Here is a 42,492-nt window from a genome sequence, read left to right on the forward strand (position 1 = left end):
GTTCTCTATCGGGAGAGCGATGCACAAGGAGCGGCGGCCCTGCGTGAGCAGGCCCTGAACGGCGATATGGATGCCCTTTTTGCACTGGCCGCGCTGAGCCGGCTGGCCGAAGCGGAAAAGCGCCCTCCTATCTTCGGTGCGCCCGCCGCTTTCTGGGAGGACTGGGCCGTGCGTATGCTGGGCGACAAGGAAGCCTGGTTCCGCATCGGCGCGGCCCTGTTTGAATGCGGCAGGACGAATGGCCTCCCCAAAACGACGCTGCAGCAGATGGCGACGGATGCTCTGCGCAAAGCGGCCAAGCTCGGGCATCCTGAAGCCATGTTTGCTCTGGCGTTTCTTTCACGCCCCTATCCGGACACGTCGTTTCAGATGCCGAAGGATCCCGGCTTCCCGATCTACCCATCCACAGCAACAGGTGAACCAGAAGATGATTCCGAGTTTTGGTATTGGGTGTGTGCGGGAGCCTTCTATGGCTCTGCACGAGCCAATTTTGCAGCCGGAATCCTGCATCTCAATCATGAAACCAAGGTCTATAACAGCCAAAAGGGCTTTGAAATGCTCTCAAAAAGTCTGCGTCTTGGGCTTGTACCTGCCGCAAAGGCACTGAAAAAAATTTGCACTTCCAATGAAAAAGTCAGTGTTCCACAATATGTCAGCTGCAAATCCAGCATATACTACGGAGACATTCAGGCAAAAATGCTCGATGACATAGCGGCTTTAATGTATAATAATGATTTGGCTACTCTCATGATGGAAGGCAAAAACAAATGTTTCCCAGAAGCCTGCCTGACCCGGAAAGAATACAAGGAAGCCATCCGCGAGGCGGAACAGGAATTTGAGCGCATCAAGGCCGACATGCTCGCCAGGAAGGAAGCCCACGACGCCCTGTACGCCAAGGCCAAACCGATGTTTGCGGAAATGCGCGACGCCTTTGCCGCGCAGGCAAAGGAAAAGACCGCTCCTGCCGAAAAGAAGACGGCAAACTGAGGCCATACATTCCGCCAGTCCCCACCGGCAGGCAGCCTTTACAGAGCGGGCGTACGCGGAAGCGTGCCCCGCTTTTGCTTTTTCCCGCTGATATCGCTTTTCCCACCGCGTTCGCCGTCTCTCTCCTCTTCTCGCAACCTCTCTCCGCGCCCGCTTTCTCTCCCATGATGTACGCGCTTCCGGGCCGTTTGGCGGCGGGCATCTCCCTGCCGGTCAAAACGGCTCTTGCCTTTTTTATCGTTTGACCTATCGCCCCTTGTCATTTTATAGATTTTCATATATTATAATTTAAATCAAAACGAACTGTATGCTTGTGGGGAGCGTATGCGCTGGTTTGAGGAGTGGAGAAAGGACTTGCCGGATGGGACTCGCTGCGGCAGCGAGGACCTCGTTTTCGATCCGGAATTTGAAGCCCTGCAAAACGAGGTCGGCAAGAACGACTCCCTCCAGCCGGATGCCTCCACGGACTGGGGCCTCGTCCTTGAGATGGCGACCGCCCTCCTCTCCGGGAGGACCAAGGATCTCCGGGTGTTCTGCTACGGCAGCCGCGCCGTCTATGAACAAAACGGGCTTTCCGGTCTGGCGGCCGCGCTGGAGATCGCCGTCCACTACCTGCAGACCTGCTGGGACGAGCTGTATCCTCCGGCGACTCGCGCCGCGCGACGGGCCGCACCCTTTCTGTGGCTGGCGTCAAAGCTTGAGATCCTGATGCCCGCCAAGGCCTTCCCCGTGGAAAAGCAGGAAGCGTACGACGCTTTCAGGCAAGCCTTGCAGGCCCTGCAGGACGAACTGGACGCCCACATGGGGGAGAATGCGCCCTCATTCCGCAACATCCTGCGCGCCATCCCCGTCAAGCGGGAAGCGCCGCCCGCCAAGCCCGCCGCCCCGGTCGTGCCCGCGCCCGCGCCCACGCTGCCCTCCGAGAGCGCCCGCGTCGTGAGCAATCTGGACGGGGACGGCCGCGTGCCCGACTCCATCCTGCCGCAGCTCCTCCGGGCCACCATCGAGCAGACCCAGCAGCTCGGTATGCACTACCTCAGTCTGGATATCCGGGACTGGCGCGTCTACCTGCTCCACCGGACGGCGCTGTGGACGACGGTCGTCCAGCTGCCGCCCGCCAATGGGGAGAAGGTCACACAGCTGCGCATGGTGCTGCCGCAGGACAAGGCCCTTGCCTACAGTTCGGCGGTGAACAGCAAACAATACGAGAGCGTCCTGCCGCAGCTGGAACGCACCATGAGCAAGGCCCCCTTCTGGTTCGACGGACACCACCTCGTGGTGCAGTGTCTCGAGGCGCTGGGCATCCATGACGCGCGGGACATCGTCTGCCAGATACTGCGCTGTTTCCTGCAACGCTACCCGGAGCTGCTCGGCTACAAGTTCCATGACGGTACGCCCTTCGCCTCTCCCGCCACGGTGCAATGGCTGGAGACCCTGCGCAACAAGATACCTACCGAGGAAGAAAAGAAGGTCTCCACGCAGCCCGCGGATGAAGAGCTGGCGCTGCGGGAGGATAGACTGCTCAGTCAGGCTGTCGCCATCGCGGAAGAACAGAATTTCGAGCGCGGCCTGGCCTCGCTCGGTCCCGGCGTTTCCGGCAAGAACCGGCAGGCCGTCCTGCACGGCATCCTGCTGGCGCGCTACTGCCTGCGCGCGGGCAGGCCCAGAGCGGGCAAGGAGCTGTTGCTCGAACTGTACACCCGTCTGGAGCAGTGGGACATGCTGGACTGGGAGCCGGAGCTCGGCGCGCGCATCCTCGCCCTGCTCATACAGAGCGGCGCGGACAAGGGCAAGGACGCCCTGCGCCGCCGTCTCTACTCTCTCCAGGCGGATACGGCGATCAAACTGTTTGAATAATCGACACGGAGGAATCAATGGCCAAAGAATCGTCTCTTGCTCCCAAGGAGCGGATCAACGTGACATTCCGTCCCGCCACCGGAGGCGCGCAGGAAGAGATAGAGCTGCCGCTCAAGGTCATGGTCGTGGGCGACTTCCTGCAGCGCTACGACAGCAGGCCGCTTATCGACAGAAAGCCCGTAAGCGTCAACAAGAACAATTTCGCGGACGTGATGGCCAAGCAGAACCTGACGGTACAGCTCTCGGTGCGCAACCGGCTGACGGACAGCGAGGATCCGGGCGATCTGCCGGTCAACCTCTCCTTCCAGAGCCTGCGCGACTTTGAGCCGGAAGGCGTCGCCCGCCAGATCCCCGAGATGAACAACCTGCTCAAGCTGCGGGACGCGCTGATCTCGCTCAAGGGGCCGCTCGGCAACGTGCCCGCGTTCCGCGCCGCGCTGGAGGAGGTCCTCCACGACGAGCGCCAGCGCCGCCAGATCATGGAGGAACTGAACATCTCCGACAAGGAACTGACGGATATCCTCACGTCCGCTCCCGGCAAGCCGTCCTCGCGGAAGCCCGCCCCCGACGCGCGGGCCGAGGACGGGGACGCCCCCTCCGACGATAACGACAAGTAGCGGATACCGCCGCCAAGGAGCATAGCGCATGAGTCAACTGCAAGAGCATACGGGGCAGTCCACCGGGTCTTCGCTGCTTGATTCCATCATCAGCCAGACCTCCCTGACCCCGGAGGATGAAGGATACGAGGCCGCACGGCTGGGCATCAGCGCCTTTATCGAGGAGATGCTGAAACCTGTCCACGCGGGGGAAAAGGTCCGCAAGGTCGCCGTGGACCAGATGATCGCGGAGATCGACCGGCGGCTGTCCGCCCAGATGGACGAAGTGCTGCACGACAAGGCGTTCCAGGAGATGGAATCCGCCTGGCGCGGCCTCAAGCTGCTGGTGGACCGCACGGATTTCCGGGAAAACATCACGGTGGAGATGCTCAACATCACCAAGGAAGAGCTCCTGGACGACTTCATCGACTCCCCGGAGATCTCCCAGTCCAGCCTCTACAAGCAGATATACACGGCGGAATACGGCCAGTTCGGCGGGCATCCCGTGGGGGCCATCATCGGCAATTACTACTTCACGCCCACCGCCATGGACATGCGCCTGCTCCAGAGCGTGGCCAGCGTGGCGACCATGGCTCATGCGCCCTTCATCGCGGCCGCCGCGCCCTCCTTCTTCGGCCTGACGGACGGTTCCTTCCAGCGGCTGCCCGTGCTCAAGGACCTGCAGGATATCTTCACCAGCCCCGCCTATACCAAGTGGAACGCCTTCCGCGAGTCGGAGGACTCCCGCTATGTGGGCCTGACCGTGCCCCGCTTCCTGCTCCGCCAGCCCTACGACCCGGAAGAGAACCCGGTCCGGGCCTTCGTCTACAAGGAGACCGTGGACGACAACCACGCCAATTTCCTGTGGGGCAATACGGCCTTTGCCTTCGCTTCCCGCCTCACCGACAGTTTCGCCAAATACCGCTGGTGCGCCAACATCATAGGCCCCCGGTCCGGCGGGGCCGTCGAGGATCTGCCCGTGCATCTCTACGAGAGCCTGGGCGACATCGAGATGAAGATCCCCACCGAGGTCCTTATCTCCGACCGTCGCGAATATGAGCTGGCCGAACAGGGCTTCATCGCCCTGACCATGCGCAAGGGCTCGGACAACGCGGCCTTCTTCTCCGCAAACTCCTGCCAGAAGCCGAAATACTTCGGCATCTCCGAAGAAGGCAGGAACGCCGAGCTCAATTACCGTCTGGGGACCCAGCTGCCGTATCTGTTCATCATCTCCCGGCTGGCGCACTACATCAAGGTCCTGCAGCGAGAGAACATCGGTTCGTGGAAGGAACGTTCGGATCTGGAAAGGGAACTGAACACCTGGATCAGACAGTATGTCGCTGACCAGGAGAACCCCAGCTCGGATACCCGCAGCCGCCGTCCGCTGCGTGATGCGCGGATCGTTGTCTCCGACGTGGAAGGGGATCCGGGCTGGTATCGCGTCTCCCTGAGCGTGCGCCCGCACTTCAAGTACATGGGGGCCTATTTCACCCTTTCCCTCGTGGGCAAGCTGGAGAAGGAATAGCCATGTCGGGGAGCCTGTTTGAAAAGCTGACCCAGGGACGGTCCGCCATGACCATGAGCGAGGATGAATCCATCCGCCATAACCTGTCCCGCGTGCTCGGGACACGGCAGGGCGCCGTCCAGGCTCTGCCCGATTACGGGCTCCCCGACCTCAACGATCTGACCCTGTCGCGCAGCGAGCTGCAAAGTATGCTGAGTTCGGCCATAGAACGGCAGATCATCCTCTACGAGCCGAGGCTCCGCGATCCGCAGGTCGCCAGCCTGCCCATGCGCGAAGATTCGCCCTTCACGCTCCTTTTCTCCATACAGGCGGAAAAGGTGCGGCATGACGGTCGTCTGGACCCCTGGACATGGACCGTGTCCGTGGATGAGGGCAAATACCGGAGCAGGGCATGAGCATCAACCGCTACTACGAAAAGGAGCTGATCGCCCTGCGGGTCCTGGGACGGGAATTTGCGGAGAACAATCCCTCCCTTGCGCCCTTTTTCAATACGCCCGGCAAGGACCCGGACGTGGAGCGCATCCTCGAAGGCGTCGCCTTCCTTACCGGACGCCTGCGGGAAAAGCTGGACGACGAACTGCCGGAGATCACCCACGCCCTGTTCAATCTGCTCTGGCCCAACTATCTGCGCCCGCTGCCCGCCTGCAGCGTCATCCAGTTCACGCCGCCCAAGGGCCTCACCAAGAGCGCCTTCATCCCCAGGGCCTCCATGGTGCAGTCGGAACCTGTGGCGGGCACGCCGTGCACCTTCCAGACCGCCTACGATACGGAGGTCCTGCCGCTGGAACTGGCGGAACTCTCCTTCGCCACCCGGGACGGGGAAGCCGTCATGGTGCTGCGCTTCCGCTGCGAGGAGGCCACCCTCGACCAGATAGCCCCGCGCCACCTCCGTCTCTTCCTGACGGGGGAGACCACCATCGTCCATACGCTCTACTATCTCCTGCTCCGCAAGCTCCGCCGCCTGCGTGTCCATGCCGCCGACGCGGCGCGGAAGGACGTTCGCCTCGCGGAACTGGACTCGGCGGTGCGGCCGGTCGGCTTCGGGCATGACGAATTCGTCTACCCCTATCCGCCGAACTCCTTTGCCGGTTACCGCATCCTCCAGGAATACTTCTGCTTCCCGGAAAAATTCCATTTTCTCGACATCGACCTCGGGGACAGCTTCGACAAGGAACGCCTGAGCCAGGTCGAAGGCTGCCGGGAGTTCTCCCTCCACTGCGTGCTGGAAGAGCTCCCCCCGAACTTCGAGTCCTATTCAAAGGACAACATCCGCCTGTTCTGCACCCCCGTGGTCAATCTCTTCCCCCGCTCCGCCTCGCCGCTGACCTGGGACCACCGCCAGACGGAATACCGCATCATGCCCGACCCCCGGTATCCCTATCACTACGCCGTCCACAGCGTCACCCATGTCGAGAGCTGGGACACGGCGGGCAAGCAGCACAGGGAATACCAGCCCTTTGAGTCCTTCGAGCATAAACGGGGCGGCGGCATGGCGGCCTACTACCGGCTGCGCGTCCAGCCTTCGGCCACGGACGAGAGCGTGGATACCTACATCTCCCTCGTCGCGGAGGACGACGGGGAACTGCCGCAGAGCGCCACCATATCCATGGACCTCATGTGCACCAACCGTATGCTGCCCCTGCAGCTGGGCGTGGGCGACATCTGCCGTTCCACGGATACCGGCGACACCGCCATACCCTTCCGGAACATCATCCCCGTGACGCCTCCTTTCGCTCCGCCTCTGGAAGGCGACACCCTGTGGCGGCTCCTGTCCAACATGTCGCTCAACTATCTGCCGCTCACCAACGTCAACGCGCTGCGCGGCATCGTGGCGACCTACGATTTCCGCGCCCTGCACGACAGTCGGCGGGCGCGCGTACAGGAAAGGATACTGGACGGCATGACCGCCATCCGCCTGAAGGAGACGGACCGCATCCACGAGGGGCTCCCCCTGCGCGGAGCGGTGACGGAACTGACGCTCCGCCAGCGCAGCTTCTCCTGCGAGGGCGACATGTTCCTCTTTGCCTCGGCACTCAACGAATTCCTGGCGCTGTACGCCACGGTGAACAGCTTCCATCAGCTCATCGTGCGCGAGGAAAAAAGCGGAGAACGGTACATATGGCCGCCTCGACTGGGCAAACAGACGCTATGATGACGCCGACGGTCCACCGCTCCGCTCCGTCGCGGAAGCAAAAGACCGCCGTCTACAGCAGGCTCGAAGAGTCTCCGGGCAGCTTCGCCTTCGCGCAGGCCGTCAACATCGTCCGCCGCTATCTGGCCGGGCAGGGCGTGAGCGCGCCGGAAAAGGCCTTGCGCTTCCGCGTCAATCCCAACCTGTCCTTCCCCCCCGGCGACATGGAGAGCCTGACTTTCAGCGGCGAGGGAGAAAGGACGCGGGCGCTGCTGGTGCTCAATCTCATGGGCCTGCATGGCGCCGGCTCGCCGCTGCCGGTCTACTTCACAGAGCATGTGGCCCAGCATCAGGACGACCCCGACGCGCTGCGGGATTTTTTCGATCTCTTCAATCATGAATTCGTGGACATCCTCTACGGGGCATGGCGGAAGTACCGCTACTATCTGCAATATCGGGAAGGCGCGGAGGATGCGCTTTCCCGCCGCTTCCTCGGCTTCATCGGCATGGGTTACGAGCAGCTCCGCGAGAACGAGGGGCTGAACTGGTCCCGGCTGCTGGCCTACATGGGGCTCATCGCCTTCAAAAGCGACGCGGCCGGCTCGCTGGAAAGCATCCTGCGGCACTATTTCGCCCATGCGGCGGTGCATGTCGTGCAATGCATACGCCGCATCGTGGACATCCCCGAGGACCAGCTCTGCCGTCTCGGCGTCGCCAACTGCCATCTGGAAAGGGACTGCCTCATCGGTGAGCACGTCCCGGACCAGACGGGCAAATTCCGCATCCTCCTCGCTGACCTGTCATGGCGGCGGTTCAATGCCTTTTTGCCCGACCAGACCATCTTTGTCGAACTGGCCATGCTGGTGAAAATGGTGCTTCGCTCCCGGCTCCAGTTCGACGTCGAACTGCGCCTGCGTCCGGAAGAGATACGCCCGCTCGTCATCGGTGACGCCTCGGAGACCAAGCTCGGCTGGTCCACCTGGCTGGGAGACGGCGGAGAGGGCGTGGTCATCCTGGAACCGGGACATCAGGAGTGCGTATGATGAATATGAACCTTACCGCGTTGATCGCGGCCCTCGACACCACCTGCCGGGACGCTCTGGAAGGCGCCGCCGCCATGTGCGTCAGCCGCGGCGGGCATGAGATCAGCATAGAGGATTATCTGGAAAAACTGCTCGAGACGCGGGAGATGCAGGATCTCGCCGTCCAGTTCTCCCTTTCGCTCGACGATCTGCGCGCCCTGCTCAACAGGCGTCCCCCGGAAAAAGCCGGACGCGCCGCTCCGGTCTTCTCGCCGCTGCTGGTGGAGTTCCTCCAGGAGGCCTATCTGCTGGCCAGTCTGGAACTGGGACGGGAGGAGGTCGGCGTCCTCACCCTCGTGCTGACGCTGCTGTCCAACCCCGCGCGCTACAGTGCCATGCGCTTTTTCCGGGAGCTGGGCAACATCTCCCCCGATGCCCTGAAACGTCTCATGACGGGCGCGGGCGAGACCGCCCGGCAGGACGCGCCCCGCCCCGCACGCGGCGAAAGCTTCCTGCAGAGATACGCCACGGATTTCACGGAGGAGGCGCGGCGGCGGCGCATCGATCCCGTCTTTGCCCGCGGGCCGCAGATCCGGCAGATGATCGACATCCTCACCCGGCGGCGCAAGAACAACCCCATCCTCGTGGGCGATCCCGGCGTGGGCAAGACCGCCGTGGTGGAAGGGCTGGCCCTGAAGATCGTGCAGGGCGACGTGCCGGACGCGCTGGCGGGGACGCGCCTTGTGGGGCTGGACATGGGACGCCTCCAGGCCGGCGCGTCCGTCAAGGGCGAATTCGAGAAGCGCCTCAAGGGCGTCATAGATGAGATCAAGTCCGCGGCCGTCCCCACCATCCTTTTCATCGACGAGGCGCATACCCTCATCGGTTCCGGCAATGCCGCGGGCAGCGGCGACGGGGCCAATCTGCTCAAACCGGCGCTGGCCCGGGGCGAGATGCGCACCATCGCCGCCACCACCTGGAGCGAGTACAAAAAATACTTCGAGAAGGACGCGGCGCTGGCCAGACGCTTCCAGCTCGTCCGTCTCGAACAGCCCTCGCGGGAAGAGACCGTCACCATCCTGCGCGGGCTCGCACCCAGCTATGAAGAGGCCCACCATGTCTATATCCGTGATGACGCCGTGCGCTGCATCGCGGAGCTGTCCACCCGCTACATCAGCGGACGGCAACAGCCGGACAAGGCGGTGGACGTGCTGGACACGGCCTGCGCCCGGGTCAGGGTCAGCCGGGGGGCCAAACCGGCCATACTGAGCGAACTGGAAGACGAGCTGACGAGCCTGCAACGGGAGATGGCCGCTCTGGAACGCGACCACAGCCACGGCGCGAGCCGGGAGAGCGCTGCGGAAAGCGCCGCCCGCCATGCCGCGTTGCAGGGGCGGACGGCGGAACTGCGCGACCGCATCGAGACCATCACCTCCCGCTGGGAACGGGAAAAGCGGCTGGTGGACGCCATCCTGGCCAAACGGCGCGAAGCGGCTCCCGCTGACGAGAGCGCGACGGCTTCCCGGGAGGAGGCGTCCCTCCCCGCGCCCGGGGACGGCCTGTCGCTGGAAGAACTGACCAGCCGCCTGCAGGAGGAACAGGGGGAGGATCCGCTGGTCTTCCACGAAGTAACGCCGCAGCTGGTGGCGGAGATCGTCTCCGAATGGACGGGCATCCCTCTGGGCAGGCTCACGGAAAATACGGCGAACAGGCTCTCCCACCTGAAAGAGCACCTGCACCGACGCATCCGGGGGCAGGACCATGCGCTGGAACGTCTGGAAAAGGCTGTCCTGGCCTCGCGCACCGGCCTGAACAATCCCGACGCGCCTACCGCCATCTTCCTGCTGGTCGGCCCTTCCGGCGTGGGCAAGACGGAGACCGCTCTGGCCATCGCTGACGAGCTCTATGGCGGCGAAGAGATGCTGATCAGCATCAACATGTCGGAATTCCAGGAAAAGCATACCACATCCCGCCTCATCGGCTCCCCGCCCGGCTACGTGGGCTACGGCGAAGGCGGCAGACTTACGGAGGCCGTACGCCGCCAGCCGTATTCCGTCGTCCTCTTTGACGAAGTGGAAAAGGCGCACCCTGATGTCATCAATCTTTTCTATCAGGTGTTCGACAAGGGCGTGCTTGCCGATGGCGAAGGCAGAGAGGTGGATTTCCGCAACACCATGCTCTTCCTCACCTCGAATCTGGGCAGCGACATCGTGGCGGCCCTGTGCGAGGACGAGACCCCGCCGGATCCGGCCACGCTGGAAGAGGCCCTGCGCCCCGCGCTGACGCAGTTTTTCCGGCCCGCCCTGCTCGGACGCATGACCATCGTGCCGTACATGTCGCTGCGGCCGGAGATCATGCGGGACCTCGTGGACATGAAGCTCTCCCGCATCGCCGGACGCCTCCTCGCCCAGCACCGCATACCGCTCCACTGGAGCGAAGAGGTCGTCTCGGCCATCGCGGCGAGCTGCACGGCGGTGGATACCGGCGCCCGCAACATCGACCACATCATCAACGCCTCTCTGCTGCCCAGGATCGCCTCCGTGCTGCTCGGCGGCATGGGGAACGCCGGACAGGCGCGGATCTCCGTCGGCCTCGACCCGGAGCGGGGCGTCTTCACCTGTTCGATGACTGACGCAGAGGGAGGGAGGGCATGACGCCTCCGCTCCTGCTCACGCTGTTCGAGCGTCTTCGGGCCAGAGCGGGGGACTGCGGCGGCATCTCCAGAGGACTGGCGGAGATCCTTTGCGAAACGGACGGCGCACTGGCCGTCGGCGTCTATCTCCGCGACTATGCCGGGGAGACCCTCTTCCTCGCCGGGCAGCACCCCGAACCGTCCTCCTCGCGTGAGGACGCTCCTCGCCTGCCCGCCGAGGACTGGGACGATCCGCTGTGCTACTGTCTGCACCGGGGCATCTCCGCCTCGTTTTCACGCATAGCCGAACTTCCCGAATCGGTGCGGCTCATCTCCGCCTCTTCCGACATCCGGTCGTATGCCGTCCACCCCATCCCCGGCCTCGACACCGGCGGCATGGGCTGCGTGCTCGCCCTTTACCGCGACCAGCCGCCGGGCCGACAGTCCGCCTGTCCGTACCTGTGCCTGTACGCCGGCGCTCTGCTCGAACTGGCGCGCGGCCACAAACAGAACGACTACGCCCTGCAGAGTCTGGAAAAGGAGATCAGACAGCTCAAACAGGACACCAGCCGACGGCAGGAGGCGGCCCTTGCCGGCGACAGCCCGGCCATCCACAGCCTGCGCGCCGCCATCTCCAGGGTGTCCAACTCCAATGCCCCCCTGCTCATCACGGGAGAGACCGGGACGGGGAAGAGCCTGCTGGCCCGCATGGTGCACATGGCGGGGGACCGCGGCGGCGGCCCCTTCCTGGAGATCAATTGCGGCGCGCTGACGGCCAGCCTGCTGGAGAGCGAACTTTTCGGGCACGTCAAGGGCGCGTTCAGCGGCGCCATCTCACATGCCAAGGGCCTGCTGCGCAGCGCGGACGGCGGCACGGTCTTTCTGGACGAGATCGGAGAGATGCCGCCCCAGCTCCAGGTAGCCCTCCTTCAAGTCCTGCAGGAGCACAAGGTGCGTCCCGTGGGCGGCGCCAGGTTCTACCCCGTCAACATGCGCATCATCGCCGCCACCAACCGCGATCTGGACGAGGCCATGCGCACGAAGCAATTCCGCCGGGACCTCTATCACCGGCTGGCCGTCCTCAAGATCCACATGCCTCCCCTCCGGGAGCGACGGGAGGACATCCCCGCGCTCTGTTCGCTTTTCCTCCAGCGCTGCTGCGAAAAGGCGGGCCGTCCTCCGCTGCGGTTCTCGCCCGAGGCGCACCTCCTGCTGCTGGGCTACGCCTATCCCGGCAATATCCGGGAGCTGGAATCCCTCATCGAACGGGCCGTCAACGACTCGCCCCCGGAGTGTACGGAACTTGGCGTCGAGACGCTGGCCTCCATCGCGGGAGGGACGCGCTGCCTCACGCTGGCGCATTTCAGGGAAACGCAGGAGAGATGGTTCATCCAGCAGGCGATGAAACTGTATGACGGAGACATGCAGGCCTGCTCCCATGCGCTCGCCGTCCATCCGCGGACGCTCCGCCGCCGCCTGACCTCCCTGCATATCGACTGATGGGCACGGCTCCAGGGCGCAAAGGAAAATCGTATGGAACTCATGCTTGAGATCATAAGTCGACAAAAATTTTCCCTCGATCAGACACGCGTACAGCATGTCTTCAGCGAGGTGGGAGGCTACATAGGCCGCGGCAAGGAATGCGAGTGGGTCCTCCCGGACAAGACGAAACAGGTCTCGCGCAGACATGCCCTCGTCAGCTTCGAGCATGGCGCATTCGTCATCGAGGACCTGAGCACCAACGGGATATACAATGCCCTGGGCAAGGAACGGCTCGAAAAAGGGAAAAAATACGCCATCGAACACGGGAGCGCCTACCGCATAGGCGAGTACAGCATCCAGGCGCGCCTGCTCCACACGCCGGACTCCTATCTCTCCGGTCAGGAGATGCAGGCGGAGGACATCATCCCCACCGGCGACGTTCTGGCGGACGACCCCCTCCTGGCGCTGGAACAGCAGGACGAGTTCACCGCGCGCAAGCGTCTCGGGCTCTATAACGATCTGCTGGGGGCCGCTCCCGTCAAGCCCTCCTTCCAGTCCGACCATACGGAGGCCCCGCTGAGCGCCATGCCTGACATCGTGCTGGTGCCGGAGGACTGGAACGAGGACCGCGACGAGCCGCCCTCCGCCCCGGCCCCCTCTTCGCCCGCTCCGGCGGAGACCGCTCCCGAGGACGCGGCCGCGACGCCGCCCCCGATCCCCGGCCCGCTCCCGGTCCGGGAGGATCCCCACCGCCCTTCCCCGGAAGTGGAACGCTTCTTCCAGGCGCTGGGCTTCGCCCACGCCCCGGACGCTCCGGCGGAGCGGGAACGGATCATGCTGCAGGCGGCCGAGCTGCTGACGGCCTCGGTGGACGGTATGCTCCAGGCTCTGCGCAACAGGGCCGACAGCAAGAACGAACTGCGCCTGCCCGTCACCACCATGACGCTGGCCAGCAACAATCCGCTGAAGTTCTCGCCTTCCGGCAAGGTGGCGCTGGACTATCTGCTGGCCCCTTCCCATGAGGGCTTCCTGCCTCCCGCCCGCGCCATGCAGGACGGCTTTGAGGATCTGCACAGCCACAGCATGGGGCTGATGGCCGGAGCGCGCGCCATCGCGCAGGCCATCCTGGCCCGCACAGGCCCCGACGCCATCGAAGCCAGACTGGAAGCAACAGGCCCGGTACGTTTCTTTCGTACGCGGCGGCTCTGGCGCGCCTACGCCAGACTGCACGCGGGCCTGCGTGAAGATACCAACAGTTTCGCGGCGTTTTTCCTGGACGCCTTTGCCCGCGCCTACGAGATGCAGGTGCGGACGCTGCATCCGGACGCCATCAACCGCCAAGGAGATCACAAATGACGTTTCGCGCACTTCTGTACCTGCTGGCGCTGTGCCTCGTCCCTCTGCTGGGCGCCTGCTCCTCTCCCCGCATCAGCATGGAGGTCGCCAGCCTGCCCAACGTCAATCCGGACAGTTCGGGCCGCCCGTCCCCCATCATCGTGAAGATGTATGAGATGCGAAGCGATCTGGCCTTCCGTCAGGGGGATTTCCAGACGCTTTTCATGGAGCCCATGAAGGTCCTGGGGGCGGAGCTCGTCGCCATGGACGAACTCCTCTTCGTGCCGGGCGAGGCCCGCGTCGTGGAATATTCCCCCATGCCCGAAACGCGCTATGTCGGCATACTGGCGGGCTTCCGGCAGATGGAACGGGCCAAGTGGCGGACGGTGCTCCCCGTGGACCCCGAAGCCAAGAACCCCATCCGCATCGAGCTCAACGACACCACCCTGACGGTCATCGATCAGGATGCGGAATGGTCGCCCGAAGAACGCATACGCACTTACGAGAAGCCCGGCGAAACGGCGGGCGGCGAAAAGACGCCCGAAGCCGCCCCCGCCCCCGCGCCCACATCCGCTCCCGCGCGATCTCCCGCGCCCGAGGAACAAAAGGCCCCTGAGGACCAGCCGGGACCGGCCGCCTCCGGGTATGTCCTGCCCAGATCCAGACAGATCAACTGACGCAAGGGAGGAGGCGACATGTTGACGGAACGTGTTGTATGGACGGAAGGCCTGCAGCTCTGCCCGGTGCACTTCCAGCAGCAGGACAGGTATGCCGAGTCCCAGATGTCGCAGCGGGGCCTGCTGCTGAGCCGCTACGGCTGGGGCTTCACGGAATTCGCCATCGACGAGCAGTATCTGAACCTGGGGAAGGTCGTCCTCAGCAAGGCGCAGGGGATCCTGCCCGACGGCAGCCTTTTCGAGATCGGGCACGGACAGGAAGGGCTCTCGCTGGATGTGGAGCCGGGGACCATGAACCGTCAGGTCGTGCTGGCGCTCCCCATCGCGCTGGAAGGCTCATCCGAGATCCGCGACGAAAGCAATCAGGGATTGTCCACGCGCTATGTCGCCCACCCTGTCATGGTCCGCTCCAACGTCGCGGCGGATACGCGCGAGCGCACCATACAGTGCGCGAGGCCGGACCTGAAACTGATGTTCGAGGACGACAGCAGCCGCAGCGGACACGTCATCCTGCCCGTGCTCCATATCGTGGAGTGCCGACCGGACAAGTCCATCCTCGTGGACAAGGATTTCACGCCGACATTCATGCATCTGGGGGCATCCTCGCTCCTTTCCGGCTATCTGCGCGAACTCATCGGCCTCATCAGCCACCGGGCCGATCAGCTCGCCCGCCGGATCAGCAGCGCCGGCAGCACAGGCTCCGCGGAGATCGCCGATTTCATGCTGCTCCAGTGCCTGAACAGGGCGGAACCGGTCTTCAAGCACCTCGACAAGACGCCCCATGTCACCCCGGAAGACTTCTACCGCGCCCTCCTCTCGCTGGTGGGCGAGCTCGCTTCCTATGTGGAGGCGGGCAAGCGGCCGGGGGATCTGCCCGACTACAACCACAAGGCCCAGTATTCCTGTTTCACCGATCTCATGGAGCTGGCGCGCTTCGCGCTCAGCATGGTGCTTGAACAGCACGCCATCGAACTGCCGCTGCAGCAGAGGAAGTACGGCATCACCGTCTCGCCCATCCATGACCGCAACCTGCTGGCCTCCGCCAGTTTCATCCTCGTGGCCTCGGCCGACATGGATCAGGAGTCGCTGCGCACCTCGCTCCCGCGCCAGCTGAAGATCGGGACGGTCGAGAATATCCGGAATCTGGTCAATCGGCAGCTGCCGGGGATCAAGATCTCCGCCCTGGCCGTCGCGCCGCGCCAGATCCCCTTCCATGCGGGCAAAAGCTACTTCCATCTGGAATTCACGTCCGAAGAACTCGCGCAGATGGAGCTCTCCGGAGGCTTCGCCTTTTATGTCTCAGGCACGTTCCCGGGACTCCAGCTGCAATTCTGGGCCATCAAGGAGTAACCCATGAAACAGACGGATATCGATCAGACCGTCTTTCTCAATATGGGGGACCCCGATCCCGCTCCCGACCTGCCGCCGTCGTTCCGGCAGGTCGCGGCCTCGAGCGCGGACGAGGTACGGCGTCCTCTCCCCTATGTGGCGCAACAGACATCGGTCAACCTCAGCGCCTCCGGCCTGAATCCCCTCGTCAGCGCCGCGTCCGAACTGCTGATGACCATCGTGCGCATCCGTTCGCGGCGCGCCGGTCTGGAGACGGGGCGCATGGCCTCCTTTTCGCCGTCCGGGCCGGAAGAGGACATCGAACATCTGCGCGCCGGGCTCGAAGCCGAGATACGCGCCTTTGAAGGACGCGCCCTTGCCGCTTCCGACATCGAACAGGCGCAGATCATCGCGGCCCGCTATGTGCTGTGCACGGCGGTGGATGAGGCCGTTTCCACCTCGCTGTCGGAAGAAAGCGGGGAATGGAGCAGGCACGGATTGCTCTCCACCTTCCATAACGAGACATGGGGCGGCGAGAAATTCTTCCAGATCCTGGAGCGCTGTATGCAGCAGCCCGCGCGCAACCTGTATATCCTCGAACTCATGTACCTGCTCCTGAGCCTCGGCTTCGAGGGGAAATACGGCGTCCGGGAACGCGGCCCCATCGCTCTGGAAGCGCTGCGGGACAAGATCTACAAGCAGGTCCGCCTCCTCCGGGGGGAACCGCCGCAGGATCTGGCCCCCAAGGTGGAACCGCCCAAGGGACGCCAGCGCATCCACGCCTATATCCCGGTCTGGCTGGTGCTGGCGGTCTTCCTGTTCGCCATTGCCGTCACCTTCGCGGGCTTCTCCACCATCCTGGAAAAGCAGGCCGCGCCCTTGCTTGACGATATGCACACTATTGCGGGCGATCCCCAGGAGGTACACCCGTGAGATCGTTTTTTCGGACTCTCTGGAAAGCGCTGACCACTCCCTGGGTCATCGCGCTCGCGCTGACCGTGCTCCTCTGCCTGTGCATATGGTTCTTCGGTCCCTATCTGGCCATAGCGGATCACAAGATACTGGAAAGCGTCGTCTCCAGACTGACGGCCACGCTGGTGCTGGTCTTTCTGTGGGGCCTGTCCGTCGCCGTCTTTTACTCCCGCCGCAAGAAGAAGGAGCTTGCCGACCCCGAGAAGGCGGCAGCCGCGGAACAGGCGGAGCAGGCGCGCCTCTCCACGCGGGAGGAACGCGACCGCATCAGGGACACCCTGAAAAACGCCATCCGCATCGTGACGCATTCCAATTTTTACGGCGGCAACCGCTCACGCTACGCGCTGCCCTGGTTCCTGGTCATCGGCCCGGAAAACTGCGGCAAGACCTCGTTCCTGCTGAACTCCGGCCTGCAGTTCCCGCTCAATGAACAGGCGGACCGCCACCTCTATCAGCTGAAGGCCACGACCCGCTGCGAAACGCTGTTCGCCAATCAGGCGGTGTTCATCGACACTCCCGGCAACTACACGGACGGCCGTCGCGGCACACTGCACAACAGCCTCTGGAAACTGCTCCTGAAACGCCTGTTCTGCGTCCGCCCGGCCAGGCCCGCCAACGGGGTCATCATCTGCGTCAGCATACGCGACCTCATGGATGCGGATGCCGCCCGGCGCGAGCACCTTGCCCGAACCGTCCGGGAAAGACTGAGCGAGACCCTGCAGGCGCTGCGGACGCATGTCCCGGTATTCCTCGTCTTTACCAAATGCGACGTCATCCCCGGTTTTGCCCAGTTTTTCGCCCAGCTGCCGCGTGTGGAGCGCGAGCAGATGTTCGGCTGTCCCGCCAGGAACGAACTGAGCATGGACGTGAGCACGCTCCGGGGAGAGACCGCGGAGATGCTCCAGACCCTGAACGCGCAGATCATCTCCAAGATCCATCAGGAACGCGATCTCACGGCGCGCGGGGACATCTTCCGTTTCCCCCAGGAGCTTGCCGCCCTCAGCGCCAATATCGGGGATTTCATCGTGGAGGCTTTCGGCCCCTCCCGCTATCACCGGCCCGTGCTCTTCCGCGGCTTCTTTTTCACCAGCGCGCTGTCGTCGCAGGACGTGCTCAAGTCCGCCGCCAGAGGCGGGGAACTCGCCTTTCAGACGGGGTTCCAGCCTTCGCAGGGCGATTACGCCAAGGGCTTTTTCATCCTCCGTCTCCTGCAGGACTGCGTCATCCCCGAAGCGCGTCTTGCCGGAGCCGACAAGGAGCATCAATGGGCCCCCCGTCTGCGGCGTCATGGCCTGCAGGTAGCGGCCGCGGCGCTCTTCCTGTTCGTGGCGACTTTTCTCGGCATCAGCTTCATCAACAATTACGCGAATATATCTTCTCTTTCCGGCATCCAGGCGAACTTTGCGAAACAACGTGAGGCCGTCCCCCGGCCGGAGAACGCCAAAGCCCTGCTGCCCGAACTGGCGACACTGGAAAAAACGCTCCACGTCTATGACCCCGAGGAGGATTCCCGCATCTCCTACGGGCTTGGCCTGTATCAGGGCACGACCGTGGACCGGGCCGCGCACGCCGCCTACCTCGGTGAACTCAACGACCGCCTGATCCCGCAGGCGCGCCAGACCGCCGCCCGGAAGATCGAAGAGTCTCTGGCCGATGTCGGGGAACTGAAGCCCGCGCTGCGGGCCTACCTCATGCTGTGCGAGCCCAAGCGCCTCAAGCGGGACTTCATGACCGACTGGCTGGGCCGACAGTGGTCGGCGCAGTTCATGGGCGATACGACAACGCAGGCCGCGCTCCTGCACCATATGGACTACGCCATGCGGAACGGCATCCGGCCCGCGCCGCCCGACCAGGCCCTGCTGGACAAGGCCCGTCAGGCCCTGCTGAAGATCCCTCTGGCGGAGCTGGCCTACCAGCAGATGCGGGAGGAAGCCGAGGAGGCCGGTCAGCCGCCCTTCACCTTCCGGGCCAGTCTGGGGGAAAGCATGTCGCCTTTTGAAGGGGACACCTATCCCATCCCCTACCTGTACACCCGCAAAGGCTATGAAACCTACTGCGTGGAACGCTGCCCGGCCATCATCCGCGGTCTGACCGACGACAGCTGGATATTCGGTCCGAACCCCCTCACGCTCAGCGCGCTGGACATGGACCGCATCTACAAGGATGTCAGGGCCATGTATTTCCGCGATTATACCCGCTACTGGACGGAGGCCGTGCAGAAGCTCGGCGTGCCGGATCCACGGACGCTCTCCGCCGCGGCCAAGACGGCGGAGAGGCTGACGTCCGGCATATCCCCCGTGACGCAGGTCCTGCGGGAAGTCCGCGACAACACCAACCTCATCCTTGCCGAGACCGAAGAGGGGCCGGTGGGCGACGCGCTTGCGGCGCAGGCCCAGAAGCAGGTCGCCCGCAAGGCGGGTAAAGTCGCCGGCGCACAGGTCGGGAAAGCGGCCGCCCAGAGCGCCGCCGACAAACTGGCGGCGGCTCAGGCCAAGGCCCGTGCCGAAGCCCAGAAGGACGCCCGCGCGGTACGCCAGTATTTCCTTCCCCTCGTCAGCCTCATCGACGCTGACGGCAACGCCGCGCCCGCGCTCAAGGCCGCGCATGACGCCATGGCCGATACGGGCGCGTATCTGGCGAAGCTGCACAACAGCGACGATCCCGCCCAGCGCGTCTTCACGGCCCTGCTGGAGATCGCGGACGAAAAGGACGAAACGCTGCGCGAACTGGAGAACGCGGCCGGGAAGCTGCCCTCCCCCGTGCGGGGCTGGTACGAGAGCGTCCCCTCCGGGGCGCTGCGGCGTATGCTCTTCCTTGCGGCGGGGCACATCAATCAGGCGTACACGCAACGCGTGGTGCAGGCCTATGAACGCGACCTCAGCCCCTACTATCCCTTCAACAGCCAGACGGAACAGGATGTCAGCCTGGAGGCCTTCAGCGCCTTCTTCCGGACCGGCGGCACGCTCGACAGCTTCTATGCCGCCTATCTGCGGCCGTTCGCCAACGCCAACGGCACGCTCCGCAGCATCATGGGCAGGACGCTGCCGCTCTCGTCCCATGCCCTGACCCAGCTCACGCGGGCCAATCGCATCCAGACCGCGTTCTTTTCTTCCGGTCGGGAACTGGGCATCAACTTCACCATGGAGCCGTACGCGCTCGATGCCGCCATGCGGCAGGTCACCTTCTCCGTGGACGGCGACAAGTTGAGCTACTGGCATGGTCTGGTGCAGGGGGGCAATTTCTCCTGGCCGGGGGACCACAGCCGCGCCACGCTGGAGATGACGGACCTCAACGGCGTCTCCCGACGCCACGAGGCCAGAGGCAATTGGGCCATCTTCCGCATCCTGCAGACAGGGACCATAAAAAAGCAGGAAAACAACACCTGTCTCATAGAGTTGCGGCAAAACGGCAACTGGGCGCAATTCCTGATCCAGTTCAGGAACAGGCTGAACCCCTTCGACCCGTCCGTCTGCTCCTTCATCCTGCCCGCCTCGCTGCAATGAGGCCGCTGAGGAAGGAAAGAGAAGATCATGGGACACACCGGCTCCCCCGGCATACGCGGCATGGCCCGCTTGTCAGGACTCCCCCTCGTCCGGGGGGGCCGTCCCTGCCGACTGCTCTGCTGTTCCCTGTGGCTGGCCGCCCTCGGCGGCTGCATGGCCGCATCCCCACAGGTACGGGACGGCATCCCGTCCTCCCGGGTCGTCACCGTGCAGCGCGAGCACATCCCTCCCTTCGGCGGTCAGACCATCCGGCCGCCGCAACGCATGGCGGATGTCGCCACGCTCTGGAAGCCGCTCACGCCGCGGGAACAGGCCAGACTTGCCGCCTATGACGGGCGCGCCTCCCGGACGGCCTCCGCCGCGCCTTCCGTGGCCGCATGGCTCCCGCCTTCGGGCGAAGAGGTCATGCGGGAGAGCCTCTACCGGCTCACGGTCAGTCAGAAAACGGTGACGCGCCGGGTGCTGGACCGGGCGGCCGACCTGCTGCCCATGATCGCTTCGGTGCTGGAAGAGCACGCCCTGCCGCCCGAGCTGGCGGCCCTGCCTCTGGTGGAAAGCGCGTTCGAGCCGCTCGCCGTTTCTCACGCGGGGGCCGCCGGTCTCTGGCAGCTCATGCCGGTCACCGCACGCCGTTTCGGCCTCATCGTCGATGCTTCGCGCGATGAGCGTTTCGATCCCCGCAAGGCCACGGAAGCCGCCGCCCGCTATCTGCGCTGGCTCAACGGCTGCTTTAAGGACTGGCCTCTGGCCCTTGCCGCCTACAATTGCGGCGAAGGCGCCATGAAGACCTTCCTGCGCCGCTACGGCGCCACGACTCTGGAGGGATTGTACGCCGCCGGACGGGATGGCGTCCCTCGGGAGACACTGCGATTCGTCCCGCAATTCGTGGCGGCCGCCACGGTCATGACCGCCAACGGGCAGCTCGCGCCGCCTCGGGAAACGACGCGGGCGACGACGCTGCCCGCTCCGGCCCCTGTTCGGAAAAAACGCGCGTCCGCTTCCGGCCGCGCTCCCACATCTCCCCCAGAAGGGGCGGGAACCGTGCCCGCCATGCGGAGGATATCCCGATGAACACTCCACCCGTGCCCGAAGGATGCCCCCCCTGCTCCGTCATCCTCAATTCCTGGGGATGGTCGCGGCAGGGCGAAGGCCGACGGGAAAACGAGGACGCCTTCCTCAACTGGCCGGAACGGCGCTGCTGGGCCGTGGCCGACGGCGTGGGCAGCAGCGCGCATGGCGGCGAGGCCAGCCGCCTGCTCATGACAAGGCTCATGGATCTTCCCGAACCCGCGTCGCTGGAGGCCCATGTCCGCAATGTCCGCTCCTGCCTTGAAGAGACGAACGGCCTGCTGACTTCCCGTTCCCTGTGGCCGGGCAGCGCGGCCAGCACCATCGTCGTCCTGTTGATGCACGACGCGCAGGCCGCCTGTCTCTGGTCCGGCGACAGCCGCTGCTATCTGCAGCGCAACGGCAGACTGTACCAGTGCACGAGGGATCACACGCTCCGTCAGGAAAAGATCGACACCGGCGAGCTGACCGCGCCCGAAGCCTACCGCATGATACGCGGCAACATCATCACGCAGGCCATCGGCGCTGCCGCCGCCCGCGTGGACGAGATACGCTTTGCCCTCCGGCCCGGGGACCGGCTCCTGCTGTGCTCGGACGGACTGACCAACATCCTGGGCGAGGCCAAACTGAACAGCCTGCTGCGTGACGGGGACAACGCCCACGCCTGTGCCGAGCGCATACGGGAAAGCCTGGACGGGTACCCTCAGCCGGACGACGCGACGCTCATCGCCGTCTGCCTCTCGCCGGGGAAATGACATGGCCACCCGAAAGAAGCGCTCCGCCACGGAACAACGGGACAGCACGGCGCGGCCCTGCCCCGTTGAAGCCGCCCGCACACCGGGGACGGGCGCGCCCGTACGCTTCGTGCCGGAACGGCAGCTCGGGAGCGGCGGCCTGTGCGAAGTCTATTCCGCCAAAGACCTGCTCAGGCTCGAACACGATGACGGCCTGCCGCAGGTGGCGCTCAAGCGTCTGCTCCCGCGCTACGAACAGAATCCCGTGGCCCGTCGTCTCCTTGCCAGAGAATTCTTCATCGCCCGCCACATCTCCCATCCGGGCGTGGTGCGCGTCTTCGATCTGCATGAGGAACGGGGCAGGCTGTGCCTCAGCATGGAGATGCTGACGGGGCGGACGCTTTACTCCCTGCTGGAACGACATCCGGCCGGGATGGGGCCCTCCGCGCTCCCTCTCGCGCGCCGCCTGCTGGGCACGCTGGCCATGCTGCACGGACTGGGCATCGCGCACGGGGACATCAAACCCGCCAATCTCAGTCTGGAGAATGAAGACCGGCTCGTCCTGTTCGACTTCAACACGGCGGAAGTCTCCGACAGGCCGGGACAAGTCTCCTCCCGCATCAGCCAGAGCCTGCGCACCAATCTGGGACTGTCGGCCTGCAGCCTCCTCCACGCCTCGCCGGAACGGCTCGAAGGGCATCCACCCTCCTTTGCCGACGACGTTTTCGCGGCCTGCTGCACCATAGCCGAACTGCTCGAAGGGAGGCACCCCTTTGCCCGCCGTACGGCGCTGGAAGCCCGCGACGCCCGTATGCCGCCGCCCCGCCTGTCCATGGGCAAAACGCCTGAGGGGAAGATGCTGCTGCGCGGCCTTTCCTTCGATCCCGCCCTGCGTCCCACCGCGCGCGAACTGGAAGAGGCTTTCCGGCCCTCCGGCTTCGCCGTCCGGTGCTTTTCCGCCCTCTACACCAGCTTGATCGCAAAGGAGTCATGACCATGCCCCTGCCCAAAGCTTTGCTCTGCCCCCTGGGAGACTACGACGCGCTTTCGGAAGAGAACCAGCTCCGTCAGGCGGGTTTTGCCACCGCCGTCCTGCACTGGAAAGATCTCGTCAATCAGAACAACGACTGGATGCAGCTTTCCGGCGTGCTCGACGATCCCGCGGTGCACGCCTGGGTCATCGCCGGATCTCCCGCCGAGTTCACCGATGAGGTCCTTTGCCGACTGACCCTGCTCGCCCTCTCCCTGCGCCGTCAGGGGCAACCGGGGACAGCCTTCGTCCTGAACGGGGATGGCCCCGCTCCCGCCCTGCCGCCGGTCTTGTCTCATGCGGGCGTCTGGCGCTCCGGGGAGCCTTTCGCGGCACGTCTCATGGCCGCCCGCTTCCGTCCGGCGGCCAGTCTACGCCTTCCTTTCCACGTCCGGACGCTGCTCAGCCCTCTGGTCGGGCTCTGGCTGGAGATCGCTCCCGCCGAAGGCCGCATGGCGGGTTTCACCGTCGGCGTGCTGGATGCCGACATGAATGCTTTCGGCGTCGGTCCGGCGGGGAGCCTGCCGACCACGAGCCGACTGGCCTACCCGCTCCTGGGGATCAGGGGGACGCTGGACGACCATGCCTTTTGCGCCTGTGCGGCCCAAAACGAGCTCTCGGAGACCGAAGCCTGCTTCTGCAAGGTGGAAGGCCTTCCTCAGGGAGTCTTTCTGGGGGATTATCTCACAGAGGCCGGGACGGAGGAAGTCGTTCCGCTCATGTTCCTTGGTCGATAGCGCATTTTCCGTTTGAGACGCTTCGCGCTCCAAACCATACGAGCTGGCGTTTCGCGGAAAAAACGCGGTATCCCCGCTCGATCCGGGCCGGGCGGCGCTGTGCCTGCCGCCTCACGCTTCGCCCTTTTCAGAGACAAAACGCTCTCCATTGAAACAACTTGGAGGATCTGTGCCAGCAGGCTCTGACGGGCGGCGCGCCTTGTCCCTCCGTATGCTCACGCCCACGAAAAAAGGACGCTTGCGCGTCCTTTTTTACGATAGACAGGAGCTTCTCTCCCGGGAGCATTCCAATTTTTGGAATGCTTCACGTCTCAAACCATACGGCCTGTCGTTTCGCGGGAAAAACTCGGTATCCCCGCTCGATCCGGGCCGGGCGGCGCTGTGCCCGCCGCCTCACGCTTTGCCCTTTTCAGAGGCAAAACGCTCTAACGGTCGATGCGGACATCCAGCCGCTTGCGATCCTTGGAAAGGATATGCCGGATCTTGCCCTGACCGGTAAGGTCGATGACTACCCGCGTCCGACCGTCCAGCTTGCCGAGGCGGACATTGGTGACCGCCGGATTCTTCGGCACGCCCGGCGCCTTGACCGTCCATTCTCCCATAAGATCCACGGCGACGCGGGGAGGATTGTCCAGCGGGAGGTACTTGTACTCGATGGGGCTGGACCCCTCGATGCGGACCGTTGCGCCGGTCTCGCGGGCAAAGACCACGAAACGGGTGACGGTACGGGCCTTGGCCACCGGGGCGGGCTTTTCGGCCTTCTTCTCTTCCTTCTTTTCTTCCTTTTTTTCCTGAACGGCACGCTCCGCATCAGCGGCAGGCTGCCGCTCCTCGGTCGCGGCGGGCGCGGCCGGGGCCTCGCTTGCCGCGCCGCTGCCCAGCGCGGGCTGCGGGGGCACATCCAGAGCGGGACGGGCCGCCCCTTCAGCGGCGGGGATATCCGGCGGCGTGTCCTGCGGCGCCGCAGCCTCCGTATCATTGAAAGCAAAACCGCGCTCCAGCGCCTCGCTGGAAGGCGTCGGCGCGGGGGCGGCTGCCGGCGGCTGACCTCCCGCGGCGGCCGTCTCAGAGGACGCCGGCGCGGTCACTTCGGAAGGCACGGGCGGGGTAAGGGAGCTGCCGGTGTTCGGCGGCAGTTCACCGGGCGCGGACGGTGCGGGCTCCAGGGTCGAAGGTGCCGTTTCGGGTTCGCTCCTGGACGATTTCCATTCGTTCAGCATAATCAGCGCCATCCCCAGGATGCAGACGGCGATCAGTATGCCGATAAAGGCTTTATTCATGGCCGTGGCTCCTCTTGCCTATTGGCTGCTCTTTGTGGGACGCCGCTGCTGATTGCGGATATAGCGCAGCATACGCGCATAGACAGGCTCGCTCGCATCCAGCAACATGGCCCGCTGCAAATGCTTGATGGCGGCTTCATCCTCACCGAGGGCGTGGAGGATACGCGCCATGTTGAAATGGGCATGGTCGTCATCCGGGGCAAGATCCAGCACGCGGCGGCTGAAGGCCAGCGCGGCCGAAGGATAGGAGAGCTGCCGCAGCTGCGCCCCGAAATCACGGAACATGTGCTTGTGCTGCGGCTGGATGCCTTCGCGCACGGAAGCGAGCTGCTCAAGCGCGGTGAAGGCGGTCTGCCGCTCCTTGGGCCGTTTGAGCCGGGCCAGCGTCTTGCGGAAGGTCTCGCGCATACCGGTCTCCACCAGACGCGCCTTGCGCTGCTGCTCAACGGAGGAAGCCTCCCCGAAAACATCCCCCGGCTCCGCCTGAGGCGGCGGGACGAAACGCCCCACGACCTTGGACATGTCCAGCGAGCGCACCGGCATGGCCAGTATGGCGGGTTCCGCCGTGAACCGCTGGCTGAAGATGTCCGCCGTCATGCGTTCAGGATCGGCCACCGGCTGGAAGGCGTTGTTGAGCCGCTGCACGACAAAGCTGCCGGTCTCGGCTTCCCAGACGAAATACAGGGTCTTGCGCTGTCCGGAGGACTGCGCCGCCGCAACGGAATAGACGCCGATGAACTTGGGATTTCTCATGCCCCGACTCTACATTATTTGGGCCGAATGGCAAGATTCCTCTCCATGCCTTTACGCGGCGGGCGCTTTGGGCTAGCATCCCGCACATGCACGAAATGGCCATAGCTCAGAACATCCTCGACATCGTCCGGGAAGAGATGGCGGCACGGCAGTGCACGCGCCTTGCCCGCATCGGCCTGGAATGCGGGGCGCTGTCCGGCGTGGAGCCGGAGTCCCTGCGCCTCAGTCTGGAAGCCCTGCTCGCCGGAGGCCCGTGGGCGGATGCCTCCCTTGAGCTGCACATCATCCCCCTGCGGCTGCGCTGTTTCAGCTGCGGCACCGAATTCGGCGGCGAATACGGACAGGATGCCCTCTGGCAGCCCTGCCCGCAGTGCGGGGAGCAGTTCGGCCACACGGTGGAGCAGGGCAAGGAACTGCGCATTTCCCATTTGGAAGCCTCATAGGCCACACAGGAGGACCCATGCAGATACCCGTTGTTCGCAACGTCCTTGAAGCCAACGAAAAACTTGCCGATCAGGTGCGCGCCCGGCTGGATGCCGGCAAGATCTTGGCGCTCAACCTCATCTCCTCGCCCGGCGCGGGCAAGACCACCCTGCTGGAGCGCACCCTTGCCGACCTGTCCGGCGAGTTCCGCATGGCGGTCATCGAGGGCGACCTGCAGACGGATAACGACGCCCGCCGCGTGGCCGCCACGGGCGCGCAGGCGGTGCAGATCAATACGGAAGGCGGCTGCCACCTCAACAGCAGCATGATCCTCCAGGCTCTGGACAATCTCTCTCTGGACGGGCTGGATATCCTTTTCATCGAAAACGTGGGCAACCTTGTCTGCCCGGTGGAATTCGACTGCGGCGAGGACGCCAAGATCGCCCTGCTCAGCGTGGCCGAGGGCGACGACAAGCCGGAGAAATATCCCCTGCTGTTCAACCTTGCCCGCGCCATGCTGCTCAACAAGATGGATCTGCTGCCCCATGTGGATTTCGACGTCCGGCGTGCCCGCGACTTCGCCACCCGCCTGAACCGGGAGCTGGCCATCTTTGAAGTCTCCTGCCGCAACGGGCAGGGGCTCGAAGGCTGGTACGACTGGCTGCGTGCCATGCGTCAGGCCAAGCTCGAGGGGCGGCTGCCCCGTCCTGAGCGCTGATCTCGGATCGCGCCCTTTCTTTCACCTGTCTGTACGGCGGCGACTGCCGCCGGGAGGAACCTGCATGAACTATCTGGGCAAACTGGCTGCCGCCCTGCTCCTTGCCGGAGGTCTGTCCGGCGGAGCGGTGCAGGCCGCGCCCTCCAGCCTGTCCCTGACGGACGACCCGGCGGACGACGCCCGCCCGCAGCTTGTGGAGCGCCACAGGCCGCAACGTCCCCATTGGGACAACCGTTATCACGGCGATCGCCGGAGGCCGCGTCCCCCCCACCACTACGCGCCTCCGCCGCCCCCACCGCCTCCCTATCCGGGAGCGCCCTACGGCTACGGGCCGTCCCCCTATGCGCCCAATTACCCCTTTGGCTATGATCCGCGGCGTCCGCAGCCCAACTATCCCTTCGGCTATGATCCGCGCCCCCGGCCGCGCTTTGACGGCTATGACGGGTATGAGCGCCCGCCCAGACGGAACTGGAAGCCGTACCGGCGTCAGCCTCTGCCGCCGCCACCGCCCCCTCCGCCGCCGGCCTGGCCGGGATTCAACGGCTGGATATAGCCCCCTTCCGTGATGAACGCCGCCCTCCCGGGCGGCGTTTACCGTTTCCCTCATCTTCTCCCGCAGAGCCGTCGCATATGGCCGCCCGGCATGACTGGCGGACTTCCGCCGGTACCGCTGCCATGCCCGGACACCCAGCCAGGAGCGTTTTCCGTTTGGAAAGCTTTGCGTTTCAAACCATACGACCTGCCGTTTCGCGGGGAAAACGCGTTTTTCCGCGCAGTTAGAGCGGATTCGCCTTGAAATCGTGTCCAATTTCCATGCTGACGCTGCCCTCACACTACGGAAAAAGCGTGGTTTTTCCGTGTGTTCGGTTGCGGTAGTCGCTCTCGCGACTACCAGAGCAATCCACATTTTCAATGTGGAATTGCTATAGGGTCGGGCGGCGCTGTGTGGTCGCCTCGCGCCATGCCTTTTTCCATGGCAAAACGTTCTGCCGGATGCAGTCCTTTCCGGCCTGAAATGCGGAACGGCCGCCGGCATGACGCCGACGGCCGCTGAAAAACCTGAGATCGTCCTGTCCGTGGCCCGTCAGGACTTGCCGCCCTTTTTCGGGGCGCTGCCGCGAGGCTCTCCGCCCTCGTCGGCCCGATAGGCGGCGATATCCACCAGCAGGGTGCGCGAGGCAGGATACAGGCTCACCGTAAAGAGCTGTACGTCCTCTTCCGGCGCATCGGCTTCGCGCAGAGCCACCACCTGCGAACGCGGCGCCAGCATGATGGAGGCCTCTCCCGTCCCGGCGGCAAATATCAGATCGATGCCCTGTTCGAGGATGCGGTGGCGCTGTTCTTCTTCGATGGCGGCCATTTCCGTAAAATCCACGTCCATGCCCGGGAATTCCGCCTGCCAGAGGCAATATCCCTGCGTATAAAGGGTCTGGAGCAGCGCGCGCAAGTGTTCGCGAGACAGCTCCTGCCGCAATTCCAGATGTTCCAGCGTGGCCGTGTCGGGATCGCCGGGGCCGGGCGTCAGCCGGGCCGCCCAGACGCGATCGGCAAAGCCGAGGCTGGTCAGTACGGCGCCATTTTCATCGTGGGGCGCATCCTTTTCCAGGATGGCGCAGGCGTCCTGCATCTTCATGCCGGTACGGAAGCGAGTCAGCGCGCAGACAGGACGGCTGCCCGGTTCGGGCAGCAGGTTCCAGACTTTCCCCTGGCGGTGCTCCGTCTTGCCGTCCCGGTGGAGCAGGAGCAGACAACTTTCCTTGTGTTCGGCGCAGGCAGCCATGCCCTTGAGATCATCCAGAGCGATGCCCGTGAAGGTCCAGAGCGCAAAGCCCATATCGAGGCGGACATCCTGCTTGCCGCCCGGATTCTCCAGCGCATCTTCGCCGGACGGCGGCAGGTCCAGCCGGGCGAAACTTTCCTGCCGGGCCGTGCTGAAACGTACGCTCAACAGCTCCTGAGCGGTAAGGTTCCATATGCTCAGGGTCGGCGGTTCCGCCTCTTCCTCGGCGGGGGACGGAGACGCAAGGCCGCGCTGCGGCAGCAGCAGACAAAGAGCCAGAAGGAGCAGGAAAGCACGGTGCTGCATGGTCACATCCTGAAACTGGTGCTTATGTGGGACCGGGTCATCACAAAAGACGCCGCGCCAGCGCGTCCGGCCGCAGGCTACGAGCGACAGACGGCGGCACGGGCCATGCGGGCACTTTTACCAGCCCGGCCCGCCGGAGGCAAGCCGTTGCCGGACGCTGAGGGCCGGTTCGGGCGCGCCGTTTTCCGGGCAGCCGCTCACGCGGCCCCCGCATCCACTTTCCGACGGCGCAGCGCTGTCAGCAGACGCCCCACCGCTTCCGGCCCGTCCGGGTCCGGCGGCGCGTCCGTGCGCAGCAGATCGAGCAACTTGCCGACCAGCGCCACGGCGTCCTCCACTTCTTCCACCCAGCAGGTCATGGCCCCGTGCAGCATGAGGCCCGGCGCTTCCAGCGGCCCGCGGATGCCCAGCAAGGGCACTCCCGCTCCGGCGGCAAGGCCCACTTCCACGCCGGCATCCTGACCGGAAGAACCGTAGTAGATCACCATGTCCGCCGTGAGACAGGCCTGACGACAAAAATCGAATACCTGTCCGCCCGCCTGGTCGGTATCCATCCAGGCACGGCGCTGGGCGGGCGTCAGGCCCGGCGGCGGCGTGGCCTTCTCCGTCCAGTCGAGGATGCGGCAGCCCAGCGCCCGCAGGGCATTGCCCAGCAGACGCACGCCGTGTTTGTGGCGAAAGGAGCCGGCGATATAGATATCCATCCGCGTGTACGATCCGTTGCTTGCGCGCGGCCGGGATGCCGCTAAAACTCTATGCCCCGCTGGGCCTTGACGCCGCTCTGGGCCTGATGCTTGATCTCGCCCATCTCCGTCACCAGATCGGCCATGTCCATGAGCCATTGGGGCGCATCGCGGCCGGACAGCACCAGATGGCAGCCCGCCGTCCGCGCCTCGCTCAGGAGCGTCTCCACTTCCGCCCGTTCGAGCAGACCGGCGCGCAGGGCATAGAGGCTTTCGTCCAGCAGCAGCATGTCCAGATGCGGCAGCTGTCCCCTGGCCCACCCCAGAAGCGTCAGAGCGGCGGCACGGTGCTCTTCCCGCTCTTCCTCCCGACGGAAGAAGCCGCGGCCGCCCGCCCGGAAGTTTTCGCCAAGCAGGCGCTCCAGCATGATCTGCTCTCCGGCGCGCACGTCCTTTTTCATGAACTGGCCGAAGCCGACGCGCAGCCCCTGCCCCAGCGCCCTCAGGGCCTGCCCCACGCAGGCGCTGGTCTTGCCCTTGCCGTTTCCCGTATAGATGAGGATCATCAGCGCCATATCCCCGGCAAGACATATCCGCAGGCCGGACATATCCCGGCGGAGGGCCCCTTGAGCCGCACATGCCAGCCCTGACGCTCGATGCAGACGGCATTGCATTGCGGGCAATAGGTATTGCCGCCCTCGGCGCTGAGGACATTGCCGATGTAGACGAAGTGCAGTCCCTCGCCGCGAGCCAGCGCCCAGCAGTCTTCCAGCTGTCCCACCGGGGTCTCGGGGTGATCGGTCATGTGATAGGCCTTGCGGAAGGCCGTCAGATGCCACGGCGTGTCCGGCCCCAGTTCGTCCCGGATGAAGCGGGCCGCCGCGCGCAATTCGTCCGAACTGTCGTTGACGCCGGGGATGACCAGGGTCGTCACCTCCACCCACCAGCCGAAGGCCTTCATGCGCTTGAGGTTGTCGAGCACCGGTTGCAGACGCCCGCCGCAATACTTGCGGTAAAAGCTCTCGCTGAAGCCCTTGAGGTCCACATTGGCCGCATGGATGCGCCGCTGGAGGGACACGAGGCAGTCCTCGCTCATGAAGCCATTGGTGACGAGGATGGTGCGCAGCCCCTGCTTGCGGGCCAGTCCGGCCGTGGGGAACACCAGTTCAAAGAATACCGTCGGTTCATTGTAGGTGAAGGCCATGCTTTCCGCGAAGTTGCGACGCGCCAGATCCACCAGGATGTCGGCGTCCACCTGACGGCCCGTCACCTTGCCGTCCTCGGCGGGACCGCGCGATATCTCGTGATTCTGGCAGAACAGGCAGGAAAAATTGCAGCCCGCGCTGCCGATGGAAAAGGTGCGCGTCCCGGGCAGGAAGTGATAGAGCGGCTTCTTCTCCACCGGATCGAGCGCCGTGCCCGTGATGACTTTTTCCACCATGCTGACCAGCGTGCCGCGCAGGTTGGCCCGCACGCCGCACCGCCCGCGCTGTCCCGACGGGATGCGGCAGCGGTGCGCGCACAACGAACAATCCACCGTGCCGTCGGCACGGCTCTCCCCAAAAGCGGCGGGCATGTCAGCGCCTCCTGGAATACGGCATACGGCCTTGCGGCACGGCGCCGGGACGCGGCCTCGTGACGCCGTTGCGCATACCCTGATTGAGGGGCATGACGCCGGGCGGATAGGGACCGGGGTCGCCCTGATAACCGGGATACCAGTGCCAGCCGTCCGTGGGCGGCGGAAAGATGCCGCCCGGATTCGGATTGGGATATTGTCCCGTGTTCTGTCCCGTATTTTGTCCGGGGACGCTCGGATAACTCGGAGTGATCGGCAAAGCCGGGATGCTCGGCTTCTGGCTCGGATAGCCGGGATAGCCGGGCTTCTGGCTCGGATACGTCGGCCTCTGACCGGGATACCCCGGATAGACCGGTCGCTGGCCGGGATCCATGCCGGATGTGGGCGGCCAGGGACGGGACGGCGCGCCGGGCCAGCCCGTCTGTCCGCTGGGGTAACGGTCGGGATAGCCGGGATAGCCGGGATAGCCGGGACGATACGGCGGACGGAAACCGGGCCGGTCGGGCGGATACCCGGGCTGATAGCCCGGATACCCCGGATAGCCCGGCTGATAGCCGGGATAACCGGACTGGCCGCCGGAGGAGCCCGAATTGGGATAGACCTGCGGGGCAAGATATATGGGGGCCTGCTGCCAGGCATTGGGGTCGGCATTCTGGCGCGGCGCGGTGACGTTCATTTCGATATCGCCGGTCTTTTCATCCCGTTCGATGGAGAGCTGTCCGCCGTTGGGCGCCGCCGAAGGCGCTTGCGTGGTGCCCCACTGCTCGTCAGGGCGCATGGCCCCTTCCTGAGGAGACGAGGCCGCAAGGGCTGCCCGGAGATCTCCCCCGAAGCCCAGTATGCACAGTGCCAGCCCGGCTGCCAGCCCAAGCCTGCCGGTCGTCCTGATCCAGGCCATCCCGCCTGTCGTCAGCGTACGGGATGGCGTCGCCTGCCCGGAAATGAAACGTTGTTTTTTCATGTTTTTAGTATAGCAGCGCCGTCAGCGGGGGTCTACGAAAAAATGCCGGGGAAAGCCGCTTGGGATTTATGAAAAAATATGCTATCAACGAGCGTCGCAAGGAGGCACTTTATGACCACGGAACGCTCCAAAGCCTACAGGGAAGCCGGCGTCGACATCGAAGCGGGCAACAATCTCGTGAGCCGCATCAAGCATCTTGTTTCCAGCACCCACACCAAGGGCGTCATTTCCGATATCGGCGGCTTCGGCGGCCTGTTCCGCCCCGAACTCAGCGGCATGAGCGATCCCGTCCTGGTCTCGGGCACGGACGGCGTGGGCACCAAGCTCAAGCTGGCCTTTGCTTTCAACAAACACGATACCGTGGGCATCGACCTCGTTGCCATGAGCGTCAACGACATCCTGGTGCAGGGCGCGCTGCCGCTCTTTTTCCTCGACTACTTCGCCACCGGGCGACTGGATGTGGAAACGGCCCATACGGTCATCAGCGGCATCGCTGAGGGCTGCCGTCAGGCGGGCTGCGCCCTCCTCGGCGGGGAAACGGCCGAAATGCCCGGCATGTACGGCGACGGAGAATACGACCTTGCCGGCTTCTGCGTGGGCATCGTGGACAATGCCAAGCTGGTGGACGGATCGAGCATCCGCGTGGGCGACCACATCGTGGGCATCTCCTCTTCCGGCCTCCACTCCAACGGCTTCTCACTGGCGCGCAAGGTGCTGGAACAGAGCGGCCTCAAGGCGGACGATCCCTTCCCCGGGGCCGACGGCGCGCTGGTACGCGACGTGCTCATGACGCCCACCGTCATCTATGTGGACACGGTACGGCAGCTGCTGCGGGACATCGACGTGCGCGGCATGGCCCACATCACGGGCGGCGGATTCTACGACAATATCCCCCGCGTGCTGCCCACGCAGGTGGAGGCCCGCATCACCTTCGGTTCCTGGGACATGCCCCCGGTCTTCACCTGGCTGCACGAGGCGGGCGGTCTGTCCTGGCCGGAGATCCTCCAGATCTTCAATGCCGGTATCGGCTACGTGCTCATCCTGCCGCCAGATCAGGTCGAGGAGACCATCAGCCGCATCCGGGCAGGCAAGCAGGGCCTCAAGGCCTGGGACATCGGCACCATCGCCATGCGCAACGGCGGCGGGGAACAGGTCGTCATGCAGTTCCCGGACTAGGGCTTGTCAACACAAATTTTACAAGCAATTTCGACAGATAAGAAAAAAAACAAACCGCTCTCGCCCCATTTTTCTTTGAGCGGGGAGCCTCGTGCCCCCGGTTCTTCCCTCAGTAAAAGCGCGCTGAGGAAGGGATGGAGGGCTTGGAGGGAGGCAAAACGCGAGGTGGCGGCACAGCTCCGCCCGGCCATGACCAAGCGGGAAAAGCACATTTTTCCCGACAGGCCGTATGGTTTGACGCGCGAAGCGATTCAAACTGAAAATATTCTTAGAGCAATTCCACATTGAAAATCTGGATTGCTCTGGTAGTCGCGAGAGCGGCTACCCGCAACCGAACACACGGGAAAACCACGCTTTTTCCGTAGTGTGAGGGCAGCGTCAGCATGGGAATTGGACACGATTTCAATGCTGATCCGCTTTAGGGATACGACACCACGCTACGATACGGGAGCCTTCCGGCGGGAGGCTCCTTTTTTTGTCCACGAGGATCGACGACATGCCGCCCCCTTTTCGCTCGACCTTCGGGCGGGAGTCTGGCATCCTGAAGCCGGTCCCCGCCCTGTCTGCCAGAGCGCGGGCACGGCTTCGGCCGTGGAATATCCCTCACGACCGGGACGCCTCCGCCCGCCGCGGAGCTGTCCCTTACCGGTTGGCGCCCAGAGCGCCGGGAGTCCTCCCATGCAACCCCTGCTCGATATCCTGCGCTCCATGCTGGAGCAGCACAAGGCCGATTACGAGATCCTGTCGCACAACCGCCCCCTGATCTCCAAGGATGACGCCGCCCGCGTCTTTGATCTGGTCAAGGCCGCGCCGGTATTCATCCTGGAAGCGGACGGCGAACTGGTCGCCCTGCTGGCCAGCGCCGCCCGGGGACGCATAGACCTCAAGGCCCTGCGTCAGGATGTGGGCTATGCCTCACTGCGTCCCGCCCCGGAGGAGGACCTGCTGATCCGCACGGGCTGCGCGCCGGGCCGCGTGCCGCTGGTGGGCCACGGCCTGCCGGTCATCTTCGACGAGGTGCTGCTGCGCCACGACTATGTGTACGGAAAGACGGGCGACGTGCTGCATACCCTCAAGATCAGGCCGCTGGATCTGATGCGCCTGTGCAATGTGGTCAAGGTCTGGCCCGATCCGCAGGGAGCCCCCGCCGGTCGCATGGCTGAAGCCACCTTCGGCGGCAAAGCCTGATTTAGGGCGTTTTGCCGTTGAAAAAGGCAGAGCGCGGGACGCGGCTCTGCCTTTCTCCGAGAAAACCCCTCGGTTGCGAGGACAGGGCTCAGGACATGAGCGGCGGCAGCGGCGTGGCCTGCACCTGACTGTAGCTGCTGATGCGGTTGCGCCCACAGCGCTTGGAGGCGTACAGGGCGATGTCCGCGCAGCTGTAGAGCTTGCGGAACACCCCGCCGTCCGGCGGCGCGGCGCATATGCCTATGCTGGCCGTGACGCCGTAGCCATGCAGCAGCGTATCGTCGCGGATGGCAGCCAAGAGCTGCTCCATATACGGGAGCCCTTCGTCCGACGTGGCGTGGCCCGGCAGGAACACAAGGAACTCATCCCCGCCGAGCCGGGCGCAGAGGGCGTTTTCCGGCAAGGCGGACCGCAGGATATCACCGACCTGAGCGATGACGCTGTCTCCGGCGGGGTGCCCGTATTCGTCGTTGACATGCTTGAAATTGTCGAGATCGAATACCGCCAGCATCCCCTTGCCGTTGGCGGCAAGCTCCGCATCCATCCGGCTTTCAAAGGCGGTACGGTTCAGCAGACCGGTAAGTCTGTCCGTACGGGCTTCCCGCGCCAGATCGTCCATGCGCCGGGCAAAGATCCCCCGCATGGAAACGACGGTGAACGCCATGCTCAGGATGAAGAAGATCCCCAGCCGGACAAAGAGGTTGCGCATGGCCTCCGCGCCACCGGAGAAGTCCAGCGGCAAGTCCTTGCCGGAGATGGCCGTGGCTACGCGCCAGCCGTTGAAAGGGAGATTGCCCACGCACAGGTAGACCTTGCGCCCTGCGGAATCGGTGACCGGAGCCACCCAGGCGTTTTCCGCCAAAAGCGAGGGATGTTCCGAGGGCATGTACTGCCGGTAGAGTTCCAGGAAATAGCTCGTGACATCAGGCCCGCCCGGAGGCGCGCCGATGAGCTTGCCGGCCTCATTGAGCAGGATGACCCCCTCAGTGGACAGGGAACTCGTCAGCTGGAAAAAGGCCGTGAAATGAGCACGGCGGTAGATGGCCCCCACACAGCCGATGATCCGGTTCTCCTGCATGATGGGCGCGGCAAGCACGATATAGGATTCGCCGCTCGCATCTTCGAGCAGATGCGACACGATGGCCCGTCCGTTCATGACGTGCCGAAAATAGGGATGCGCCAGCACATCAAGAGGCAGAGCGGCTTGTCCCCAGGCCCGTCCGTTGACGTCGGCCACAAAAAAATTGTCGGCCATGATGCGGCCTTCGCAGAAGCGCAGGCTATCCCGGCCAAGCTCCTGCCCGTCCCCCTGAGCGATGTCCTGCGCGATCATGTGCATCCCCAGCAAGCGGTACTGGAAATGCGAGGCGACTTCATGCGCCTGGTCCAGCACACCACGCTTGAGGAAGAGACTGATGTTGTGCACCATGGTCTCTTCCCTCTCCTGGATGAACGAGAAGATGGTCCAGCCGATGCCGCACATCAGCAAGAGGATGTAGGCCATGACCGTCAACATGGCACGTCGGGGCTGACCGAACAGATGGCTCAGCATATGTCTTCCTCCTCGCAGTTGCCGAAAAGGCAAACCGTCCCTGCCTTCAGTGGATATGTCGCCAGCTTACGCCGCCGGGCGTCAGCAAAGCGTTCGAACACTGCGGCTCGCAGGACGACCTTCGTTCCCTCTCACGCCTTACCGGCAGACAGACTGTGAAAAGAAGTCAAACCGCGACCGAAAACATTACGCGCCATCACGAAGACGCCAAGCCGTCGCTGCCGGGACGCCGCCGCTCCCTTCGCTTTTTCCGGCCGCCATACAGCCTGTGACGCCTGACGTTTCGCGGAGAAACGCTGTTTTTCCGCCTTTTTTGGGCCGGGAGGCGCTGTAGCGCCGCCTCGTGTATCGCCTTTTCCATGACAAAACGCTCCAGAGCGGATTCGCATTGAAATTGAGTCCACTTTCCATGCAGACGCTGCCCTCACACTGCGGAAAAAGCGTGGTTTTTCCGTGTGTTCGGTTGCAGGTAGTCGCTCTTGCGACTACCAGAGCAATCCACATTTTCAATGTGGAATTGCTCTAAAAAAAACGACGGCTGCCCCGTCGGAGCAGCCGTCAAGAGAGGATGGAGGAAAAGCCCGCGTCAGGCCATGTCCTCGGTCAGGATCATGTTGCGGGCGGCCGCGGTCTCGTCCAGCCGCCGCACGGGCAGGGACTGCGGCGCGGCGGCCAGTTTTTCGGGATGCTCCCTGCCTTCGGCCACGATCTCCCGCAGGGCGTCCACGTATTCGTCCAGCGTTTCCTTGCTTTCGGTCTCCGTGGGTTCAGCCATGAGGCATTCCTTGACGATGAGCGGGAAATAGATGGTCGGGGCATGGATGCCGCGATCCAGCAGGCCCTTGGCGATGTCCAGCGCCCGCAGGCCCTCCGGAGCGGATGCCACGAATTCGTGGGCGCAGATGCGGTCAAAGGGGATGTCCAGCACATCTTCCAGCCGCTTGCGCAGATAGTTGGCGTTGAGCACCGCGTATTCGGAAGCGCGGGTCAGCCCGTTGCCGCCCAGACGCATCATGTAGGCCAGCGCCTTGGCCAGTACGGCAAAGCTGCCGTAGAACGGCCCGATATAGCCGATGGACTGGGGCAGGTCGAAATTGACGCGGTAGCTGTCGTCCTCGCGGCGTTCCACACGCGGCGCGGGCAGATAGGGCACGAGGCGTTCGCTCACGCCCACCGGTCCCGCGCCGGGACCGCCGCCGCCGTGCGGCGTGGAAAGGGTCTTGTGGACGTTGAGGTGCACCACGTCAAAGCCCACATCGCCCACGCGCATCTTGCCCATGATGGCGTTCATGTTCGCGCCGTCATAATAGAGCAGCGCGTCCACCTTGCGCAGTTCCTCGACGATCTCTGCCAGATGGGTCTCCATGAGTCCCAGCGTGTTGGGGCAGGTCATCATGAGGCCCGCCACATCGTCGGGATGGTCCGCGATGGCGCGGGCCAGCGCCTGCGGGTCCACCATGCCGTCCCGGGACTCGATGTTCACGATCTCGAAACCCGCCAGCACGGCCGAAGCGGGATTGGTGCCGTGCGCCGAATCGGGGATGAGCATCTTGGTGCGCTTGCGGCCCCTGGCCTTGTGATAGGCCGCGATGAGCTTGACGCCCGTGAACTCGCCGTTGGCCCCGGCCATGGGCTGCAGGGTGAAGGCTTTCATGCCGGTCAGTTCGCAGAGCCAGCGTTCGGCATCGTAGAGCACCTGCAGGGCCCCCTGCGCGCAGGCCGCGCCGCGGCCGAGCTGGGCCAGCATCGGATGCAGACGCGTGAAGCCGGGCAATCCGGCCACCTGTTCCGTGAACTTGGGGTTATACTTCATGGTGCAGGAGCCGAGCGGATAGAAATTGGCGTCCACACTGTAATTGCGGCGCGAAAGCGCGGTGAAGTGGCGCACCACATCGAGCTCGGAGCACTCCGGCAAACGGGGAGGCTGCTTGCGCAGCAGCTCGGCGGGCAGCATATCCGCCGCGCGGGGAGCGTTCTCCGCCGGTTCCAGCACAAGGTTTTCCGCATGTCGGCCGCTTACGGATTTGGCAAAGATGGTTTTCACAGCAGGCCTCCGATGGTTTCGGCAAGGAAGCCGATCTGCTGGCGGGTGTTGTTTTCCGTGCAGGCCAGCAGCAGGACGTCGTCCATGAAGTTGTAGTAGCGGCTCACGGGGAAGCCGGGCACGCAATTATAGGAAATAAGCGTGTTGACGACCTTTTCCGCCGGGATGGGCAGACGCAGGGCCACCTCGTTGCCGTAGGGCGCCGTATTGAGCAGGGTCACGCCGCGCAGAGCGGTGAGGCGTTCCACGGCGTAGCGGGTGAGCGCCATGTTGTGCTCGGCCACCTGCGCCAGCCCCCGCGGGCCCATGAGGGAAAGATAGATGAGCGAACGCAGGGCGCACAGGGCCTGATTGGAGCAGATGTTGGACGTGGCCTTGGCGCGGCGGATGTGCTGCTCGCGGGCCTGCAGGGTCAGCACATAGCCGGTCTTGCCGTCCACATCCTGCGTACGACCGGCGATGCGGCCGGGGAACTGGCGGATATGCTCCTTGCGGCAGGCCATGATGCCCAGATAGGGGCCGCCGAAGCCCAGCGGCTGGCCGAGGCTCTGCCCTTCGGCCACGGCGATGTCCGCCCCCATCTCGCCCGGCGTCTTGAGCACGGACTGCATGACGGGATAGACGGAGATGATGCCCAGCGCCTTCTTGCTGCGGGCATGGGCGAAAAGCTCGCTGAAATCGTCCACCACGCCGAAGAAGTTGGGGTTCTGCACCACCACGGCCGCGCACTGGTCGGTGATGGCGGCCATGAGGGCCTGCTTGTCGCTCGTGCCGTTGCGCTGCGGCACCACGCGCACGTCCACGTCCAGATCGGAGGTATAGGTGCCGAGCTGCACGCGCCAGATGGGATTGACGCATTCATCCACCACGATGAGCTTGCGGCGGCTCACCCGCACAGCCGTCATGCAGGCTTCAAAAAGGGCCGACCCGCCGTCGTAGACCGAGGCGTTGGCGCAGTCCATGTCCAGCAGGCGGCAGACGGCCGTCTGGTATTCAAAGATGGCCTGGAGCGTGCCCTGCGAGCATTCGGCCTGATAGGGGGTGTAGGCGGTATAGAATTCGCTGCGGCCGCTCAGGGCGTCCACGGCGGCGGGGATCTTGTGCGCGTAGAAGCCCGCCCCCAGGAAGGACACCATCTCCGTCCGGTTCCTGGCGGCAAGGTTCTCAAAGTAGCCGCAGACGGCGGCCTCGCTCAGCCCTTTGGGCAGGTTGAAGTGCGCGGGACGCATCTGCTGCGGGATGTCCGCAAACAGGTCGTCCAGCGTGCGCACACCGATGACGGACAGCATCTCCGCCGTCTCGCCCGGGGTGTGGGGGATGAAAGGCATGGTGGACCTCCTGAAAACGCGGCAGGCCGCCCGTCCTGCGACAGGCGGCCCGGCCTCGGCTAGTGCTGTTCGTTCTTGCAGTGTTCTTCGTAGGCGGCCGCATCCATGAGCCCTTCCGGCTTGCCGGAAAGTTTCACCTTGATGAGCCAGCCGTCCCCGAAGGCGTCGGCATTGATCTTTTCCGGCGCATCGGCCAGCGCCTCATTGACGGCGATCACCTCGCCGTTGACCGGCGAGATGAGATCGCTGGCGGCCTTCACCGACTCCACGGAACCGAAGTCGCTGTCGGCGCTCACGCTGTCCCCCACGGCGGGCAGATCCACATAGGTGATGTCACCGAGGCTTTCCTGAGCGAAATGGGTGATGCCCACCACGGCTTCCTCGCCCTGGATCTTCACCCATTCATGGCTGGCGCTGTACAGCAGATCGGCAGGATTGGACATGATTTCCTCCATGCAAAATTGGTTCACGGGCGCTGACGCGCCCAGATTGTGACGATCGACGCCGCAAGGCATGTCTGCCCCGGCGCGCGGCGCGCGGCCGCCTCGCGTTTTACCTTTTTCAGCGGCAAAACGCTCTATTTCAACTTCATGCGGGCCGTGCCGTCCTTGTAGAACGGCAGTTCCGTCACGCGGGCGGGCAGCTCCGCGCGCGCGGCCTTCACCACATAGGCGTCCGCATCGGCATGTGCGGCATCGGCCCAGGCAAAGGCGATGACGCAGCCCAGCGACGGCGCGAAGGACCCGCTCGTCACCCGGCCCACGGGCGTGCCGTCCGGCAGGGCCAGCACGTCGCCGCCACGGGCGGCGCGGCGGCCGTCGATGACCAGCGCCAGCAGCTTTTCACGGATGGTCTGCGCACCGGCCTTGCCCACATAGTCGGCTTCGCTCGTGAGCATACGACCCATGCCCGCTTCGGCGGGATTGTGGTCTTCGTCCAGCTCGTGCCCATACAACGGCAGGCCGGACTCCAGCCGCAGGGTGTCGCGCGCGCCCAGCCCGGCGGGCTTGACCCGCGCATCCGCCAGCAGGGCCTCCCAGAAGGCGACCACCTTGTCCGCGGGCAGGTAGAGCTCAAAGCCCAGTTCGCCGGTGTAGCCGGTACGGCTCACCAGCAGGGGCGCGCCCTGCCACTGGGTACGCACGAACCCGAAATATCCGAGGTCATGGAGATCCTCTCCCAGCACGCTTTCCAGCACAACCAGGGATTCCGGCCCCTGCAGGTCTATCTTGCCCGTCTCGTCGGAAACGTCCTTCAGGCTCACCGACTGGGGCAGCCGCCCGCGCAGGGCGGCGAAGTCGGTCGCGATACAGGCGGCATTGACCACGATCATGAAGGAATCCGCCCCAAAGCGATAGACGATGCAGTCGTCCATGACGCCGCCGCGTTCGTTGAGGATGAAGCCGTAGCGGCATTTGCCTTCCTTGAGGGTGGCAAGGTTGTGGCTGACCGCGCGGGAAAGCGCGGCATCGGCCCCTTCGCCCTCGATAAGGAATTCTCCCATGTGGCAGATGTCGAACAGTCCGGCGTGATGGCGGGTATGCTCGTGCTCCACCAGGATCCCTTCATACTGGATGGGCATGAGCCAGCCCGCGAACGGGGCCATCTTGGCGCCGCGGGCCTGATGCCAGGCGGTGAGCGGCGTTGTGCGGCATTCTTCGGCCATGAAAAACCTCCTCGGGCCACGGCCTGCCCCGCATGGCGCGGCGGGCGGCGGCAAGATCAGGCGCCCGGACGGGCGCCGCTGATGGCATATTTTCCAGATACGCTATCCGAAAACATCCCCTGCCACAAGCCCGTCGGCCCGTTTGGGTAATGCATCTTTCGTCACCCGTGCGTGAAGAAGTTTTGCATGACCTCAGGATCGCAGCCGCTGAAACACGCTTCCCAGTCCACGTCCCGCACGGCCTGCCGCAGGGCCTGCGGCTCATCCCGCACGCCCGTGAGACGATCTTCCAGCTCCCGCACGTCCGCCGCCGCAAAAAAATCGCCGTGGATGCGGCAGCTCTCGATGACGCCCTTCCGCACGTCCAGCAGCACGTCCACAAGGCCCCACGGGAAACGCTGCCGCCGTCTTTCGCTGAAGGCCGGGGAGCGGCCGAAATTCCATTCCCAGGTCCGGTATTTTTCTTCCGCCAGCCGTTCCGCCTCCCGCAGCGCGTCCTCCGGCACGTCCCGCGGGACGCTCTCCGGCGCGCAGCAGGCGGCCAGCGCCGCCCGCAGGTCATCCATCGTGCTGCCGGGCTGCCAGCACTCGCTGATATTGGTCACCCGCGCCCAGACCGAGGCGACCCCCTTGGAGCGGTATTTTTCCGGGTCCACGCTGAGCGCCGCCAGCATGTCCTCGAAATCCAGATCCACCAGCAGCGTCCCGTGGTGCAGCACCCGGCCCGCGCGCAGGGACTGGGCGCTGCCGGAGATCTTGCGGCCCCCGGTCTCAAGGTCGTTGCGTCCCGTCAGCCGAGCCGCCACGCCGAGCCGCGCCAACGCCGCGCACACTGGTTCCAGATAGCGGGCAAAGTCCACCCTGCTCCGCTCCGGCGCGTATTCCATGAAGGAAAAATTCAGATTGCCCAGATCATGGTACACCGCCCCGCCGCCCGTATTGCGCCGCACCACGGGCAGTTTGCGCTCCGCCAGCCAGGCCGTGTCCACCTCTTCCCAGGTATTCTGATGCCGCCCCACGATGACCGAGGGGGCGTTCTGCCAGAGCAGGAAACAGCCCGGGAAGTCCGGCCCCAACCGACGGTACAGCACTTCCTCCAAAGCCAGATTCAGGGCCGGATCCGTCTGCCTGATGGAATAACATTGCATGGACATGGCTGCTCTCTCCTTCCCGGTACGCGGCGCATCATATTTTTTGAGGGGAGAGGCCCCCCCTCATGCGGGAGGGGTTCCTCTTCCCCCCAACCAATCAACGAATGATGTCAACAGGCCCTAATTGTTGTGTTCCGATAGGTTGTTCACCCTTTCCTCATTCGGTAAGTTGGAAGTTACCAGACAAACCAACAAACGAGCGAGGAAAAGGGGGAACAGCCATAAGAATGCCAAACTTACGCCCAGAGGTCGAGAGGAAATGGTTCGGCGGATGGACAGTATGCCCGCCG

36 protein-coding genes are annotated in these 42,492 nt (G+C 64.4%); 23 read left to right on the plus strand and 13 right to left on the minus strand.

Annotated features, from left to right (window positions below):
• From Q0K00_RS03490 to Q0K00_RS03575, 18 genes are all read left to right on the plus strand, one after another.
• On the plus strand, nucleotides 1-987 hold a 987-nt coding region (locus Q0K00_RS03490), incomplete at its 5' end, for a hypothetical protein (RefSeq protein ID WP_297227404.1).
• 324 nt (nucleotides 988-1,311) lie between these two features.
• On the plus strand, nucleotides 1,312-2,844 hold the full coding sequence (gene tssA, locus Q0K00_RS03495; protein WP_297227405.1) for a type VI secretion system protein TssA: 1,533 nt from the start codon (nucleotides 1,312-1,314) through the stop codon (nucleotides 2,842-2,844).
• A gap of 17 nt (nucleotides 2,845-2,861) precedes the next feature.
• Nucleotides 2,862-3,461, plus strand: a complete 600-nt coding sequence (gene tssB / locus Q0K00_RS03500; RefSeq protein ID WP_297227406.1) for a type VI secretion system contractile sheath small subunit — start codon at nucleotides 2,862-2,864, stop codon at nucleotides 3,459-3,461.
• A gap of 28 nt (nucleotides 3,462-3,489) precedes the next feature.
• Entirely contained in the window at nucleotides 3,490-4,965 is a 1,476-nt protein-coding gene (gene tssC / locus Q0K00_RS03505) for a type VI secretion system contractile sheath large subunit (protein WP_297227407.1), read from the plus strand.
• A 2-nt stretch (nucleotides 4,966-4,967) separates the two neighbouring features.
• A complete protein-coding gene (tssE, locus tag Q0K00_RS03510) occupies nucleotides 4,968-5,360 on the plus strand; it encodes a type VI secretion system baseplate subunit TssE (protein ID WP_297227408.1) in 393 nt (130 codons plus the stop codon).
• Nucleotides 5,357-7,117: a type VI secretion system baseplate subunit TssF gene (gene tssF, locus Q0K00_RS03515; RefSeq protein ID WP_297227409.1), complete on the plus strand. Its 1,761-nt coding sequence runs from the start codon at nucleotides 5,357-5,359 to the stop codon at nucleotides 7,115-7,117. Before tssE ends, tssF begins: the two co-directional genes overlap by 4 nt.
• Nucleotides 7,114-8,139, plus strand: coding sequence for a type VI secretion system baseplate subunit TssG (gene tssG / locus Q0K00_RS03520; RefSeq protein WP_297227410.1), 1,026 nt, complete (start codon nucleotides 7,114-7,116; stop codon nucleotides 8,137-8,139). The genes tssF and tssG overlap by 4 nt, the downstream gene beginning before the upstream one ends.
• Nucleotides 8,136-10,772, plus strand: a complete 2,637-nt coding sequence (tssH, locus tag Q0K00_RS03525; protein ID WP_297227411.1) for a type VI secretion system ATPase TssH — start codon at nucleotides 8,136-8,138, stop codon at nucleotides 10,770-10,772. Before tssG ends, tssH begins: the two co-directional genes overlap by 4 nt.
• Nucleotides 10,769-12,250, plus strand: a complete 1,482-nt coding sequence (locus tag Q0K00_RS03530; protein ID WP_297227412.1) for a sigma 54-interacting transcriptional regulator — start codon at nucleotides 10,769-10,771, stop codon at nucleotides 12,248-12,250. Before tssH ends, Q0K00_RS03530 begins: the two co-directional genes overlap by 4 nt.
• Nucleotides 12,251-12,283: 33 nt before the next feature.
• On the plus strand, nucleotides 12,284-13,588 hold the full coding sequence (gene tagH / locus Q0K00_RS03535; RefSeq protein WP_297227413.1) for a type VI secretion system-associated FHA domain protein TagH: 1,305 nt from the start codon (nucleotides 12,284-12,286) through the stop codon (nucleotides 13,586-13,588).
• Nucleotides 13,585-14,244, plus strand: a complete 660-nt coding sequence (gene tssJ, locus Q0K00_RS03540; RefSeq protein WP_297227414.1) for a type VI secretion system lipoprotein TssJ — start codon at nucleotides 13,585-13,587, stop codon at nucleotides 14,242-14,244. Before tagH ends, tssJ begins: the two co-directional genes overlap by 4 nt.
• Nucleotides 14,245-14,262: 18 nt before the next feature.
• A complete protein-coding gene (tssK, locus tag Q0K00_RS03545; protein ID WP_297227416.1) occupies nucleotides 14,263-15,594 on the plus strand; it encodes a type VI secretion system baseplate subunit TssK in 1,332 nt (443 codons plus the stop codon).
• A gap of 3 nt (nucleotides 15,595-15,597) precedes the next feature.
• Nucleotides 15,598-16,506, plus strand: coding sequence for a type IVB secretion system protein IcmH/DotU (gene icmH / locus Q0K00_RS03550; RefSeq protein ID WP_297227418.1), 909 nt, complete (start codon nucleotides 15,598-15,600; stop codon nucleotides 16,504-16,506).
• Nucleotides 16,503-20,048 (plus strand): type VI secretion system membrane subunit TssM, encoded by a 3,546-nt coding sequence (tssM, locus tag Q0K00_RS03555; RefSeq protein ID WP_297227420.1) that lies wholly within the window; start codon nucleotides 16,503-16,505, stop codon nucleotides 20,046-20,048. The genes icmH and tssM overlap by 4 nt, the downstream gene beginning before the upstream one ends.
• A 27-nt stretch (nucleotides 20,049-20,075) precedes the next feature.
• Nucleotides 20,076-21,119, plus strand: a complete 1,044-nt coding sequence (locus Q0K00_RS03560; RefSeq protein WP_297227421.1) for a lytic transglycosylase domain-containing protein — start codon at nucleotides 20,076-20,078, stop codon at nucleotides 21,117-21,119.
• Entirely contained in the window at nucleotides 21,116-21,871 is a 756-nt protein-coding gene (locus Q0K00_RS03565; protein ID WP_297227423.1) for a PP2C family serine/threonine-protein phosphatase, read from the plus strand. Before Q0K00_RS03560 ends, Q0K00_RS03565 begins: the two co-directional genes overlap by 4 nt.
• Nucleotide 21,872: 1 nt before the next feature.
• Complete coding sequence (locus Q0K00_RS03570) at nucleotides 21,873-22,844, plus strand: serine/threonine-protein kinase (protein WP_297227425.1); 972 nt, start codon at nucleotides 21,873-21,875, stop codon at nucleotides 22,842-22,844.
• Between the two features lie 2 nt (nucleotides 22,845-22,846).
• Nucleotides 22,847-23,617 carry a hypothetical protein gene (locus Q0K00_RS03575; protein ID WP_297227427.1) on the plus strand — a complete coding sequence of 257 codons (771 nt, stop codon included), beginning with the start codon at nucleotides 22,847-22,849 and terminating at the stop codon, nucleotides 23,615-23,617.
• A gap of 425 nt (nucleotides 23,618-24,042) precedes the next feature.
• On the opposite strand, the gene Q0K00_RS03580 is transcribed toward Q0K00_RS03575, so the two are convergent.
• Together Q0K00_RS03580 and Q0K00_RS03585 are read right to left on the minus strand one after the other, a co-directional pair.
• On the minus strand, nucleotides 24,043-24,897 hold the full coding sequence (locus Q0K00_RS03580) for an AMIN domain-containing protein (protein WP_297227429.1): 855 nt from the start codon (nucleotides 24,895-24,897) through the stop codon (nucleotides 24,043-24,045).
• An 18-nt stretch (nucleotides 24,898-24,915) separates the two neighbouring features.
• The gene (locus Q0K00_RS03585; protein ID WP_297227431.1) at nucleotides 24,916-25,650 is read right to left on the minus strand and encodes a tetratricopeptide repeat protein; all 735 of its coding nucleotides are present in this window, start codon (nucleotides 25,648-25,650) and stop codon (nucleotides 24,916-24,918) included.
• An 86-nt stretch (nucleotides 25,651-25,736) separates the two neighbouring features.
• Between Q0K00_RS03585 and Q0K00_RS03590 the strand changes: the two genes are divergently transcribed.
• The 3 genes from Q0K00_RS03590 to Q0K00_RS03600 all read left to right on the plus strand — a co-directional run bounded on the left by Q0K00_RS03590 (nucleotide 25,737) and on the right by Q0K00_RS03600 (nucleotide 27,344).
• Nucleotides 25,737-26,093, plus strand: a complete 357-nt coding sequence (locus tag Q0K00_RS03590) for a hydrogenase maturation nickel metallochaperone HypA (protein WP_297227433.1) — start codon at nucleotides 25,737-25,739, stop codon at nucleotides 26,091-26,093.
• A 17-nt stretch (nucleotides 26,094-26,110) separates the two neighbouring features.
• Nucleotides 26,111-26,791 (plus strand): hydrogenase nickel incorporation protein HypB, encoded by a 681-nt coding sequence (gene hypB / locus Q0K00_RS03595; RefSeq protein ID WP_297227435.1) that lies wholly within the window; start codon nucleotides 26,111-26,113, stop codon nucleotides 26,789-26,791.
• A gap of 64 nt (nucleotides 26,792-26,855) precedes the next feature.
• Nucleotides 26,856-27,344 (plus strand): hypothetical protein, encoded by a 489-nt coding sequence (locus Q0K00_RS03600; protein ID WP_297227437.1) that lies wholly within the window; start codon nucleotides 26,856-26,858, stop codon nucleotides 27,342-27,344.
• Nucleotides 27,345-27,875: 531 nt separating this feature from the next.
• On the opposite strand, the gene Q0K00_RS03605 is transcribed toward Q0K00_RS03600, so the two are convergent.
• The 5 genes from Q0K00_RS03605 to Q0K00_RS03625 form a co-directional block, all read right to left on the minus strand.
• Nucleotides 27,876-28,877: a peptidoglycan glycosyltransferase gene (locus tag Q0K00_RS03605; RefSeq protein WP_297227439.1), complete on the minus strand. Its 1,002-nt coding sequence runs from the start codon at nucleotides 28,875-28,877 to the stop codon at nucleotides 27,876-27,878.
• A 197-nt stretch (nucleotides 28,878-29,074) separates the two neighbouring features.
• Nucleotides 29,075-29,581: a translation initiation factor 2 gene (locus tag Q0K00_RS03610; RefSeq protein WP_297227440.1), complete on the minus strand. Its 507-nt coding sequence runs from the start codon at nucleotides 29,579-29,581 to the stop codon at nucleotides 29,075-29,077.
• A gap of 41 nt (nucleotides 29,582-29,622) precedes the next feature.
• The gene (locus tag Q0K00_RS03615; RefSeq protein ID WP_297227452.1) at nucleotides 29,623-30,126 is read right to left on the minus strand and encodes a cob(I)yrinic acid a,c-diamide adenosyltransferase; all 504 of its coding nucleotides are present in this window, start codon (nucleotides 30,124-30,126) and stop codon (nucleotides 29,623-29,625) included.
• Complete coding sequence (gene amrS / locus Q0K00_RS03620) at nucleotides 30,126-31,136, minus strand: AmmeMemoRadiSam system radical SAM enzyme (protein WP_297227441.1); 1,011 nt, start codon at nucleotides 31,134-31,136, stop codon at nucleotides 30,126-30,128. Before amrS ends, Q0K00_RS03615 begins: the two co-directional genes overlap by 1 nt.
• Before the next feature lies 1 nt (nucleotide 31,137).
• Complete coding sequence (locus Q0K00_RS03625; RefSeq protein ID WP_297227442.1) at nucleotides 31,138-32,097, minus strand: hypothetical protein; 960 nt, start codon at nucleotides 32,095-32,097, stop codon at nucleotides 31,138-31,140.
• A 111-nt stretch (nucleotides 32,098-32,208) separates the two neighbouring features.
• Here Q0K00_RS03625 and purM point away from each other — a divergent pair, with 111 nt between their 5' ends.
• Nucleotides 32,209-33,273 carry a phosphoribosylformylglycinamidine cyclo-ligase gene (gene purM / locus Q0K00_RS03630; RefSeq protein ID WP_297227443.1) on the plus strand — a complete coding sequence of 355 codons (1,065 nt, stop codon included), beginning with the start codon at nucleotides 32,209-32,211 and terminating at the stop codon, nucleotides 33,271-33,273.
• Between the two features lie 678 nt (nucleotides 33,274-33,951).
• Nucleotides 33,952-34,461, plus strand: coding sequence for an aminoacyl-tRNA deacylase (locus Q0K00_RS03635; protein ID WP_297227444.1), 510 nt, complete (start codon nucleotides 33,952-33,954; stop codon nucleotides 34,459-34,461).
• Nucleotides 34,462-34,549: 88 nt separating this feature from the next.
• Here the strand turns inward: Q0K00_RS03635 and Q0K00_RS03640 are convergent, their stop codons facing one another.
• From Q0K00_RS03640 to Q0K00_RS03665, 6 genes are all read right to left on the minus strand, one after another.
• Nucleotides 34,550-36,013 (minus strand): diguanylate cyclase, encoded by a 1,464-nt coding sequence (locus Q0K00_RS03640; protein ID WP_297227445.1) that lies wholly within the window; start codon nucleotides 36,011-36,013, stop codon nucleotides 34,550-34,552.
• A gap of 586 nt (nucleotides 36,014-36,599) precedes the next feature.
• A complete protein-coding gene (gene gcvPB, locus Q0K00_RS03645) occupies nucleotides 36,600-38,057 on the minus strand; it encodes an aminomethyl-transferring glycine dehydrogenase subunit GcvPB (RefSeq protein WP_297227446.1) in 1,458 nt (485 codons plus the stop codon).
• The gene (gene gcvPA / locus Q0K00_RS03650) at nucleotides 38,054-39,385 is read right to left on the minus strand and encodes an aminomethyl-transferring glycine dehydrogenase subunit GcvPA (RefSeq protein ID WP_297227447.1); all 1,332 of its coding nucleotides are present in this window, start codon (nucleotides 39,383-39,385) and stop codon (nucleotides 38,054-38,056) included. The genes gcvPB and gcvPA overlap by 4 nt, the downstream gene beginning before the upstream one ends.
• Before the next feature lie 59 nt (nucleotides 39,386-39,444).
• A complete protein-coding gene (gcvH, locus tag Q0K00_RS03655) occupies nucleotides 39,445-39,828 on the minus strand; it encodes a glycine cleavage system protein GcvH (RefSeq protein ID WP_297227448.1) in 384 nt (127 codons plus the stop codon).
• A 134-nt stretch (nucleotides 39,829-39,962) separates the two neighbouring features.
• Nucleotides 39,963-41,051: a glycine cleavage system aminomethyltransferase GcvT gene (gcvT, locus tag Q0K00_RS03660; RefSeq protein WP_297227449.1), complete on the minus strand. Its 1,089-nt coding sequence runs from the start codon at nucleotides 41,049-41,051 to the stop codon at nucleotides 39,963-39,965.
• Between the two features lie 161 nt (nucleotides 41,052-41,212).
• Nucleotides 41,213-42,205 carry a lipoate--protein ligase gene (locus tag Q0K00_RS03665; RefSeq protein WP_297227450.1) on the minus strand — a complete coding sequence of 331 codons (993 nt, stop codon included), beginning with the start codon at nucleotides 42,203-42,205 and terminating at the stop codon, nucleotides 41,213-41,215.
• Nucleotides 42,206-42,492: the final 287 nt, after the last annotated feature.

It is taken from the genome of uncultured Desulfovibrio sp. (assembly GCF_944327235.1).
Taxonomy (GTDB): Bacteria; Desulfobacterota; Desulfovibrionia; order Desulfovibrionales; family Desulfovibrionaceae; genus Desulfovibrio.

Bases quoted from the DNA above. Each gene is read 5' to 3' on its own strand.
- tssA (WP_297227405.1), top strand. From the start codon at position 1,312: ATGCGCTGGTTTGAGGAGTGGAGAAAGGACTTGCCGGATGGGACTCGC.
- tssB (WP_297227406.1), top strand. From the start codon at position 2,862: ATGGCCAAAGAATCGTCTCTTGCTCCCAAGGAGCGGATCAACGTGACA.
- tssC (WP_297227407.1), top strand. From the start codon at position 3,490: ATGAGTCAACTGCAAGAGCATACGGGGCAGTCCACCGGGTCTTCGCTG.
- tssE (WP_297227408.1), top strand. From the start codon at position 4,968: ATGTCGGGGAGCCTGTTTGAAAAGCTGACCCAGGGACGGTCCGCCATG.
- tssF (WP_297227409.1), top strand. From the start codon at position 5,357: ATGAGCATCAACCGCTACTACGAAAAGGAGCTGATCGCCCTGCGGGTC.
- tssG (WP_297227410.1), top strand. From the start codon at position 7,114: ATGATGACGCCGACGGTCCACCGCTCCGCTCCGTCGCGGAAGCAAAAG.
- tssH (WP_297227411.1), top strand. From the start codon at position 8,136: ATGATGAATATGAACCTTACCGCGTTGATCGCGGCCCTCGACACCACC.
- Q0K00_RS03530 (WP_297227412.1), top strand. From the start codon at position 10,769: ATGACGCCTCCGCTCCTGCTCACGCTGTTCGAGCGTCTTCGGGCCAGA.
- tagH (WP_297227413.1), top strand. From the start codon at position 12,284: ATGGAACTCATGCTTGAGATCATAAGTCGACAAAAATTTTCCCTCGAT.
- tssJ (WP_297227414.1), top strand. From the start codon at position 13,585: ATGACGTTTCGCGCACTTCTGTACCTGCTGGCGCTGTGCCTCGTCCCT.
- tssK (WP_297227416.1), top strand. From the start codon at position 14,263: ATGTTGACGGAACGTGTTGTATGGACGGAAGGCCTGCAGCTCTGCCCG.
- icmH (WP_297227418.1), top strand. From the start codon at position 15,598: ATGAAACAGACGGATATCGATCAGACCGTCTTTCTCAATATGGGGGAC.
- Q0K00_RS03560 (WP_297227421.1), top strand. From the start codon at position 20,076: ATGGGACACACCGGCTCCCCCGGCATACGCGGCATGGCCCGCTTGTCA.
- Q0K00_RS03565 (WP_297227423.1), top strand. From the start codon at position 21,116: ATGAACACTCCACCCGTGCCCGAAGGATGCCCCCCCTGCTCCGTCATC.
- Q0K00_RS03570 (WP_297227425.1), top strand. From the start codon at position 21,873: ATGGCCACCCGAAAGAAGCGCTCCGCCACGGAACAACGGGACAGCACG.
- Q0K00_RS03575 (WP_297227427.1), top strand. From the start codon at position 22,847: ATGCCCCTGCCCAAAGCTTTGCTCTGCCCCCTGGGAGACTACGACGCG.
- Q0K00_RS03580 (WP_297227429.1), bottom strand. From the start codon at position 24,897: ATGAATAAAGCCTTTATCGGCATACTGATCGCCGTCTGCATCCTGGGG.
- Q0K00_RS03585 (WP_297227431.1), bottom strand. From the start codon at position 25,650: ATGAGAAATCCCAAGTTCATCGGCGTCTATTCCGTTGCGGCGGCGCAG.
- Q0K00_RS03590 (WP_297227433.1), top strand. From the start codon at position 25,737: ATGCACGAAATGGCCATAGCTCAGAACATCCTCGACATCGTCCGGGAA.
- hypB (WP_297227435.1), top strand. From the start codon at position 26,111: ATGCAGATACCCGTTGTTCGCAACGTCCTTGAAGCCAACGAAAAACTT.
- Q0K00_RS03600 (WP_297227437.1), top strand. From the start codon at position 26,856: ATGAACTATCTGGGCAAACTGGCTGCCGCCCTGCTCCTTGCCGGAGGT.
- Q0K00_RS03605 (WP_297227439.1), bottom strand. From the start codon at position 28,877: ATGCAGCACCGTGCTTTCCTGCTCCTTCTGGCTCTTTGTCTGCTGCTG.
- Q0K00_RS03610 (WP_297227440.1), bottom strand. From the start codon at position 29,581: ATGGATATCTATATCGCCGGCTCCTTTCGCCACAAACACGGCGTGCGT.
- Q0K00_RS03615 (WP_297227452.1), bottom strand. From the start codon at position 30,126: ATGATCCTCATCTATACGGGAAACGGCAAGGGCAAGACCAGCGCCTGC.
- amrS (WP_297227441.1), bottom strand. From the start codon at position 31,136: ATGCCCGCCGCTTTTGGGGAGAGCCGTGCCGACGGCACGGTGGATTGT.
- Q0K00_RS03625 (WP_297227442.1), bottom strand. From the start codon at position 32,097: ATGAAAAAACAACGTTTCATTTCCGGGCAGGCGACGCCATCCCGTACG.
- purM (WP_297227443.1), top strand. From the start codon at position 32,209: ATGACCACGGAACGCTCCAAAGCCTACAGGGAAGCCGGCGTCGACATC.
- Q0K00_RS03635 (WP_297227444.1), top strand. From the start codon at position 33,952: ATGCAACCCCTGCTCGATATCCTGCGCTCCATGCTGGAGCAGCACAAG.
- Q0K00_RS03640 (WP_297227445.1), bottom strand. From the start codon at position 36,013: ATGCTGAGCCATCTGTTCGGTCAGCCCCGACGTGCCATGTTGACGGTC.
- gcvPA (WP_297227447.1), bottom strand. From the start codon at position 39,385: ATGCCTTTCATCCCCCACACCCCGGGCGAGACGGCGGAGATGCTGTCC.
- gcvH (WP_297227448.1), bottom strand. From the start codon at position 39,828: ATGTCCAATCCTGCCGATCTGCTGTACAGCGCCAGCCATGAATGGGTG.
- gcvT (WP_297227449.1), bottom strand. From the start codon at position 41,051: ATGGCCGAAGAATGCCGCACAACGCCGCTCACCGCCTGGCATCAGGCC.
- Q0K00_RS03665 (WP_297227450.1), bottom strand. From the start codon at position 42,205: ATGTCCATGCAATGTTATTCCATCAGGCAGACGGATCCGGCCCTGAAT.